The 57,671-nt window shown below is 27.7% G+C and carries 35 protein-coding genes (2 of these 35 cut by a window edge); 25 read left to right on the top strand and 10 right to left on the bottom strand.

The window, feature by feature from the left end; genetic code table 4:
* Positions 1-1,046, top strand: the 3' portion of a protein-coding gene (locus ACWXVO_RS00415) for a M13 family metallopeptidase (RefSeq protein ID WP_456001789.1). Its footprint begins 865 nt before the window's first position; the window shows 1,046 of its 1,911 coding nt (coding positions 866-1,911); the start codon falls outside the window, past its left edge; its stop codon occupies positions 1,044-1,046.
* Between the two features lie 42 nt (positions 1,047-1,088).
* On the opposite strand, the gene ACWXVO_RS00410 is transcribed toward ACWXVO_RS00415, so the two are convergent.
* Positions 1,089-1,778, bottom strand: a complete 690-nt coding sequence (locus ACWXVO_RS00410) for a TIGR01906 family membrane protein (RefSeq protein ID WP_456001786.1) — start codon at positions 1,776-1,778, stop codon at positions 1,089-1,091.
* A gap of 282 nt (positions 1,779-2,060) precedes the next feature.
* Here ACWXVO_RS00410 and mnmE point away from each other — a divergent pair, with 282 nt between their 5' ends.
* Together mnmE and rlmD are read left to right on the top strand one after the other, a co-directional pair.
* On the top strand, positions 2,061-3,407 hold the full coding sequence (mnmE, locus tag ACWXVO_RS00405; protein WP_444704892.1) for a tRNA uridine-5-carboxymethylaminomethyl(34) synthesis GTPase MnmE: 1,347 nt from the start codon (positions 2,061-2,063) through the stop codon (positions 3,405-3,407).
* A gap of 14 nt (positions 3,408-3,421) precedes the next feature.
* The gene (gene rlmD, locus ACWXVO_RS00400) at positions 3,422-4,789 is read left to right on the top strand and encodes a 23S rRNA (uracil(1939)-C(5))-methyltransferase RlmD (protein ID WP_455965936.1); all 1,368 of its coding nucleotides are present in this window, start codon (positions 3,422-3,424) and stop codon (positions 4,787-4,789) included.
* Positions 4,790-4,823: 34 nt separating this feature from the next.
* Here the strand turns inward: rlmD and ACWXVO_RS00395 are convergent, their stop codons facing one another.
* Positions 4,824-5,120: a hypothetical protein gene (locus ACWXVO_RS00395; RefSeq protein WP_438340497.1), complete on the bottom strand. Its 297-nt coding sequence runs from the start codon at positions 5,118-5,120 to the stop codon at positions 4,824-4,826.
* Between the two features lie 423 nt (positions 5,121-5,543).
* On the opposite strand from ACWXVO_RS00395, the gene ACWXVO_RS00390 reads away from it, so the two are divergent.
* Positions 5,544-7,181: a hypothetical protein gene (locus tag ACWXVO_RS00390; RefSeq protein WP_456001783.1), complete on the top strand. Its 1,638-nt coding sequence runs from the start codon at positions 5,544-5,546 to the stop codon at positions 7,179-7,181.
* 203 nt (positions 7,182-7,384) lie between these two features.
* Here the strand turns inward: ACWXVO_RS00390 and ACWXVO_RS00385 are convergent, their stop codons facing one another.
* Positions 7,385-10,312, bottom strand: a complete 2,928-nt coding sequence (locus ACWXVO_RS00385) for an AAA family ATPase (protein WP_456001780.1) — start codon at positions 10,310-10,312, stop codon at positions 7,385-7,387.
* A gap of 381 nt (positions 10,313-10,693) precedes the next feature.
* On the opposite strand from ACWXVO_RS00385, the gene ACWXVO_RS00380 reads away from it, so the two are divergent.
* From ACWXVO_RS00380 to rnc, 6 genes are all read left to right on the top strand, one after another.
* Positions 10,694-11,215, top strand: coding sequence for a hypothetical protein (locus ACWXVO_RS00380; protein ID WP_438340500.1), 522 nt, complete (start codon positions 10,694-10,696; stop codon positions 11,213-11,215).
* Positions 11,216-11,296: 81 nt separating this feature from the next.
* The gene (glyA, locus tag ACWXVO_RS00375) at positions 11,297-12,553 is read left to right on the top strand and encodes a serine hydroxymethyltransferase (protein ID WP_456001777.1); all 1,257 of its coding nucleotides are present in this window, start codon (positions 11,297-11,299) and stop codon (positions 12,551-12,553) included.
* Positions 12,554-12,567: 14 nt separating this feature from the next.
* Complete coding sequence (locus ACWXVO_RS00370) at positions 12,568-12,873, top strand: hypothetical protein (RefSeq protein WP_456001774.1); 306 nt, start codon at positions 12,568-12,570, stop codon at positions 12,871-12,873.
* Positions 12,860-14,506 carry a DAK2 domain-containing protein gene (locus ACWXVO_RS00365; RefSeq protein ID WP_444704899.1) on the top strand — a complete coding sequence of 549 codons (1,647 nt, stop codon included), beginning with the start codon at positions 12,860-12,862 and terminating at the stop codon, positions 14,504-14,506. Before ACWXVO_RS00370 ends, ACWXVO_RS00365 begins: the two co-directional genes overlap by 14 nt.
* 10 nt (positions 14,507-14,516) lie before the next feature.
* Positions 14,517-15,536, top strand: coding sequence for a phosphate acyltransferase PlsX (plsX, locus tag ACWXVO_RS00360; protein ID WP_456001771.1), 1,020 nt, complete (start codon positions 14,517-14,519; stop codon positions 15,534-15,536).
* Complete coding sequence (rnc, locus tag ACWXVO_RS00355; RefSeq protein WP_438340505.1) at positions 15,526-16,236, top strand: ribonuclease III; 711 nt, start codon at positions 15,526-15,528, stop codon at positions 16,234-16,236. The genes plsX and rnc overlap by 11 nt, the downstream gene beginning before the upstream one ends.
* Before the next feature lie 64 nt (positions 16,237-16,300).
* On the opposite strand, the gene ACWXVO_RS00350 is transcribed toward rnc, so the two are convergent.
* Together ACWXVO_RS00350 and ACWXVO_RS00345 are read right to left on the bottom strand one after the other, a co-directional pair.
* On the bottom strand, positions 16,301-20,662 hold the full coding sequence (locus ACWXVO_RS00350) for a PolC-type DNA polymerase III (RefSeq protein WP_456001768.1): 4,362 nt from the start codon (positions 20,660-20,662) through the stop codon (positions 16,301-16,303).
* A gap of 17 nt (positions 20,663-20,679) precedes the next feature.
* Positions 20,680-21,648, bottom strand: coding sequence for a phosphatidate cytidylyltransferase (locus tag ACWXVO_RS00345; RefSeq protein ID WP_438340507.1), 969 nt, complete (start codon positions 21,646-21,648; stop codon positions 20,680-20,682).
* Between the two features lie 550 nt (positions 21,649-22,198).
* Between ACWXVO_RS00345 and dcm the strand changes: the two genes are divergently transcribed.
* The 3 genes from dcm (at position 22,199) to ACWXVO_RS00330 (ending at position 26,678) form a co-directional block, all read left to right on the top strand.
* Complete coding sequence (gene dcm, locus ACWXVO_RS00340) at positions 22,199-23,431, top strand: DNA (cytosine-5-)-methyltransferase (RefSeq protein WP_456001765.1); 1,233 nt, start codon at positions 22,199-22,201, stop codon at positions 23,429-23,431.
* Positions 23,424-26,303, top strand: coding sequence for a DUF262 domain-containing protein (locus tag ACWXVO_RS00335; RefSeq protein WP_456001762.1), 2,880 nt, complete (start codon positions 23,424-23,426; stop codon positions 26,301-26,303). The genes dcm and ACWXVO_RS00335 overlap by 8 nt, the downstream gene beginning before the upstream one ends.
* Positions 26,304-26,441: 138 nt before the next feature.
* The gene (locus ACWXVO_RS00330) at positions 26,442-26,678 is read left to right on the top strand and encodes a transposase (protein WP_456001759.1); all 237 of its coding nucleotides are present in this window, start codon (positions 26,442-26,444) and stop codon (positions 26,676-26,678) included.
* A gap of 376 nt (positions 26,679-27,054) precedes the next feature.
* Here the strand turns inward: ACWXVO_RS00330 and ACWXVO_RS00325 are convergent, their stop codons facing one another.
* The 4 genes from ACWXVO_RS00325 to ftsY all read right to left on the bottom strand — a co-directional run bounded on the left by ACWXVO_RS00325 (position 27,055) and on the right by ftsY (position 29,707).
* Complete coding sequence (locus ACWXVO_RS00325) at positions 27,055-27,606, bottom strand: ribosome recycling factor (RefSeq protein WP_438340511.1); 552 nt, start codon at positions 27,604-27,606, stop codon at positions 27,055-27,057.
* A 7-nt stretch (positions 27,607-27,613) separates the two neighbouring features.
* Positions 27,614-28,342, bottom strand: coding sequence for a UMP kinase (gene pyrH, locus ACWXVO_RS00320; RefSeq protein ID WP_438340512.1), 729 nt, complete (start codon positions 28,340-28,342; stop codon positions 27,614-27,616).
* A gap of 91 nt (positions 28,343-28,433) precedes the next feature.
* A complete protein-coding gene (locus tag ACWXVO_RS00315; RefSeq protein ID WP_438340513.1) occupies positions 28,434-28,652 on the bottom strand; it encodes a sigma factor-like helix-turn-helix DNA-binding protein in 219 nt (72 codons plus the stop codon).
* A complete protein-coding gene (gene ftsY, locus ACWXVO_RS00310) occupies positions 28,652-29,707 on the bottom strand; it encodes a signal recognition particle-docking protein FtsY (protein ID WP_456001756.1) in 1,056 nt (351 codons plus the stop codon). The genes ACWXVO_RS00315 and ftsY overlap by 1 nt, the downstream gene beginning before the upstream one ends.
* A gap of 90 nt (positions 29,708-29,797) precedes the next feature.
* Here ftsY and ACWXVO_RS00305 point away from each other — a divergent pair, with 90 nt between their 5' ends.
* Entirely contained in the window at positions 29,798-31,387 is a 1,590-nt protein-coding gene (locus ACWXVO_RS00305) for an MATE family efflux transporter (protein WP_456001753.1), read from the top strand.
* Between the two features lie 489 nt (positions 31,388-31,876).
* Here the strand turns inward: ACWXVO_RS00305 and ACWXVO_RS00300 are convergent, their stop codons facing one another.
* Positions 31,877-32,722, bottom strand: a complete 846-nt coding sequence (locus ACWXVO_RS00300) for a leucine-rich repeat protein (RefSeq protein WP_456001750.1) — start codon at positions 32,720-32,722, stop codon at positions 31,877-31,879.
* Between the two features lie 78 nt (positions 32,723-32,800).
* On the opposite strand from ACWXVO_RS00300, the gene uvrB reads away from it, so the two are divergent.
* The 11 genes from uvrB to ACWXVO_RS00245 all read left to right on the top strand — a co-directional run.
* Positions 32,801-34,777 carry an excinuclease ABC subunit UvrB gene (uvrB, locus tag ACWXVO_RS00295; RefSeq protein WP_456001747.1) on the top strand — a complete coding sequence of 659 codons (1,977 nt, stop codon included), beginning with the start codon at positions 32,801-32,803 and terminating at the stop codon, positions 34,775-34,777.
* Between the two features lie 134 nt (positions 34,778-34,911).
* Positions 34,912-36,237, top strand: coding sequence for an MnuA family membrane nuclease (locus tag ACWXVO_RS00290; RefSeq protein WP_456001744.1), 1,326 nt, complete (start codon positions 34,912-34,914; stop codon positions 36,235-36,237).
* Positions 36,238-36,349: 112 nt separating this feature from the next.
* Complete coding sequence (locus tag ACWXVO_RS00285) at positions 36,350-38,005, top strand: ribonuclease J (RefSeq protein WP_438340519.1); 1,656 nt, start codon at positions 36,350-36,352, stop codon at positions 38,003-38,005.
* Positions 38,006-38,283: 278 nt separating this feature from the next.
* Entirely contained in the window at positions 38,284-39,228 is a 945-nt protein-coding gene (locus tag ACWXVO_RS00280; protein WP_456001741.1) for a hypothetical protein, read from the top strand.
* A 14-nt stretch (positions 39,229-39,242) separates the two neighbouring features.
* Positions 39,243-41,123 carry a hypothetical protein gene (locus ACWXVO_RS00275; protein WP_456001738.1) on the top strand — a complete coding sequence of 627 codons (1,881 nt, stop codon included), beginning with the start codon at positions 39,243-39,245 and terminating at the stop codon, positions 41,121-41,123.
* 29 nt (positions 41,124-41,152) lie between these two features.
* A complete protein-coding gene (locus ACWXVO_RS00270) occupies positions 41,153-41,818 on the top strand; it encodes a LemA family protein (RefSeq protein WP_444704914.1) in 666 nt (221 codons plus the stop codon).
* Between the two features lie 626 nt (positions 41,819-42,444).
* A complete protein-coding gene (gyrB, locus tag ACWXVO_RS00265; protein WP_438340523.1) occupies positions 42,445-44,412 on the top strand; it encodes a DNA topoisomerase (ATP-hydrolyzing) subunit B in 1,968 nt (655 codons plus the stop codon).
* Positions 44,413-44,421: 9 nt separating this feature from the next.
* The gene (locus tag ACWXVO_RS00260; protein ID WP_456001735.1) at positions 44,422-45,177 is read left to right on the top strand and encodes a phosphotransferase family protein; all 756 of its coding nucleotides are present in this window, start codon (positions 44,422-44,424) and stop codon (positions 45,175-45,177) included.
* 9 nt (positions 45,178-45,186) lie between these two features.
* Positions 45,187-46,659: a hypothetical protein gene (locus ACWXVO_RS00255; protein ID WP_456001732.1), complete on the top strand. Its 1,473-nt coding sequence runs from the start codon at positions 45,187-45,189 to the stop codon at positions 46,657-46,659.
* 20 nt (positions 46,660-46,679) lie between these two features.
* Complete coding sequence (locus ACWXVO_RS00250; protein ID WP_455994040.1) at positions 46,680-47,510, top strand: hypothetical protein; 831 nt, start codon at positions 46,680-46,682, stop codon at positions 47,508-47,510.
* Positions 47,511-47,790: 280 nt separating this feature from the next.
* Positions 47,791-57,671, top strand: the 5' portion of a protein-coding gene (locus ACWXVO_RS00245) for a hypothetical protein (RefSeq protein WP_456001729.1). The gene runs 676 nt beyond the window's last position; only the first 9,881 of its 10,557 coding nucleotides appear in the window; its start codon is at positions 47,791-47,793; the stop codon falls past the right edge of the window.

Here is a 57,671-nt window from a genome sequence, read left to right as displayed (position 1 = left end):
GCTTAGTCATTTCTGGGGAATTTTCAAGAGCTTTAAGTGGTCAAAGAAAACCTTTTAGCAAGAAAAAAATAGCCGTAAAATTTGTTGTTGATAACGTTTTTTCTATGCCTTTTGGTAAATATTACGGTGAAACATATTTTGGCCCTCAAAACAAAAAGAATGTCGAGCAAATGATTCATAAAATGGTCAAAATATACGAGGACCGCCTAAAAGAAAACACCTGACTATCAAAACAAACAAAAGACAAGGCTATATTAAAACTTTCTAAAATCGGCGTTTATGTAGGCTACCCAGAAATTATTGAAGATTTTTATAAGGAATTTATTGTTCAAAAGTATAATGGCTATGATGATCTAATAACAAATGCCCTTAATTTCACAATGGCTGTTCAAAAAGCGAAATTTGCTGAATATGGTAAAAAGAAAGATATTGATCTTTGGTCAATGTCTCCAGCTATAATTAATGCTTATTATAACCCTTCAAGTAATAAAATAGTTTTCCCAGCAGGCATTTTACAATCTCCATTTTATAGTTCAAAACAATCCTCTTCTTCAAACTACGGTGGTATAGGGGCAGTTATTGCTCATGAAATATCACATGCCTTTGATAATAATGGGGCTAACTTTGATGAAGTAGGTAATATGGTAAATTGGTGAACCGAAGATGATAAAAAAGAATTTAACAAAAGAGCTGAAAAAATGGTTAAATTATTTGATAATAAAAAAACAGAAGTTGGTAAATGCGACGGAAGATTAACAGTATCTGAAAACATCGCAGATGCAGGCGGGTTATCATGTGCCCTTGAAGCAGCAAAAAGCGAAAAAGATTACAACCCAAAACATTTTTACATAAACTATGCTATCACCTGAAGATCTAAACAAAGACCTGAACTTCAAAAATTACTATTAGCTTCCGATGTTCATGCTCCTGCTATATTGAGAACAAACATTCAGGTACAAAACTCTGACGATTTTTATAAGACTTTTAAAATATCAGAGTCTGACCAAATGTTCCTAAGCCCGAAAAAAAGAGTAAAAATTTGATAATTAAAACCTCCTTCTTTTTTAAAATACAAGAAGGAGGTTTTTTTAATGTAACAAAACGGATTGTTTTCTTTTTCGTTTTAAAAATAAAATTAATTGTAAAAAAATAAAAAGAGAAATTCAAAAAATAATTACTGATGCTATAAAAATAGCACTGTTCTTAAAAAAAGTAGAAGGTAAAATTTTAATAATTTCATCTTTTGAAGGTTCAAATATTCAATTTGTTTTACCAGCAAAAAATAATTCATAAAACTTACGGAAAGCAACATCATAATTACTAATTACCAACCCTATAACAATAATCAGCACCCCTAGTAAAATTGTCGAAGCAATAAAACAAGATTTAATAATTTTTATTCTTATTTTTGTAAATTTTGATATTAAAAAAACTAAAAGAATTGTAAATAAAGAAAAACCCAAAATAATAAAATCTATTAAAATCAGTCTTTTCACATCTGCGAAATGCGCCATCCCTAAAGATGAATAATCTAATTTCCCAGTTCCAAATTTCTTAAATAAAACTAAATAATCAAAAAGTTCGTTATATGCTAATTTAAGTTGATCATAATTTAGTTCACCATTATTAAATTTGATATTTTTGTAATCCAGATTAGATAAATGATAATAGTAAAAAGGTTTAATAACTATTGGCAACATAATTGAAAAACTTAAGATAAATAGCATAATACTTATTATTAAAAAAACATACAAAAAATATTTACATTTTTTTCACATTGCTTATATTAGTATAGCATTAATTAACAAAATGCTTTTTAAAAAAATAATTCTGTTTTTAGCAATAAAGTAACAAAGAATAGAAATGTTATTAAATAGCAAATAAAAAACAAAACAATTGACACTAAAAAAACTTTTTTTCTTTTAAAATTAAGGTTTTTTTATTTTTTTCAACTTATCGACATTTATTATCTTTATTATTAATTAAACAAAAGAATAAACATATATTTTTCTTTTTTATTTTAAATTATTTTCTAATAATTTTAATATAATTAAAATTCTATGAATATTAATTATTATAATGATACTATAGCAGCTATTTCTTCTGGCAATATTAATCAAGCCATATCGATTATAAGAATATCAGGACCTGAGGCAATAAGTATAATTAAAAAAATTTATACAGGAAAAATCGGGAAAGATAAAACAATAACTTATGGATTTATAATAGACCCAATAACCAACAAAAAAATAGATGAAGTATTAGTTAGTTTTTTTATCGGTAATAAAAACTATGTAGGAGAAGATACAATCGAAATAAATGCTCATGGTGGGATAATTGTTACGAATAAAATTTTAAATTTAATAATTTCGAATGGAGCAAGATTAGCAACTCGCGGTGAGTTTACAAGGCGAGCATTCATAAATGGGAAAATTAGTCTTGAAAAAGCAGAAGCTATAAATTCTCTTATACATGCAAAAACTAATATACAAGCAGAAATTGCTATTAATCAATTTGAAGATAAAGATAATGAATTAATTAATAAATTAGAAGAGCAACTAATTAATATTATTTCAATTATAGAAATAAACATTGACTACTCAGAATATAATGATATTGAACAAATGGATAAAACAAAACTTTTGAAGTTAATAACAAATTTAAAACAATATATTGAAATAATAATAAAAAAATCAGAATTTGCAACTGATGTTTATAATGGAATAAAAGTGGCTATCGTCGGAAGACCTAATACCGGAAAATCCTCAATTTTAAACTTATTATTAAATAAAGAAAAGGCAATTGTTACAGATATCGAAGGAACAACAAGAGATATTATTGAAGGCGATTATGAAATAAATGGAATTCCTTTTAAAATAATAGATACTGCAGGAATTAGAAAAACTCAAGATAAAATAGAATCAATCGGAATAGATCGTTCATTAAATGCAATTAAAGAAGCAAAAATTATTGTCCATTTATTTAACCCAGGTCAAAAAGAAAACAAAGAAGATGAATTAATAAAAGAAATGTCAAAAGGAAAAATATATATTCCAGTATTGAATAAAAGTGATTTATTAAATGATAAAGTTTCATCTGATTATATATTAACATCAGCAAAAAATAAAAATATTTGAGAGTTAAAGAATAGTTTGGTAAAAAACTATTTAAATCTTGATTATAATGACAGGGAATTAATTTATAATACTAGAAGATTAGGTTTGTTAAAGCAATGCTATATTGAATTAAATAATGCGATTTTAAGCATGGATAAAGGTTTCGGCCCTGAGATTGTAATACTCGATATTAATAAAGCATGGTCACTACTTAGAGAAATTTTAAACAAAGAGCATGATAACGAATCTCTATTGGATAATATGTTTAATAAATTTTGTTTAGGAAAGTAAAAAAAAGGTGAAAAATGGGTTATAGTAGAAAAGTCGAACTAAAAGAAGGCCAAATATTGAAATGGGTTAAAAATGAATCAAAACCCTTTTATTTAGGTCTTTCATATGAAGGTTTAGGGATAATAAGAGATTTTAAAGTTCCTATATTTGTTTATAATTTACTGCCTGATGAAGAAGTCGATATCGAAATAACATATTGCTCTAAAAAATGTTGTTTTGCAAAAGTAAAAAAATATAGAACTTGTTCATTATTGAGAGAAAAAATGGAACCTTCAAGAGTTTTATTGTATGAAACAGGTTCTACTCCACTAGCTGGGATTAATTATGAAAACCAGTTAAAATTTAAGCAATATATTATTAAGAATTTATTTGAAAGAAATTTAAATTACACAAAAGTTTTACCTATACTTGAATCAAATTGCCAATGGTTTTACCGCAATAAAATTTCGTTGCAAATAAAATATGATGAAAAAGGTCCGAAAATAGGTTTTTTTAAAAAATATAGCCATGATCTAGTTGAGCAAACAGAAATGGAACTTGCGGTTGTTGCAATTAGGGAATTTTATAAAAAAGTGCTAATTAGTCCAAAAACAGATTTTGAAAAAGATTTTAAAAATCTTATATTTCAGGTTAAACCATTTAAAATTACTTTAAGATCGCCAAAAAGTTCATTTTGTTGTATTGAAATCATTCTTCATATTAAGGAAGATTTAAGTCCTGAGAATATAAAATTATTTGAAGCCTTATTAAAGGACAATCTAAGCTATAAAGTAACTTTTTTTAATACAACTTCTAATAAGTGGATTAATTTGCTAAATCATAATGGTATAAAATATGAACTTGGAAAATTAGTGTTTAATGTTGTTAATGATACTTTTTATCAAATAAACGAAACAGTTATGAATAATATATATAAAAAGATAAGTGATTGAATACCTAGTAATGAATTGAATGTTTTGGATGCATTTGGTGGAGTTGGTACAATCGCTTGCTTTATTGCGCATAAATGTCGTAAGGTTTATTCGGTTGAGATAAACAAAAAATCATCATTAATGGCTATTGAAAATATTAAAGAAAATAAAATTTCTAATATCGAAGTAATAAATGATGATGCAAATAAGTGGCTTATTTTAAATAAAGAAAAAATTGATCTAGTGATTTTTGATCCGCCTCGAGAAGGTTTAGATTCAGAAACTATTAAATCAATTAAGGATTCTGATATTAAGAAAATAATATATTTAAGTTGTGAGCCTAAAACATTAGTTCGTGATCTACAGAATATAACAAGTTTCGGATATGAATTAATAGAGGTACAGCCTTACGATATGTTTCCACAAACTCAACATATTGAAACTCTAGTTTTACTAGAAAAGAAATCTTAATAAAATTTAAATTTTAAAAAAGTAAGTCAAAAACTTACTTTTCATCAATTATATATTCAGTAAAGTTTGATAAGTCTTCCATTTTAAAAACATGAAGCGAAACGAGTGATTTTTTAAATCAAGGAATAGTTTTTATATGCTGTAAGGCTTTTGTAATTTGTAATAAATTATTTATTGAACGCGAGAAATAAAAGCTGTTTGACAATCAGTGAAAACCATAGTGTCTTAAAATATCCCTTATTTCTTCATATGCTTGTTTATAATTTTCTTCGCCGACTCCATATTCTCTAATTAATAATTCTTTTTTTAGATAAAAAACAAGACCGTACATATATACCTCTATAATGTAAAAAATATATATTTAATTATACCACCATTACCCTTAAAAATATACCCTTAAAAAAGTAGTTACTTCTTATTAAATTTAAAAATTAATAAGAAAATTAAAAAACCTGATGAAACAAAAGACTTGAAAGTTTTATTGAATTCAAGTCTTTTTTATTTTTATTAATTTTTAAAAAATATTAACGCAAAGTAAATCATAGAAATAGCTTCAATAAATATGGGTTTTTGTTACAAAAATATAGATAAGAATATATTTTTAATAATTGATTATTGACTTTAAAATCTTTTTAAAAAATGAATTATTTTTATTTGTTATGTCTTACGTATCAAAATTGCATAAAAATGCAACATATATATATATATATATATAATATTACAATAAATATTTTTTATATTAAGGAGTAATAAGATGACAAAAAAATCTAAACTTTTTCTTTTAGGAACTTCATCTGCATTATTAGTTCCTATTATGACAATATCTTGCGCTACAAAAAAAGAACCAAATAAACCAAATAACCCATCAAATCCAGTTAATTCGCAAGATTCTCAAAAACCAAAAAAGACACCCCAAACACCCTCATCAATTGAACTGTTAGGTTTTGATAAAGAAGAATTAAATAAGCCTTCTATCGATAAATCGATTACAGAAGAAGATTTTAATAGACAAATAGGAAAACAAAATTCACAAAAACAAACGAATCCTTCAACAGATGATAAAAAACCTCATAAACCATCTATAAAGTTAGACGAGAATGCTTTCAAAAACATTGCTCCAGATATTATTTTTGATTATAATGAACCTTCAAATGAACAAATTCAAAAGATAGTTAATAATTATTATAATCAATATCTATATCAAAAATATGACCCCTCAAAAGAGGAAAAAGGAATTAGATTTTCTTTTTCATTAGAAGAAGAAAATAAAAATCCATTAAATACTGATAAGATTATTTTTAATAAAGACATCATTATCGATGGTAAAAAACAAAAGCAAAAACAACAAGAATATTTAAAACAATTATCCAAAATCATTGTTTCCGATTTAAAAAATAACACACAAGCCTCTTTAAATGGTAATAATAACAATATAACATTATCTTTATTCGGAAAAGAACAACAAGAAGAAATTTTAAATACCTTTGAAGAACATATTACAAGTAAATGAAATGATATAACAAAATCTTTTGTTTATGATGAATCATTGTTTACTTCTAACAATCTTAGTGTTGAAAGTTTTAAAAACAGTATAAGTGAATATTACAAAGCAGCTGATCCTACAATGAGAACCATTAAACAACTATTGCAAGACAAAGCAGATGTTGATAGATATTTTAATATGCTAAAACCTTTGTTGGGCGGGTTTGTAGATTTAAAGGAATTTGGAGATAAGTTTGTATTATTCAACCAAAATAAATTTATTACCCAAGAAGAAATAAAACGCAAAAAAATCACCCACGGAGATTTTAATAAATTAATTCAATATCGTAAAGATGCAATTCGAGAATTAAGTGAAAAAATTACCTATAAAACTTGATTAAAAAATAAAAATGATGAATATTACACTTTATTAAGAAACCCAAAAATTCATAAAATGCACAATTACAATATTGCACTAACACAATTGTGAACGCTTATCGCAGAATTAAATAAAGGTTCAAATTTAATAAAAATAGATAAAGAAAAATTAGACCCTGCCTCGCATACTCAAGCCGAAGTTATTGCAATGTTAAAAAATCCTGAAACTAAAAAGAAAACAGAAAATGCATTTTATGCACAATATATGGATAAAATTTTTACAAACATTTTTAACGCAGGTGAAAAAGAAACAAGATGAGACAAAAATCAAAATTACGTTTTAGAGTATAAAGCACAGACACATCATTATAAAAAAGAGGAAAAATCTGAGAAAATATATCTTTTGACTAGATTGGTTTTTGATAATAAAGAAACAGATGAATTTTTGATTAAATATACATTCCGTTGAAGAAAAAATGCAGATCACCTTCATTTTAAAGAATCAACGCCAGCACTTAAAGCAAACCGGTAGTGTAGTAAATTTTGTGTAAATTTATCTCTTGCTTACTTTTTGAGTAAGAGATTTGAGAATAGAAATTACACAAATCTAAATTTATTTTAATTATTTATAGTGCCTAAAAAAAGTAGACACCTCATAGGAGGAATGTCTACTTTTTTATCTTGCTATTTTTGTACATAACAAACCTATATTGCATCTTTTTTAATTGCTTTAATTTAATTCTTTTCAATTAATCTTGATGCTTCGGCTAAGTTTACGCTAAAGAAAGTTGTAACACCTCTTTTTTGCATTGTTGCACCATAAAGTTTATCAACCCTTTCCATTGTGCCTTGGCGATGAGTGATAACGATAAATTGTGTTTTTTCTTTAAGATTTTGTAAGAATTCTGCAAAACGGATTACATTTGCTTCATCAAGTGCAGCTTCTACTTCATCTAATATACATAATGGCAATGGCTTTGCTTTTAATAGCGAGAACAACAGAGAAATTGCAATAAGTGCTTTCTCACCCCCAGAAAAAAGTTTTAAATTTTTGATAGATTTGCCAGGCGGCTGTGCCACAACATCAATTCCACTATCTAGAAGATTCTCTGGATCTGTGTATCTGATTTCTGCCATTCCACCACCGAACATTTTTGAGAAAACAAACTTTATTTCCTTATTTGCAAGATCAACGGTGTTAGTTATTCTTTCAATTATTATCTTATCCATTTCACTAATAACTTCTTCAATTGTTGTTTTTGCTTCAACAATATCTTTTTCTTGCTTTTTGACTTCATCGTATCTATCCTCTGTTTCTTTGAGTTGTTCGATTGAGTCCAAACTTACATGACCAAGATCTTTTATATCATTTTTTAAATCAGAAACAATTTTTCTTGCTATTTCAAAATCTAAATCTGCTATATAAAACTCTTTTGCTGTCTCAAAAAGCATATTATATTGTTCTGAAAGTCTTTGTTTTGCATAATTAATAGCTGCTTCTGATTTTGCTTTTTCTGCTATTTGGATAGCATTTTCACTAATGAGTTTATTTAAATCATTATTAGCCGCGCTTTGTTTTGTGTTTGCTTCTGCAAACTCTTTTTTAGCAACTTGTAATAATTCATTTTGAGAAGTTTTGTTTGTTAAAAGATGGCTTCTTTCAAGTACTAGTTTTTGAATTTCATATGCAATGTTAACAGTCTCTAGCTCTTTTATTTTTTCTTTTGATATATTTTCATATTGAATTCTTAATTCATCAAATTTTGCCAAATCATCGTTTTGTATAAGTTCTTGTTTTGATAAATTAAGGCTTAAGTTTGAGAATAAACTAAGTAATTTTTGAATTTCTTGTTCTAGATCATTTAATTTTGTTTGTCGTTCAGAAATTATTTTTAACAGTTCTGGTTTCAGTGATTCAATCTTTTTTATTTGCTCATCAAGACCAAATGCTGATATGTTGTCGCTTTTTTGCCCCCCACTTAAAACACCACCAACTCTAATTATGTCTCCTTCAAGAGTGACAACCATATAGCGTTTTTCAAGTAGCTGTGATAATCTATTAGCATTTTCAATATTATCCGCAATCAAGATATTGCCTAATAAAAATTTTCTTAAAATATCAAACTCACGTTCAGTATAAACCAACTCTGATGCAATACCTAAAAATCCTTTTTGAGTTTGGGCTACAACAATATGGTGTTCCGAAACGTATTTAGGATTTATGGATGCTAATGGAATAAAAGTTGCTCTACCACCATTATTTTCTTTTAGGAATTCAATAGCCTTAACGGCTGTTTCAGAATTATCAACAACTATATGTTGTAAGGCTCCTGCTAGAATTGTTTCAATAGCAAGGCCAAATTTAGCATCAACGCTTATAATTTCTGAAACTAGAGCCTTATATCCTTTAAATAAATGCGAGTTTTCAACAATATTTTTTGTCCCTTTTTGTAAATTACTTTTGCTTTGCTTTACTTCATGAATATAATCTAATTTTGAATTTATTTTTTGTAGCTTTTCTTTGTCGTTATCTAATTCCCTTTTAAGGTCATTTTTTTGAGCTGATATATTTAAGATAGATTGATTAATGGTGTTGATTTTTTCTTTTTGTTGTTTAATAAAATTTTTAGAAAGTGAAATTTTTGTATTTAGGCTACTTAATTCGTCTTTTAGGGCTTCTCTTTTTTGCTCTACGTTTGCTTCAATACTTCCACTGATAAGCATTTCACGTTGTTTTGATTCCCTAGCAGATCTTATTTCTAAATCATTAATTTCTCTACTTATTTCATCAATGCGAGAAGTTAGATTAATAATCGCAGCATCGAGTTCGACCATAAGATCGTTTTTTTGCTTTGTTATATCATTGTAAAGTTTGATTTTTATTTCAAGATCCTCTTTTTTTTGACTATAAATCATTGAATTAGCGTTTAGTTCATCTAACTTTTCTGAATGAGCCATAAAATCGTGAACTAACAATGAGACTTCAACTTCTTTAAGTTGTTCGCTCATTATTTTATATTTCTTTGCTTTCTCAGCCTGTTTTTGTAATGGTTTTATTTGTTTTTCTAATTCCTGTACAACAATTGCTATTTGATCTAAGGCTTCTTGCGTTCTTTCTAATTTGCGCAATGCTTCTTGTTTTTTTGAGCGATACATCGATGTTCCAGATGCTTCCTCAAAAATTTCTCTTCTTCTTTCAGGTGTTGCCTCAGCGATATCAGAAATAGTTCCTTGCCCTATAATTGCTAATGATGATTTTGAAATGCCACTTTGCATGGCAATTTCTTTAATGTCCTTTTGTCTTGCTACTTCGCCATTTATATAGTACTCATTAGCACCTTTTCCTCTATTTAAGACACGAGAAATTGTAAAAAAATCATGGGGAATATTAGCGGCACGATCACGATTATCAAAAGTAAGTATGACTTCTGCGCGATTCATTTCCTTTTCCGTTTTTGAGCCCGCAAAAATTACGTCCTCCATATTGTCACCACGTAAAACTTTTGAACTAGTTTCACCCAAAACTCATCTGATAGCATCATTAATGTTTGATTTACCTGAGCCATTTGGTCCAATAATTGCAACAACACCGCCGTCGAATTTTAATGTAACCTTATCAGCAAAGGATTTAAAACCATGTGATTCAACTTGAATTAATTTCATTATTTTCCTTTCCGTTTTTCAATGAAGACTTAAAAATAATAATATAAATTATTATAATAACTATTTTTAAAAAGGATTAGCAAAAAACATTTTTTTCAATGTTGTTGTTATAAAAGCCATTTTTGATAATAAATTTATAATGAATTAATAAATTGTTTTCATTTTATTTTAAGCATGATTATTCATTTTACAATACAAGTTTGTTAGTGATTTTTATTAAAGTTTTAAGAGTAAAAATAAGAATAAAAATTAATCATTAAAACATATAAATAACTTTTTAAAAGAAGTGTAAGTTTATTGTAAAAAGCCTTATAGTTAAATATTTTTTTAATTTTGATAAAATTAATAAAAATAAAGCTTTATTAGTATTGAGGTACCAATATGTCCAATAATAAAAAATGAAAAAACAAAAAAATTAACATTAATAACTATAGAACACTTGAGGTTCAAAAGCAAAGAAAAGCATTATCTAGCTCTTGAAAGATAGCTTTAACTGGTTTATTCCTAGTAGCAATTCCTTCATTTATTTTATTTATTTTGCTCGGCCGAGATGGATGGGCATTTGAAATAACAAAAAAAATGGAAAGATGGTCTATGCTCTTGCCTATTGCTATTGGTATTGTTATTATTCAAACTGCAGTTGTTTCTTTAATAGTTTTTAAATTTAAGGTTTATAGCAGTAGTTCATTCGTTTTTTTAGTTCCATTTGCAATTGCTATGGCTTCGTTTTTAGTTTCATCAGGCGTTGAAGAGTGGCCTTACAGAGTCATGCCAGCTGTTGGTCTTGCATTTTTATCGTTGCCAATATTGCTTGTGTTTAAACATATTGAAAAAAAGAAAAAAGAAAAACAAAAATTACAGTTTGAACAAGAAGAAAGAGCAAAAAGAACATTACTAGACTAAATTAAGTTTAGTTTTTTATTTTATATCTAAATTAGTTTTAAATTAAGCCAAAATAAAATATTTACTTTCCAAGGAGATTATATGTATAAAAAAATTTCGCTAATTGATAAAGAAGTTGCAGAAATAATCAATAATGAAGCAAAGAGACAAACTGACCATATTGAATTAATTGCCTCAGAAAATTACGTTTCTGAGCAAGTACTAAATGCTGTTGGATCGTGTTTGACAAATAAATATGGTGAAGGATACCCTAATAAAAGATACTATGGAGGTTGCGAATTTATTGACCAAATTGAAACATTAGCACAGGAAAGGGCAAAAAAACTCTTTGGTACTAAATTTGCAAATGTTCAACCATATTCAGGATCAGTTGCTAACGCCGCTGTTTACATGGCCTTGTTAAAACCGGGTGATAGAGTATTAGGTCTTTCTCTTGATTCAGGAGGTCATTTGACTCATGGTTACAAAATCTCTTTTAGCGGAATTTTTTATGAATCATATACTTATTCAGTTGACGAAAACGGAGTAATAGACTTTAATGAAGTCTTAAAAATAGCTAAAAAGGTTAAACCTAAGATGATTATATGCGGATACTCAGCCTATTCGCAAATTGTAGAATTTGATAGATTTCGAGATATTGCAGATGAAGTAGGTGCATATTTATTTGCAGACATATCGCATATCTCGGGGTTAGTGATAGCAAAATTGCATCCATCACCAGTAGGTTATGCCGATGTGATTATGACAACAACTCATAAAACACTAAGAGGGACAAGAGGTGCAATTATTCTAACGAATGATGAAGAATTGGCTAAAAAGATTGATAAGGCAGTTTTTCCTGGTTGCCAAGGGGGAGCCTTGTTTCATCAAATTGCTGGTAAGGCTGTTTCTTTTTATGAAGCGCTTCAACCTGAATTTATTGATTATCAAAAACAGTTATTGATTAATTCAAAAGTTTTTTGTCAAACTTTTATGAATAAAGGGGCGAAAGTTATTTCTGGTTTAACAGCAAATCATCTTTTTATGATTGATGTTAAAAGTACATATGGTTTAACTGGCAAAGAAGCATCAAGAGTATTACAAGAATGCAATATCACCGTTAATAAGAATTCAATACCGAACGATACAGAAACACCATTAGTATCTAGCGGCATTAGATTAGGATCGGCCGCCATGACTTCTCGTGGTTTTGGAGAAGATGAATTTATCATTTTAGCTAACCTAATGGATAAGTTGTTAAGAGATCCAAATAATGAGAATTTAAAAACAGTTATTAAAAAAGAAGTAGCTAAACTAACTAATATGTTTCCAATAAAAAGAAGTTACATCAAAAATTAATGTTAGAGGTTTCAATGTTAGAAAAATTAGAAACAGATATTAAGAACTGAATCGGTTCAATTGCTGGCGTAGTTGATTTTAAGGCTTTGGATGAAACAAATATGGTTAATTTTGCTAATACGGGAATAGTTGTGGAAAAGATGCCGAAACAAAAAAACGGAATTTCTGTAACTATTGGATTAATAATTTTGGTAAACTTAAATGCAAAAAACCTAGTGGAAGAAATATACCAAATCTTAACCTACAAACTAAAAAGCGAAAATATAAAATTATCAAAACTTTGTGTTTTTATAAAAGGAATAAGTAATGAAAAAAATTAACGGAAAACAATGGCTGGGCGCTATTTTGTCTGGTGCTTATAATTTAAGTAACAAACAAAATCTTATTAATGCATTGAATGTTTTCCCTGTGCCTGATGGTGATACAGGGTCGAATATGACATCAACAATTATTGCAGTTGAAAATATTAAGGCAGATGAATTTAGCAATATTTCTGATATTTCCAGTCAAATAGGTCAATCATTATTATTTTCCGCCAGGGGTAACTCTGGGGTAATTTTAAGCCAAATTTTTAAAGGTTTCGCAGTTGCTTTCAAGGATAAAAAAGAGATAAATTCTTATGATTTGGTAAAAGGGTTTGAGGAAGCTTATAAATACGCTTACAAAGCTGTTTTAAAACCTGTTGAGGGGACAATATTAACTGTTATCAGACAAACATCAGAAGGGTTAAAAGAAAAAATTCTTATTGATAGTGATATTACTGACGTTTCACGTGTTGCCGTGGAACTTGCTAGAATAAGTTGCGATCATACACCTGATCTATTACCGGTTTTAAAAGAAGTTGAGGTTACTGATTCAGGCGGTGAAGGTTTGTATGCTATTCTTGAGGGAATGCATTTATACTTTCAAGGTCAACCTATTACACTTTTGGAAAAACAAACTGAGGTAAATAAATTTATATCTGATAATGAAGTTTTTGATGGTGAGTTTGGTTATTGCACCGAGTTTATTGTCGAATTAAAAAATAAGAAAAAATTCAAAAAGGATTTATTAATTTCGAAATTAGAGAAACATGGTAGTTCAATGGTTCTTGTGCAGGATGACTCATTTTTAAAGGTTCATATTCATGTCACTAGACCTGGTGATGTTTTAAATATTGCCAACAGCTTGGGACAATTTATAAAAATTAAGATTGAAAATATGACCTTACAGGCTAATGATAGTAAAAGAAATAAAAATGATAATAATAGTAATGATCAATGTTGTGACGATAATCAACATGATTGCGGTCCAATAAAAAAGACCGCTGTAATCTCGTGCAATTCTGGAACTGGCATTATTGATCTTTTGAAAGAAAATGGTGTCTCGTATATTGTTGAAGGCGGGCAAACTAATAACCCATCAATAAATGACATTGTATCCGCTATTAACGCCGTAAGAGCTGAAACTATTTTTATTCTTCCAAATAATAAAAATATTATCCTCTCAGCCCAACAAGCCTCAACTATCGTGCAAGATAAAGAAATTATAGTAATTCCAACAAAATCACAGGCCCAAACATTAAGTATTTTATTTAACTATAGTGAGGAAAATAGTGTTTCTGATAATCAACAACTAATGAATGATGCTCTTTTAAATATTCATTATGGCGAGGTTTCTCCTTCAATTAAAACCACTAAACTCAACGGTATTAAGGTTAAAGCCGGTGATTTTATGGCTATAAAAGAAGGAAGATTGAAAGATACAGATCCAACATTTAATGGTGCAGCAATAAAATTACTTCATGAATTAATTACTCCCGAAACGCAATTAGTTAACATTTTTTATGGCCAAGATGTTACTGAGTCAGATATAGATGAATTACAAAATTATATTGAAATAAATTTTGATGTAGATATCGAAATACACAATGGTGGTCAAAGTATTTATCCTTATTTAATTTCAGCGGAATAGGAGAATTGAAATGAAAAAAATAGTTTTCGATGTAATGAATAATGATAATGGCTATAAAGAAGCAATCCAAGGCGCATTGGCCTTTATGAGTAAAAATAAGGATTATCAAATTGCCTTAGTTGGCGATAAAAAACTTATTGAAAAAGAAATTAAAAACAATACTTATTTAATAAAAAAAGAAGATTTTATAATTATTGATTCACCCAATTTAGCAACCATCAATTCTTCGATAAGAGACGTTTTAAAAAAGCCATCATCAATGTTGGATGCTTTTAATTATTTAAATGAGAATGATTTTGATGCAATCTTGAGCAGTGGTGATAGCGGGTCTTTTATTTCATTAGCAACCCTAAAAACAAAAAGATTACCAAACGTTTTTAGACCTGCTTTTATGCCCATATTGCCTACAATGTCTGACCATTTTTCCCTGTTATTAGATGCCGGTGCAAATATTGATACACCAGCTCAATATATTAACAACTGAGCTATTGTAGCTAGTAAATATTTTGAATTAATTTTTAAAAAATTTAAACCAAGTATTGGATTGTTAAATGTTGGCACTGAGGAATATAAGGGTAGCCAAAATATCAAAAACGCTTACACGCTATTAAAGGAAAATAAGAAAATTAATTTTTATGGATTTATTGAGCCTAACGATGCTATTGCCGGAAAGGTTGATATTATTTTAGCTGAAGGACAACAAGGAAATATATTTCTAAAAACTCTTGAATCTTCATTTATTAATTTTGGGAAACTTCTCAAGGAAATAATTTATAAAAATATAAAAACAAAGATAGCGGGTCTTTTTTTGAAAAATGATTTGAAAAAATTTAAAGAAAAATTTGACTACCGAAATATTGGCGGTGCATATATAATTGGTTTAGAAAAAATTGTTGTTAAAGCTCACGGCGGTTCTGATGAATTAGCATTTGAAAACGCATTAAACCAAATTAAGCTTTTGCTAGAAAAGGAGGATTTTATAAAGAACCTTTCAAAGCAATTGGGGGATATTGAAAATAATGAAATTTAATGGTAGTGATTTAAAAATCCTAGATAATGTCTTACCTTTTTTAAAACAATTGGGAGTAAAAACAAAAGAATTAAGTGATGAACATTTGTTTATTTTAATAACTGCATTTACACATAAATCTTTTACGAATGAACATAAGACAAGACCTCATAATGAATATCTTGAATTCATTGGAGATGGTGTATTACAATTTGTTGTAACAAGTTGAATTGCCAATAAATTTCCGCAATATGAGGCAGGTTTAGCAAGTAAATTAAGAAGTAGTATAGTAGATAAAAATAACCTTGCCAAAATTGTTGAAAAGTACTCATTATTCAAATGATTAAGATATGGTAATTCTGCATTTTCCAATGGAACTAATATCAAAACAAAATCTAATCTTTATGAAGCATTTATAGGTGCTATATATTTGGTTTATGGTATTGAGGGGGTAAAGAAAATTACTGACCTAACATTATGAGAATCATTTAATTTGCAATGTAACAAGACCCATGTGCATCCTAAAAGCGAGTTGCAAGAATTATTACAACAATTTAGTCATTCTAGAATTGAGTATGTTACCGAAATGCTTCCTAACAATGAATTTGGTTCTATTGTATTGCATGAATCTCAAAGATATGGCGAGGGTTATGGTAAATCTAAAAAAGAAGCCGAAACCAATGCTGCAATTAATGCGTTGAAAAAATTAAGAAGAAAATAAATAAAAACGTCTTTTATGTTGAATACATACAAGACGTTTTTTAATTATAATTAAGGTTATTTTGTTAAAATAATTCAACTTGATTTGTATCATTTAAATTATCTAATATACCTAGCTTTTTTAGTTCGGAACAAATCTTAGAATTTACTTTTCCTCTCTGGCAAAGATCTTCGATAGATAAAAATTCTTGCTGATTTCGGGCATTAACTATTTGTTCTGCAACGGTATCACCTAGTCCATCAACAACAATAAATGGCGGTATTAAGGATTTGGTTTTTTCATCAACAATTCAATCCTTGGAATGAGATATTGATAAAGAAACGTTTTGAATTTTAAACCCTCGAGCATACATTTCCTTTGTTATTTCAAATGTGGTAATTAATGCTGACTCTTTTGTTGAAAGCGCATTACTTATATCGTTCTTTCTCTTTTTTAAATTCATTAGTTTTATATCAACGCTAGTATACCCTTTTGACATTGTTTCAATATCAATTGCATCTGGTCTTATTGAAAAATATGAAGCGTAAAATTGTAGAGGATAATAAAGTTTATACCAAGCAATTCTTCAGGCCATAATAACATAAGCCGTTGCATGAGCCTTAGGAAACATATATTCAATTTTTTTCAGTGAATTAATGTATCAGTCTGGAACATTATTTTTTATTAATAGTTCCTCTTGCTCTGCGGATAAGCCCTTACCCTTACGGACTTTTTCCATTATTTCAAAGGCTTTTAATGGCTCGATATTTTTTCTTATTAATTCTTGCATAATATCATCACGACAACATACACAATCTTTTAATTTAAACCCTTTTTTGACTAACTCTTCAGCATTTCCGGCCCACACATTAGTTCCGTGACTTAGACCACTTAATAAGATTAAATCATTAAATGTGCGTGGTTGCGCTTCTCTTAACATGTTTCTAACAAAACCCGTTCCAAACTCCGGCAAACCATAAGCACCTGTAGTTTCACCATCAATCATTTTTGGATCGATTTTTAGTGATTCAGTTGTATAGAATAACTTCATAACTTCTGGGTCAGATTTTGGTATGTCTTTGGCATTTGTTTTTGTTAAATCTTCAAGCATTTTTATTGTTGTTGGATCATCATGACCTAGTAAATCAAGTTTTAAAACATTATCATGAATGGATTCAAAATTAAGGTGTGTAGTTTTTCATGAACTATTAACATCATTTGCAGGATAATTAACAGGTGTAAAGTCCTCAACATCAAATTCCTTGGGAATAATAATAATTCCTCCCGGGTGTTGTCCTGTTGTTCTTTTAACCCCCGCCGATTTATTTGCTAAGAAATCAAGAAAAGTTCTTGATCACGGCGTTTCACTTAATCGCACTTCTTCCATATATTTTCGGCAAAAACCATAAGCGGTTTTTAAGGCAATTTTAGATATAGTTCCGGCCCTGAATGAATGATTTTCACCAAATAATTCCTTAACTAAATTGTGAATTTTTGGTTGATAATCACCACTGAAATTTAAATCAATGTCCGGAACTTTGTTAGCTTCAAAACCTAAAAAGGTTTCGAAAGGTATATTATGCCCATCTTTTGAGAGTTTTTTATTGCAATTTGGACAATTCTTATTAGGGAGATCCCACCCTGAATATATATTGGGATCATTATTTCATTCAAAATATTTGCATTCCAAACATAAATAATGTGGTTCAAGTGGATTTACTTCTGATATTTCTGATAGGTTAGCTACTATCGAGGAACCTACTGAGCCACGACTACCCACTTGATAACCATCTTCATTTGAACGTTTAACTAATTTATGGCTAATTCAATAAATTACTGAGTAACCATACTTAATAATAGGGTTTAACTCTTTTTCTATTCTTTCAATGATTATTGGATCAGGACTTTTTCCATATTTTTTATAAAGATTTTCATATACTAAATTACGCAATTTAGTTGGTGAATCATCAAAGGTCGGAACATACAATTTATCTTTAATAACTTGTATGTTCTCAATTTGATTAGCAATTTTTTTGGGATTATAAATAACAATATCTTTAATTAATTTTTCATCGCCTAAAAAAGCGAACTCATCTAACATTTGTCTAGTTGTTAGATATTGCAACTTTGGTTGTGTTGTTAGATATTGCAACTTTGGTTGTGTTTTTCTTTTTAATCAATGTACCCCGCCACCAAGCGAAGGAGCGTTAATGTAAATGGCATGAATAGTTTTTTGAAAATCATAAACATATCTTGAATCAGATGTTGCAACACACATTTTGTTAAGCTTTTTGCATTTTTCGATTAAGTCATGATATGCGAATTTAAGATTTTCTCATGAGATAAGTTCCTCACCCTCTACTAAATACACAAAAGATGAAATCGGTGGCAATTCAATATAATCAAAGTTAACAATTTCTTTTTCTATTGATTCATTTGTACCCAGGATTATTTTGTCCCATAATTTTGAGCGATGTGTCCCTGAACCAAACAAAATATTATTGTATTTTATTTTATCCTCAATGTAAAACTTTGGACCGTCATTATAATTTTTTGTTAGTGATGAAGATAGAATATTGAATAATTCTTTAAGCCCTCTTTGGTTTTTTGCTAATACTCTTATTTCGGAAGACATTATTCTGTTTGATCATTGTGTAGCATCAACATTTAACAGCTCGGATGCACTAAAGATGTTTTTTTCAATGGCTAATCTTGTGATCATTTTTAATCAGACTTGAGCCAAAGCATGAGCATCATAATCAGCCCTATGGGCGTCGCTAAATGTATAAATAACATTATGTCTCTTACATACATAATTCATTTTATGCCTTGCTTCACTTTTATCTAAAAAATATGAAACCCACAAGGAGTCAACACAAATTAGATTGCTTGTATCAAGACCTAATTGTCTAAATTTTTCCATACACATATTTATATCAAACGCAGCATTGTGCGCTACACCAATGCGCCCGTTTAAAATAGAATGGATTTTTTTAATTCCCTCTTCAGGGGATAGCCCCCCTTCTAAAAGTTGTTCATTTATTTTGGTTAGTTCTTTGATTTTTTGGCTTAGTGTCTTTTCTGTTTTGATAAAAAACTGAATTTTTTCTACTATTATGCCATTTTTAATTATTGTAGCTCCAAACTCAATAATATCGTCAAAGCGGCATGATAGTCCTGTAGTTTCGAGGTCAAAAACAACGTACTCAGCTTCTTTTAAATCAAAATCCTTAAATTTTTCATATCCTTTAAAAATTAAATTTTTCTTTGAAATTGTAGATAGTGTTGCTCCGTATATAGGTTTAATTCTTTTTTCTTTTTTTAAGGCATTATAGAAAGATGGGAAACTTTGCACATTATCTAAATCCGTAATTGCGATAAATTCATGGCCATATTTTATGGCAGCTTTTATATATTCATTAGGGGAAGAAATTCCGTCTTGAACACTCATGTGTGTTCTTGTGGCTAAATCTATTCTTTTTTCAACCTCATTATCTTCGGCTAATGAAGTTATTGGCTCTGTTTTGGTAAATGCTTGCGCACCGTATGCCATTATAACCTTAGCTTGTGTAAATTTGTCATCAGTTAGCATACCCGTTACATAAATAGTATCGCCTTCATTGATAGAAGGTTTTTCTTCTGATTCGTTTTGAATAAAATTGACAGAAATAGCTTCGTTATAATCTGAAATTTTTAATGTTAAAAGGCGTTTGTTATTTTTTAACGATTTCCATTCTAAAAAATAAATTTCCCCCTTTACAATAACTCTTAGTTCTTCAAATGTTGTTAAGGCGGTAGCAATATCCATTTCAACTAATTTAGCCTTAGGTTTTGCGTAATATTTTTGACCGTTACTATTTGTTGTATTTTTATCTGGATTTTTTTGCGAAAAACTTAATTCCTCTTTTTGCTGAATTGAGTAGGAGTTTATTAAATTGTTTATGGTTTTTTTCTTACTATTATTTGAATTATCAGCTAATTTATAAATAGGTTTAAGAAATTCAAATCCTATTTTTTCTAGTCCTTGAACAATTAGGTTATTATTTTGTTTGAATTTTTCATATGCAGTTTTTAATGGAATAAGAAAATTTATTTCATTGTCAGTCACTTCTATATGAGCCGAATTTATAAAACCAGAAATGTCATTCAATGATGGAAAACTTTTATCAATAACATATTTTAGATAGTCAGCAATGTTTTTTTTATCTAAAATAACATTTTGAATAATTAAATTAATGCGGCATTTTGGAAATCGAGACTCGACAGCTTTATGAAATTTCTTATATTCATTGATGTTAATATGTTGATCAAATTGTACATCAAAAACTCAGTTTTCAAATCCCTCTTTAATAGCAGGATGTACTAATAAAAGTTTAGCACCATCAAATTCATTAGATGGCTCAAATTTTACTTCTTTACATAGTTGTTTAAAATATTCATCCATCATATGAATTACCTCCAAATCTAATTGATAAATAATATTATTGAAGTCATGATTACAACAAATGAAGTTGAATCAAAACGATCCATAAAACCACCATGCCCTGGTATTAAATTTGAAAAATCCTTTATTCTATATAATCTTTTGATTAGCGAAAAAACAAGATCGCCTAGAATAGATATAAATGGTAAAAGGAATATGCCAGCTATTAATTGTTTTCAATTAGTAAAAATAGAAAATGTTTTGTTTTGTGTTATATGGCCTAAATACATTGTTATAAATACAAAAATCGATCCAAATATAAAACCTACAAAAGCGCCCTCTCATGACTTCTTTGGACTTATTTTAGGAGCCATCCCTCGCTTAATTAATTTTTTTCCAAATAAAGAACCGCCGACATAGGCCATCGTATCAGTGATAACTGGTATTATAATAATGGCGAAGACAAAATATAAATTTGCAGCGTTATATATAAACAAGCTTTTAAAAGCAAGGGGAATAAATCATGTTGAAAAAATAGCAATAAAATAAGAAAAAATAAAGTCTCTTTTTATGGTTTTAGTAATGAAAAGATTTACTAGAAATATGCAAGTTATAAAGAGAATTATTAGTAATAGCTGTAATGCTCTAAATTTAGATAGACTATCATATCCAAAAAAAATTGATTTTTTTATCTGTTTTGTCACTATCAATATATTTGAACCAGTTGTTTTTGCAAGACCTATAAAATTACTATGTTCTGGTTGCGCTGAGAACCAATCCAACGGAAAAGCCCAAACTAATACTGTTAAAATAGCTATAAGAATATTTTCCCATCTTTTTAAAATGTTATGAGAAAGAACCTCATAAGTTGCTCATGCAGAAATGATAGCAAAGAAGGAGAAGCCAATAACTTTTCCTGGTATTTTTCCAAAATATGTTATAAATAAAAAAGGCAATAAAATTAATGCTAAAATCATTGCTGACTTTATTCTTAGCTTAATATTTTTCATATTTAATAATTATAGACACTAACAGTTTATTAATGATGTAAAAAAAGTTTTATATTTATATTTTTTTATAGCAGATTTTGTAATAGAGGATACTAAAGTTACAAATATATTTAATTACAAAATTAAAACACACCTTTTTAGTCCGAGAGATGAAATACAAAAAATCTATAGCAAAATTTAAATAGACTTTATCTTTAAATACTTTAAGAATTTGGATTATTCTTTTTAAGAAAGATAATTTTTTATAAATTATTTTGTAAATATCATAATTTTATTCCAATGTAGCTTATCAATAAAAATTTCAATAATTATATGTTAATTATTAAACCCCTTCTTTAAAAAATATATCGCTACACCGGATGATTATTTGAATTTTTATATGATATAATTTTTCTATGCGACAAAAAACTATCAATAAATTATTTTGTGTAGATAATATATATATATATATATTATAGTTAAGAAGTTTCCATTTTTAAAGTATTCTCCTATTATTAATAGCAAGCCTTGACATTCTTAAAGAAATTTAAGAATTTTTTTTGTATTTTTGATGAGTAAAACAATAAACGTTTTGGAAACTTTTTCAGGTATAGGAGCACAAAATAAAGCAATTACAAACATAAACAAATTAAGAAATAAGGATGTGTTTAAGATAGTGGCCACCGCTGATTGAGATGCGCGTGCCAACATATCATATGCCACAATGCATCATAATTTACATGATAATTATCTAAAAATATTGGCAAATAATAATTTAACCACTGAGTTACAAGTGAACGAATTTTTGAAGCAGTTTTGTTTATCTCTTAACTCAAAAACACCTGCAAAGATTAAATCTAAAAGCCTTAAATTCAAAAAATATCTTGTTGCATCAATACTATTAAGTAATAATCAAGTAGATATTCGTAAGTTAGATCCAAATATATTAAAAAAACACAATATTGATTTAGTTACTTATTCCTTTCCTTGTCAAGGACTTTCGGTTGCAAATATGGGTAGAGCAAAAGGAATCAACAATGATGAATCTACTTCATCACTTGTTTGGCAAATCTATCGAATTTTGTCCAATTCCTATCATAAACCAAAGTACTTAATAATGGAAAATGTTAAGAATTTATTGTCTCAAAAATTTATGCCTGAGTATCAAAAATGAGTTGCGTTTCTTGATGAATTGGGTTATAAAACATTCACAACAGTAATTAATAGTTTAGATGCAGGTTCGATACAAAAAAGAGAACGTGTGTTTGCATTAAGTGTGTTAAAAAACGTATATACTCCATTTAGTAATGATTTTGAGTTTCGTGATTTTATTAACAAAATAAATCAAGCAAAAAAATTAAGTCTCGAACAACGAAAAGAACGTTTTAAGAATATCTTTGATTTTAGAAGCAACACAAAAGAAAATATCGATATGTTGATTAATAACACACCTTCTCGACTAAGAATGGTTAATACACAAAAAATAATTAATGATTCTAAAAACTACATCATTAATACATTGACTACTAAACAAGATAGGATACCATGCACCGGAATTATTAAGTGCAAAAACAATAATAAAGCAAAACTTCAATATAGGTTTATAAGTCCACGTGAAGCATTTATGTTAATGGGCTTTGGAAAAGAAGATTATGACAAAATAAAACTTTTTTATGATGAAGGAATATTAACAAAAGAGTCATTACTTAAACAAGCAGGAAACTCTATTGTTGTTGAAGCAATTACGTCAGTGTTTAACGCTGTTGAAGAAATAGAAAAAATAAATGGAGATTTAAATGAGTAAAATAAGTAAGAAAGAGTGAAAAAAATTTTTTAGTAATAATGGATATATAAATTGAAAAATTGACACAAGTATTACAACATATATTGATAATTCTGTTGGTAATTGAATTCCAAATATCAATGATACAAATAAAAAAATATATATTTTTAATAGAAACAACAAAAAATACCAAGCTTTTTTAGGTAAGGAAAGACAAGGCATTTTATTCTATAGATCTAAAGATAATTTATACGCTCATTCAGTATATAGACAAATTATTGATGTTCTTTATAGTACAAGAATAGTTTCCAAAAAGAGTGATGATTATTACGTGAGCGATCAATTTATTACATTTTTAAATAGCAAAACTAGTAAAGATAATTCTTGATTAATATATCAATTCATAAGAGAAAATCTTGGTTCACTTTTAGAAGAATATATAATTAAACCTTTAGAATCTTTTGAGAACTATCAGTCCGATAGTGATGCAGATTACAAAAAAAATGAGGATTTACAAGTAACTAAATATTGGTTTAACGTTTTGCTAAGAGTTGATAAAAATTATTTAAGCCGCTATTTTATTAAATGTTGAGACATTGAACCTAAAGGGGCTGATTTTGATAAGTTCGTATCTAATATTGTGGGTGAAGACGGTTCACAAGAAAGCAATCAAGTATTAGAAATGTTTAGAAACATCATTGATAAAATAGCAAATATTACAAATGTTGCAAATATTATGTGGGAGCTTCAAGAGATAAATGATTTAGTTGATTTTAAGATACCAAACCTTAACAGTGAATATAGTAATCCATTTTTAGATAAACTGGACGATGCAACAACAACCATTAAGGAACTTTCGGAAATATTGACTTTTAAAGACATTATTCAATCGCAAATAGCATTAAGATACCAAATACCTATATTTCAAAGGTCATACTCATGAGATGAATATATCATTAATGGACTTTTTCAAAATATTTTAATTGATTCCAAAAACGCACGTCAAGGACATGATCAGACAACATTTTTGAATACTATAATTTTAATGAGTATTAATTATAAATACAATATTATTGATGGACAACAAAGAATAGTTTCGCTATTACTAATTTATTTAATGTTATTGAGAAAAGCTATGTCTCTCAATCAGGAAGAAGCTAAGAAAATTTTATTGTCTGATAACGGGCATAACAACATTGAAATTATTAAGAAAATGCTAGAAGATTTTAAGTCTCAATGTCCTGAACACTACACTCAACTATACAATCTATTTTTTAACGCTAAAGAAGTCGACCGTTCAACAAGATTTTATGAAAATTACAATGAAATAGTGCGCAATTTCGATAAAGAAATAACAAAGGATAACATCAAATCAATATGTAAATACTTTTTGGATAATGTAAAAATTAATATTGTTTCTATACAAGAGTACAATAGAGGAGACCTAACTAAAATATTTCAAAATATAAATCAATATAGCAAGCGTCTTGGAGTTTTAGACTTATTAAGAAATTTAATTTTTCAGCACACAACAAACCGCGTAAATATTAATGAGTTTAATAAGACAGTTAATATTTATTTTAGAAAATCAAATAAATTAGATAATGATGAAGACATTAAAAAAATAGTGACATTTATTGATGCTTGACTTGTTAAGGAAGGTGAAGCAGATAAAATAGAAGAAATAAATTCAAACTACTACGATATTACAACTAGAACATTTGAAAAATTTAAAATTTTCACCTCTCATAATTCAAATGCGCGAAACATAATTTATGAATTATGAAAAGAGTTTGTATATTACGAATATGCATTTACTGGGTGCGTTGAAAAAATAGAAAATATTATAGATTCTAATTTAACCGTGTTTAAACATGAATGTGTAGAGTTTAAAAATTTTGTTGATGACTTTATTAAAAAAATTAAATATATTAATTTTATTAATTTGCAAATCAATAATATAACATCGGGTGGTTCTAAATCTATTTATGTTCCTTTAATCATATCAATCCTAAGCAAATTAAACTTTTTTCCAAATGTTGATTTAAATGAAGAAAATCTTATTATTTTGTCTAAAGTACTATACAAAATCGAAAAGTTTGACACATTATGGGAACTTGATTTTAAAGGACAATCTCTAGGTACATCAATAATTAATAAAACAAATAAATTGTTATTCAAAGATAATAAACCCGTAGATGTTGAATTTGTTAATCTAATTTATAAAGAACTTATTAAGATGCTATCGTTAAATGATGAAGACGATAAAAATATTAAATTATTGCGCGAACATCTTAATAATAAATTTAATTATGAAATAACTGATGAGAATTCATCATTTAAACCAGTGTCAAATAAACTGTATAAATTAATTATTGCACGTGTATTTAGTGGTTTCAAAAATATGCGCGAACAGCCATTTTGATATGAAAAGTTTAGAAGTGAAGATGAACGTCAAAATGATTTAAGCTATTTAAATTTAAGTTATGAACACATATTGCCGCAAAAACCTTCACCAGAAGATCGCAAAGATTTAAAAAATATGAATATTGATTTTAATACAGACTATATGACACTAGTTTACAAGATTGGTAATGGTGATTTAATGTTTAAGCCGGATAACTCAAGATTAAGTAATGAAATGGTTAAAGATCCAAGTAAATATAATATGGTATCAAAAACAAATTTTGCATTAAACACACCAATAATGTCCTTGCTACCTGATAAAGAAGGCAATTTTACTAAAATATCTTTTAGCCCAATAGTTGGAGAACCTATTAAATGTCTTGAGGATTTTAAAAATCGAAAAAAATCTATTGATGAACGTACAAATCAAATTATTGAAGCTTATATTTATATTATGTTTAGCGATAAAGCAAATAAATTAAAGTAATATTAATAGAAAATGCACTATATAAAACATTAATTGTAAACAAAACAAAAATATCTATAGTCCCTAAGATGAAGTATCTAGATTCCCAGATATTTTTGAAAAAAATGAGATTCTAAATATCACTATGCGCTTAAAAAGTTGACAAAAAAACACCGATGAACTAATTGCTTTTTTAATTTTCTAAGCGAAATTGGAAAGCTTATTTATACAACAAATGTCATCGAAAATTTAAATAGAAATATTGGAAAAATATCAAGAAACAAAACTTCATTTCCTACTGATGACTCTTTAATAAAGATAGTTTATTTTGCAATCCAAAATCAGTTAGAAAAATGAAATAAAGTTGTTCCTAACTGAGGCCCTGTTTTTGTATAATAAATTTACATTTGTGTAATTGCTAATCTCAAATCACTTACTAAAAAGTAAGTTAGAGATTAACTTACACACTTTTTTACACTACCTTTAGAATTTGCACAACGGTTTTTTATTAAAAGAGACAGTTTGTTAAAAACCGTTTGTGAATTTATTAATAATTTAGGTTTAATTATTCTTTCTTTATTTTTTATAATTAAAAGACCTTTCTTAATAAAATTTCTTAATAAAGGTCTAATAGATTTACACAAAACTTTTTTAGTTTTAATGAGATACATTAATCTTTTATTATAGTTTTGCCTTTTTGCACAAGTATATTTCTTATAAATTTACTTATTTTTTTTATTCTCAGTAATTCCGATGAACTATTTTGATTTTATTAAATTGTCATTAAATCTTTTTCTTTTATTTTAGTTAGTGAATTTATGTTTTCAATTGATTTGTCTATCTCTTTTTGGATTTGGTCCAAATAATTCTTTTGTAGATCTTCTGACAGTTCTTTATCTGCTTTGATGTGTTTATTAATATCCTGGCGGATTTGTCTTATCCCCACCTTTGCTTGTTCAGCGATTTGATTTAATAACTTAGTCATTTCCATACGTTTTTCTGTTGTCATTTGCGGATAAATTAATCTTAATTGATGTCCCATATTAATAATAGTAATATTTAGTTTTTGGTCTATAAGAGTTTTTTCAACTATTTTTAGAATTGCCATATCATAAGGTTTAACTAATAATTCTAATGGCCCATTTGAACTTATTGAAGCTAATTCGTCTAAATTCATTCACGATTCATAGTAATTAATTTTAATTTTATTAATCAAAGCGGGGTTTGCTTTTCCGACAGCAACTTTTAATGATTGCACTTCAAAATTGTCGATTGTTTTTTTAATATTCTTTTTTAAATCTTCTATATAAAAACTTAACTCCATAATTCCTCTATTTTTTATTAGCAATGATTGTATTTGGTATCTTATTTTCAATAGCTCTTAATAATGCTTCATTTTCATTAATATCAAAAACTATTATATCAATATTATTTTCTTTTGCCATTGATGCAGCGGTTTGATCAATAACCTTAAGGTCTTTTTCAAGCAATTCATCATAAGTTAATGTATTGAATTTAATTGCATTTTTATTGAATTTAGGGTCACTATCATACACACCATCAATATTGTTTTTACCCATTAATATTGCATCAGCTTCTATTTCGGAAGCATATAATGTTGAAGCGGTGTCTGTTGTAAAAAAAGGTCTACCAGTTCCGCCAGCAAAAATTACTACCTCGCCACTTTTTAGGTATTTTTTAGCCTTTTCATTTATATAAACCTCGCAAACCTTGGGATCTAGTGTTAATGAAGATAATACTCTAGTTTGTAATCCGTTATGTTCGAAACCTGATTGTAAGGCAAGTGCATTCATAGTCGTTGCTAGCATACCAATGTAATCAGCTCTAACTCTTTGAATACCATTTTTCGCAGCGCTTGTTCCCCTTCAAAAATTACCGCCGCCAACAACAATTGCAACCTCGACATTATTGGCAATAATAACTTTAAGTTGTTTAGCAAATTTTTCAACTAGCTCATAGTCAATAGCTAAATGTTTTTCTTTATTTGCTAATCCTTCTCCTGAAAGTTTTATTAAAACCCTTTTATATTTATAAGACATTAAATAACTCCTCTAAAAAGTTTTACTATTTTTAAAATTATATATTTTTTAAAATTAATATAACTATTTTAACTCAACAAAATAAGTACTTTTAACCCAGTTTCTTATCAAGCAATATAAGTTTTTGCCTTGCTTTTTTAACAGCATCAAATGCGCCCGGTCTTGACATTGCCAACTCATCAGCAATTTCAGCAAAGGATAAATCTTCAATTAAATGGAGATATAGGGCTTGCTTTTGTGATTGTGGTAATAATTGCCCATATTTATCAAACAATTTAATAATTTTTTCTCTTTCCTCAATATCTTCCATTATTCATTTATACCCTTCATTAAACCATAAATATATGAATCAAGATCGAATTCGGCTAAATCGTCTATCCCTTCCCCTAAGCCTATGAATTTTACGGCTAGATTAATTTCATCTTTAATTGTTAATACAATTCCCCCCTTTGAGGTTCCGTCCATTTTTGTCAAAATAATTCCAGTTAGATTTGTCGCTTCGCCAAAAGCTTTTGCTTGTGAAATACCGTTTTGCCCAGTTGTAGCATCTAAAACTAATAAACTTTCATGAGGAGCGCCTGGTATTTTGGATTGCAGTACTTTATTAATTTTAGCTAATTCATGCATAAGGTTAATTTTGTTTTGCAATCTTCCTGCAGTATCAATTATTAGAACATCATAATTATCGTTTTTAACTTTATCAATTGCGCGATAAACAACTGCCGCAGGATCTGTTTCATTGTTAAGCGGTTTTACTATATCTGCGCCAACTTTATTAGCCCATATCTCCAACTGTTCAACGGCTGCAGCTCTAAATGTATCCGCAGCAGCAATTAAAACTTTTTTTTGTTCTTGAATTAACTTGTGAGCGATTTTAGATATTGAAGTAGTTTTACCAGAGCCATTAACACCAACAACCAAAATTACATTAATTCGGTTGTCTTGAACATTAAGACTTGTATCAATAATTGAATTAGAGGCATAGAAAGTGAATAATTTGTCTGCAATAATTTCATTAATCAATTTAGGGTCTTGAATGTTTTCGTTTTTAACTTCTTTTTTACATTCGTTAATTATTATTTGAACTAATTTTATTGAAATGTCTGACATAATAAGTAATTCTTCGAGTTCATCAAAGAAATTATCATCAATTTTATTATGCCTATTTTGTATTTGTTTAATGCTTTCAATGAATGAGGAATTTGATTTAGATAAACCTGCTATGTAATTTTCTAATTTATTTTTTTTGTTTAATTCTTTTGCAAGATTTTTCTTTTCCTTAGTTTCTATTTTAGCTTGTTTTTTTGCAATTCTTTCCTCTTTTGTTCCAAAAAGTTTATCTTTTAGTTTTGACCAGAAACCCATAATTTCTCCTATATGTTTTGATATGATTTTATCTATATATTTTATTATAAAAATTATAATTATGTTTTTAGTAAAATTAATAGATAAACTATGAATATTAAAGCAATTGAAAACGACAAGTATTTTAAACAAAAATATAACTTCAAATATCTTTTAAGGTTATCTTTTCCCATTTTTATTCAGACATTATTTTTCGCCACAGTTACCATTGCGGGATCATTAGCTGTCAGTTTTTATAATCGTGTTTATCATGCTGATGGGTCTTACAATGGCTATTATTTTTATACTTTTGCGAAGATATTTGTTGTATATAAAATAATAACTTTCTTACCATTATTATTCCAACTTGGTGTTTTAGTTGTAGCATCCAATCTTTATGGTCAAGGAAAGCAAAAAGAAATTGCAAAACTTCTTTGATCAGCTTTTTATTTATCACTAATTTTGAATGGCGTAATATATTTAATTGTATTTTTTAGTGCTCCTAAACTTTTATCACTTTCAGGTGCTAAAAATACTTTTATTATTGGTTGAAAAAAGGAAGTTGACTATAACAATTTTATAAGTAATTTAAAGAAATCTAGCTTAAAATTAGAGCAGGTTTATCAACTTGATTTAAATCATAAAATATTTGTTGGTGGATTTGCTGATGGGATCAATTATATTCCAACTAATGTTGAAGTAGAAGTTAAAAATGAACATAGTTTTGCTATAAAATTTTTAAGAATTGGTACTATTGATATTTTTATAACCTCCATTGCTTTTATAATGAATTCTTCATTACAAGCAATAAAGAAAAATAAACTTGCTATAATTGGCGTAATTGTTGGAACAATTGTTAGAACAATTTGAATTTTTATGATTCTATTTGTAATAAAAAATGCATTCCTAGCCTCACTTGAAATTATCATAGGTTCATTAATTAATATTGTGATATCTAGTATCTTAGTGAAAAAATATGTTGTCAAGAACCATAAAATTAAGTTTAAAGAAACATGGAATAATAAATATATTAAGGAAATTCTTAAAATTGGTTTCCCGATCTCACTAGAAACAGGGATTTGATTTGTTTCGCAATATTTATTATCCAAGGCTATTCCGGACGCTAAATTAAATGATAGGTTTATTGGTCTTTGAAGGGCTCTGAATAATATCTATGATTTATTCGCTGCTTATTTGCTAGCATTAAGTTATGTTACCTCATCTGTTGTGGCAACACAAATCGGAAAAAATAAACTTGAAAAGGCTAAAAAAATTGGTAATTTGGCTTATAAAACGGGTTTTATAGTTCAGCTATTATTCGGCATTTTGGGAATTATTTTAACTTACCCTTTGTTTAAAATATATTCAATAGAGACAAAATTAATAAACCAATATTGTTACATTTTAATGAGCATTTTTGCAATTAAATCATTGATGGATGTAGGGCCATTAACAACATTAAGATCTTTGTGGGGAGCCAATGATGTTTGAATGCCTAATTTAATTTCTATATTCACAATGATTGGATTACAAACTAGTTTTGTATATATTTTAATTCTTTTTGGAAGCAATAATATAAGTCAAGAAATATTTTTAATAAGTTTAAGTTCTATTGCAATAATTGATCCACTATTTAGGACTTTATTATATTTGTTACGCTGAAATACAGAAGCTTGGAAGAAATTTGCAAAAAAACTTTAAAGCAGCAAATATCTAAAATTAAATTATTGATTTTTTAAAAAAAGAATTATTATGTTATGTTCATAGTATAAAATAAGCGTTAATATAATAGCGGCGCACTATCTTTTTAAAAATACTATAATGTGCAAATGTTATTTTTCGTGGATATTTCCTCACCTTTTTGGGGAGCAGCATAATATAAGTGCCTTCTTTGTTATGCAATAGATAATAAAGATTAATGAATAATTTTTAAGAATTAATAGGCAAATAAAGCAAGGATATTTTTATATTGTTTCTTAATATTTAATTACGAAATCATATCTCGTTAATAAAACAATCTTTAAGATTAAAATTTTAATGCTTATGATCAAATAAATCAAATATTTAATAAAGTTATTCCTAATTAATTTTGGATAATTAGGTTTTAGCTTAAAATCAGAATAATTAAATAGTTTTTAATCCGAAAAAACAAAAAATAAATAAAAAAATCAGCCATTAGCTGATCAAAAATTATTTGATTGAATAGTGAAGATCATTATTTTCTTTAAGCGCGTTAGTTAGTTGTTTTTTAACAGTATCATTTTCAATGGTTAATTCTACGCTATGAGCATCACTATTTTTTCCAAAGAAGAAAAACATTTTTTCTGAAACACGAGTAACATTTTTTGGTAAGTTAAGCATTGTAAATTCATTTAGCGCCAACGCCGAGTCTTCAATAGTGTTAATGTTCTTTAAATTTATTTGAGTTAATTTATTTTTAGCGAGAACACCAAAACTTAGTTTTTTTAGTCTTGCCGCGGCTTCGATATTGATTGAAGTTATTTGATTGTTATAGAATGCTTTTTCATTTATTTCTGCAATTGATGATGGTAGTTCTACTTTAGTTAATCTATTGTTTGCAAAAGCTTCCTCTTCAATTTTTGTTAGGTTATTTGAAGAAATATCAAATTGAATTTCTTTTAATCCTAAATTGGCAAAAGCACCTTTTTCAATAATTTCTAAACTGCTAGGAAGAATAATTTTTTCTATATTAATCTCATTTTTTTTAATATCAAAGATTCCTGGTGCAGCAAGAAATTCAGGAGCTGCATGCGATTGTTCATTAGTGTTTAAAAACAAACCATGTAATGAATTTCCTGAGAAGGCTCCAGCTGGAATAACCTTTAGATTAGTTTTGCTTAAATCTAGTGTTTTAGTATCTTTTTTATAGTTTTCTCTACCAGCCGTTCCTAAAACGAAGGCTTTCGCAAAATCATTCAATGATTCGCCTCTCGAACACGAAACAACTAGGGCAGTAGAGATGCAAGGAACAGAAATACTTGTTAATGTTAATAATATTTTTTTTGCTATCTTCATAATTAACTAATTGTATCATAATTTTATATAGAAGGGATGTTTCTGATAGATAAATATGCTTAGTATATAATTTAAATTATGAAGAATTTTAAACTTGTTTCTGACTATAAGCCATCTGGCGACCAACCCCAAGCAATTAATAAATTAATTCAGGGGTTAAAAGAGGGCAAAAAACATCAAGTTTTATTAGGTGTTACAGGGTCTGGTAAAACATTTACCTTGGCCAATGTTATTCAAAATAGCAATAGACCCGCTTTAGTGATTAGTCATAATAAAACTTTAGCTAGCCAATTATATAACGAACTTAAAGAACTATTTCCCGAAAATAAAGTTGAGTACTTTGTTTCATACTTTGATTATTATCGTCCTGAATCTTATTTGCCTAAAGATAATTTGTTTATTGAAAAGTCGTCTACAATTAATAAAGAAATTGAATCAATGAGAATTTCAGCTTTTAATTCATTACTCAATAGAAGGGACACTATTGTTGTCGCATCTGTTGCAGCAATTTATGGCGCTTTTAATCCACATGAGTACAAGAAATATTTATTAAATATTTATGTCGGAATGGGCATAAGCATCAAAGAAATAAAATATTCATTAGTACAAATGGGTTATCAAAACAAAAAGATCTATCCTGATATTGAATTTGGTGAATTTTCTGCATATGGTTCTGTCTTAACAATATGCCCTGGTTATAAGCATAATGGCCAAATAAGAATAGAAGTTAATGAGAATAATATAATTGAGAGTATTAAAATAATTAATTCTATAACTAAGGATGTTATTGAAATTATTAGCAGTACTACCATTTTTCCATGTACCACTTATATCATGAATAAAGATTGAATTCAAATGATATCTGCAGAGATTAAAGATGAATTATCTAGCCAGCTAGATTTTTTCAAATCGAATAACAAACTCCTTGAGTATGAAAGGCTAAATGAGCGCATTAATGCTGACATTGCTTCTATTGAAGATTTTGGTTATACAAAAGGCATGGAAAATTATTCAAGATATCTTGATCGTAGACTGCCAGGTCAAAAACCTTATACAATGTTTGATTATTTGCCAAAGGATGCTGTGATTTACATCGATGAAAGTCACTTATTATTACCGCAATTGGAAGGAATGTATCTCGGCGATAAATCAAGAAAAGATACTCTTGTTGAATATGGTTACCGTTTACCATCTGCTCTTGATAATAGGCCATTAAAATATGAAGAATTTTTTGAGTATGATTTTCCTCGCATTTATATGTCTGCAACACCAAGCAAAAAAAGAGAAATTGAATATGCTAATGGTGAGGTTATTACACAGATTATTAGGCCAACTGGGCTGTTGGATCCAGAAATCGAGATTATGCCTAAAGAGAATCAACAAGCCAAAATATATGATTTACTAAAATCGCAGATTCAAAGAAACGAAAGAACATTAATATTAACCTTGACAAAAGAAAGCGCAGAAGAATTTTCGGATTTTTTAAAAGAAAAAAAATTTAAATCAGCTTACATTCATCATGAATTAGAAATTTTTGAAAGAAATGCTATTCTAGCAGGCCTTCGCATGGGAAAGTTCGACGTTGTAATAGGAATTAATTTATTGAAAGAGGGCATTGATTTACCTGAAGTTAGTTTAATTATTGTTTTGGATGCTGATTTAAACGGATTTTCAAGAGATACATCTTCGCTTATTCAAATTGTTGGTAGAGCCGCAAGAAACGACCATGGAAAAGTAGTTTTCTTTGCTGATAAAGTTTCTGAAGCAATGAAAGAAACTATAGATGATAATTTAAAAAAGAGAGAAATTCAAATAAAGTTTAACAAAGAACACAATATTATTCCAAAAACGGTTATTAAACCGATTCCCAAAATTAATGTTGATCTTATTTTGAATTCTAAATTTGGTAATGATTATAAATTAAAGGCTAAAAAGTCATACATTAATGAATTAATTAGAGAGATGCAGTTAGCTTCAAAGAAATGAGATTTTGCAAAAGCTCAGGAAATAAAGGATTTGTTATTTGAATTAGGTTATGATTTTGATAAAAAATAGCTTAAATTAAAAACAAAAATTTATAATTTTATTTTTTTAAAATTTTATAGTAAATATTGCAAATTTAAAAGAGGGCAAACCTAAACTATATATCTCCTAGATGATATTTTTTATAAAGTAGTAAAATTTATATTATGAAAAATAAAAGCAAAAAGATGAAAATATTATTATCACTATGTGCATCACCACTTGTGTTGTTGCCATTGATTGCTGCAAGTTGCGGTAATAAAAATAATAATGATGTTGATCATAGCAAAAAGCCAGAAGAAAAGGAAAGCCAAGAAAAAGATAATGGGAATAATGACCAGGACTTAAAACAAAATCCTGAAAAAGAAAAAAAAGAAGAAGGAAATAAGGATACAAAGGATCCTGGCCAAGGTAAGGGCAACGATAGTAAAGAACAAAATAATGGATCAAGTGATTCTTCATCTACTCCACTACCAAAGAATCCTGGTGAAACTGAGCATAATAAAGATGATGAAAAGAAGGACAAAGAACCTTTGCAACCTGATCCAAGTGGCGACAATAAAGTTAAATATGGGCATTGAAATATTTTAAATTTCACAGGTGATTTAACAAAACAAGAAAAGAAAACCAAAAGAATTGCTTATCTAGCAAAACAAGAAAATTTTGATGTTTTGGGCCTAACTGAGGTTGATAATGCTGATGGTGTTAAAAATATTGTTGATGAAATGAATAAATTATCAAGTTCAAATATGTATGCATACATAGCTTCAGAAAAATTGAAAGGCGATAAATTTGGGCCTAAAGTTGCAGAGCATGTAGCAGTTATATATAACACAAAAGAAATGGAACCAGAAGCATTCTCAAATGGCGAAATTGGCTATAGTTATACACAAGAATTTACTATTAGTTCTAGCAGTGAAAAGGCTCAATATGCAAGACCTCCCTATGGTATAAAATTTAAATATAAATTAAAACCAGATGTTAAACTAACTTTTGTATTCGATCATTTTGACGCTCCAGGAGCTTCTAAGTCAAATAGAGCAATCGGTGAAAAAACAAATAAAGGGGTTGGAACATTCGAATATAGAGAGGGCCAACAACTAGTTAATGTATTAGATTATTTTGATTCAATAGATGGACCTCAAAGCAATATTTTCTTTGGTGGAGACACTAATATAAAACTCGGAAAACAATCATTTGTTTTTAGTACACTTAAAGGAAAATATAAGTCTGTGTTTGGTGACACTGAAAAATTCAGCACATCACTTGGTACAACCAAAAGATTCTCAGAACCATATGATAAACTTTTTTATAAAACCGATTATAAACTTGAAGAATCTGGCATCTTTGATATTTATAAAACAAAAGAGGATAGCAAACTTGTTGAAGAATTAACAAAATTGGGAATTGAAATTGGTCAAGATGAAAAAATTCGAAACGGTTCTGTGCTTTCGGATCATACTTATGTGTGGGCTGAGTTCCTAATTAAATAAAGCGTAGACCGCTTTATTTTTTTTAATTTCTTATAGAAATAAAAAAAGTTGCTAAAATTATTTTAATTAAATTCTTATAAGATTTCAATGAATAATTTTGATATGGGGGAATATGAACAAAATAAATTTTTTTGCACTAGGTGGATTGGATGAAAATGGTAAAAACTCTTATGTTTTGGAGATTAATGAAAAACTTTTTATTATTAATTCAGGAACTAAGGTGCCAATAAATTCGCATAACGGGATTGATACTTTAATTTGCAATTATGATTACCTTGTGAAGAGAGAGAAAGATATTGTTGGAGTGTTTATAACCGACGTTAAAAATGAATCATTTTCTGCTATTCCTTGATTATTAATGAGAATTCCCAACCTAAAAATTTATACAAGTCCATTTAATCGTATTGTTATTATGGATAGAATTTCAAAATATAATATCAATAATCATAGTTATGATGTAAAAACAATTAGCATGCCTATTGAATTTAATGATGTAGTTGTTACTCCTTTTGATCTAGCTGGTGGATTGATTGGACAAATAGGTTTTAACTTCGAATATAAGGATGGAAATATTCTCTTTATGGCAAATTTTGTTGATGGAGACTTGGGTCCTTATGGAAAAACTGATGTTCCTAAAATTAGACAAATTATCAATAATGGAAAGAAATTGCAGTTATTAATCTTAGATTCCGGGCATTCGAATTACCCTGGAAGAAGTATAGATAAACTTTGAATTTCAAAAAAAATTGAATATAAATTCAAGGAAACCCCTAATAATAAGAGAATAATAGTTGGTTTGTATGATGAAGATATGATAACAGCACACGAAGTTTTAGTTCTAGCCAAAAGATATAATCGTCCTGTTGTTACATATGGAAGAAATTATTCGCAATTTATTAATTTAGTATCAAAAATTAACCCAGATCTTCAATTACCAGAATTCATTGATTATCGTGTTGCTAATGAAACAAAGAATGCAGTAATTCTTGTTACTGGTGCTATTGAAAGGCTATATTTAAGATTCATTAGAATCGCATCAAATAATGACGTTTATTTAAAACTTAGATCTGATGATGCAGTAATAATAATTGCGCCTCCTGTAAATGGCCTTGAAGTTAATTACGCATTGACATTAGATGAAATAGCCAGAAACACACCAAATTTAATTGAATTAAGCTCAGATCAATATTATTCATGTAATCCTGCTAAAGAAGATATATATAATATAATCAAAACATTAAAACCAAAATATTTTATTCCTATACAAGGACTTTATCGTTATTTAGTGGTTGCATCTCATGTAGCGCGTGATGCAGGAATGAATTTTGGCAATTGTATAATTTTGCAAAATGGTAAAGTGGCAGAATTTTTAAACAATGAGCTTATATCCCAAAAACATTCTATTAAATCTGTTGGGGATACAATTATCGACGGTTTTGGCGTTGGCGATATTTCTCAGGAAGTAATTAATGAACGCGAAAATCTTTCGAGAGACGGAGTTATTGCAATAAGCACTTTAGTTGATTATAAAACCAAACAACCAATTGGTCAACTTCATATTTCTTCTTATGGGATAATCACTAAAGACAATAAAGAAACTATTACCTTAATTGTTAATGACATGGTTTCTAAAGAATTTAAGGATAAAAAGGCTAATGATATTGATTTAAAAGAAATACAGGAAAAATTACGGAAAAGTATAAAAAGAAAAATATTTAAGGTGCTATCAAAAGAACCAATGATTGTTATAACTTTATATGAAATTTAGAGGATAATATGGCATCAGAAGCAAATATTGAAAATGATACAAAACAAGAGCAAATTCCTAAAAAAATAAAAAGAAAAAAGACATATTTTTGATCCAAAGACAAACCTTTTATTTGGACTATGATATGTTTTATAGTTGTGTTTTTTACTGTTGTATCTTTTTTAAATGTTAAGGGCTTGACGACAATACATACATACACTTTTGGAATGTTTTTTGGTTTATTTTCTCCTATTTTTTTTCTATATTTGTTTTTTTTAGCAATTAAGAATATCTTTAAAATGAAAAACACATATTCTGTTGGTGTTTTCCATTTTAGCTTATGGCGGCTTTTGTTTATTTTTATTGCGCTAATTTTATTGGGCACATCAATTTACTATGCTAAATTGAAGCCGGCACCATATAATTCTAAAAATGCTTTTTTAGCAATATTTGATAAATGGTATTCTGATTTTAAGAATGAACAAAATTTATGATTGCCAAATAAATGAAATGCAGGTTTGATTAATTCATTTATATATGTGGCGATGGCTTTTCCTGGTAATAAGATTGGAATCGTTTTATCGTTTATCATTCCTATCATTATTTTGGTAATTAGCTTATGTTTCTTTTTTATTAGTGATTTAAAATTGAAGAAAATATCACTAAGAAATAAAAAGCTAAAAAGAGATATGGAAGTAAATAATCTTAATGTTAACTTAGATAAGAAAGATATTTTTTCCGAAGATAATGCCACCAGGGAGACAATACTGATTGATGATACATCAATAGTACAAAGTCAAGAAGTATACATTCTTGATGATAGTGCCTTAAGTGATTCGAGAGAGGTAACTGCTGATAGTATATGTATAATTCCAGATGAACCTGATTTTAGCACGCAGGAATTTGAAGCATCAATGTATGATGATCAAAATCGAGAAAATATTACTAATGGCTTAATTGATGAGCAAAACATTAGTACTCTAAATTCTGGTGATTTGGATATTAATCCGGCGGGCCTAAAAAAAATTGATGAGCAACAAAAAATATTGATTGATAAACAAGAAGAATCTGTTGTTTTAAAAAATGAGGAAGTTAATAAAAAAGAAAATATTTTTGATCAGGATGATCTAGGCATTGAAAAAAAGAAAGATTTTAAAATTAATAGTGCTTTTAATAATAAGAAGCAATATGAAAAGCCAAAACAAAACTTTACTTTGATAAAAGATAAAGAAGATCTATTTTAAGGAATAATTAAGATATGAATGCAAGTACTTTGGAACAAAACAAATTCAAGAAAATAGACTGAAATAAAATTTTTTCCAACCAGATTAATACTTTATACGAACCATTAGCATTTAATATTAAGCCAGCTCTTGATAAAATTTTTGAGGAAGAAGTCTATAAGAATAATGAAAACGAAATTAAAATTGTTGATGAAAATATTAATAAAATAAAAGAACTAGAGCAAGAAATTATCAAGAACAAGAAGGAAAACAAAATTAATTCTAGGAAATTTGTTAATGGTTTGATAATTTTTCTTTTCTTTTTAATAATAGGTTTATTTTTTATCCGTATCTTTAATAATAATAAAAAAACTATTAAAGATTTCAAAGAATTTAAAAGTAAAAAGCTATCTATTATTCAAACAAAAATAAATGAAAATAATAGTATACTAGCAACAATTTTTAATAAGTATTCAATGTTGGAATGAAAAAATAAAGTTTTAGCACTAATGGATATTAAAAAAATATATGGAATTTGTGAAAAGGAATTTAGTCCTATTTTTAATAGAGATGACTTTTACGGTTTTAGTGCGATAGAAAAATATAAAGTTAGAAATTCTTATTTTTATGATGTTTTATATAACATTGAAGAATGAAGAGATGTTGTAACACGAGGCGTTGGATATATTACTGTTAGGACTAAGGATTCGTGAGTAGAAGAAGCTGTTTATGCCTATCATACAGAGCCTACACCATTTATAGTGGCCATGCATGCCTTAAATATTCCAACAAATTATCGCTCTGATCTAAGCTTTATTGAAACTCGAGAATATTTAAACGAGAAAGAATATAATAAGCTTTTTAGAAAAGGAGAATTTTTACTCGAAAGACCGGAATTTTATAAAAATTACAATTTTAATTATGATAATCAAATTGGTTTTATAGACTATTTTAAGGTTAAAACGCAAGAAAATTTTATTAACTATGCGCAATATTTTGGTTATCCAGGACCACTATTTAGTAAGCATAAAAATAATATATTGCTTTCAAGAGTTTATAATGAGGAAAAAATCGGTTATTCCTCATTGCATAATTGGATGGGATTTTTATTTGATTTAAATAATTTGATTACTATTGGCGACATATATTCAAGAATGCTTTTAATCATTGCAAATAATTTAATACCTGTATTTAAGGCAATGACTAAGGCATACTTAAATCCAAATATTGCATCAGAAAAATATGAAAAACGGGGTGAGAGATATTTATCCGATTATGTTTATGAAGATGCTAGTGTTAGTGAGGATAAAACAAACTTTTTTAATTATTTTGATGTAATTAATAAAGCAATTACTGGAAATAAGTTTTCAATGAAAACAAAAGATAATGCTCGTGAATTATATGTTAAATATGTAGAACAAGTTATTGATAGAGAATATAAGAAAGATACTGGAATAAAGCGCTCAAATGCCCTTATTTTAAAGATTAGTATTGATTCATATTGAAAAGAGCAACTTATTGATGAAGTATATAAAAGTGGGATTATTATTAAGGTGCCATTTGAAAGGTTTCATTTATTTACAGAAGAAAAATTTATTATTTGAATTCCTTCTGTTTCCTTAAATGAAGATAATGATTTTGTATCATATGGTGATTTGTTTCGAGAAAATTCAATTTCAAATTCATTTATGGATGCAGCGAAATATAAAGATAAATATTTAGCCTTTAATAAGAGCTTGCATAATAATAGAAGTGATGAACTAGATGATTGCCTTTTGTTTGTTAACAGAATAAAAAAATCGCTTATTGCTAATAAAGATTATAAAATATCAATTGATAGTAACGGTGCATATATTTATATAAACGAAAAAATTAGTGAAGATGAGATAAATAAAATTTTTGCTATGTTTAGATAGTATAATTATTTAATCATAAAGGAGGCAATATGCTATTTGATTCAAGAACACCTCAATCAAATGAAGGGTTTAAGCCTAATGTTGATAATTCAATCAAAATTCCACAACCAACTAAAGGCGAAAGAACGTTATTTATAATTTTATGTATTATAACAATCGGAATAATACTATTAGTTGCCATTCGCAAAAGAAATGAACTGCTTGAAAGAATGAATAGAATTCAAGAGGCATCTTCTCTTATTCAAGCGGCTGAAAAGAAAAGAAGAGCAACATTGATTAAACAACTTGATGTTGTTAAAGGATATGCCGAATATGAACAATCAACTCAGAAAGAAATAATTAAACTACGTTCACAACTAGTTGACATAGAGGGAGAAAAAGACGTTGCAAAAGTATCAGATACGTTAAATTCAGTTCAAAGAGCAATTAATATTCAAATTGAACAATATCCAAATCTAAAAGCTGATAGATCATATCTTCAATTTCAAACCGAAATTGCTATTCAAGAAGATGAAATTTATGCAACTATTAGAAACTATAATGCTCAAGCAAGAAGTTTTAATGCCGAGATTTATAAATTTTGAACAAACATTGTTGCTAATAAGAACAATATTTATAACCAACCACTATTTCAAGCCAGTGAAGTAGAAAGACAAGATGTTGATACTAGCAGTTTAACAGGCGCGTTTAAATAATAAAAATATCAAAACAAATCAAACACGGTCAAAAAATCCAGGCACACTTGTGCCCGGATTTTTTAAAATTAAATTTAATCATGTGCGATAGTCAAATATAAAAGAACAGATTAGATCTTTTTAAACAAATAAGGGATTGCGCCCATGGCATTTTAAAGCGGTATTTAAAAGAAGCTAGCAGCTTTAAAATATAAAAAAATATGTAAAAAATATATATTTTAGCAAAAGGTAATTTAATATAAAAAGTGGCAAAGTCCTAAAAAAGGAACTGGTTTCGATAAGGCCAAGAACTAAAAAATAATAACAATTTACGAAAAGTAGGGGAATAAAAGGATTTAAATTTTTCACTTGTTGATTATGTAAAGATAGAGATATGTTAAATATTGTAGTTATTGATGTTTTTGTATATTAGAATACTAAAAAATATATTAATAAAGTTGTGTTTATTTGTATTTTATTCCTTAAAATGAAAAGAAAAATATCACTTGTTAGGCAGAACAACATATTAATTAGAAAATTTTACATTTATTAATATTAACCATGCTTACATAAAACCATTTTTTCATGACTTTTTGATATAATTTATTTATTATAATTGCAAAGCAATTATATTGTAAGGAGAAAAAATGCCTGAGGAAAAAAAATATGTTGCTAGTGATATTCAAGTTCTTGAAGGGTTAGATCCTGTACGTGTTAGACCAGGAATGTATATTGGCTCAACCGGCTATCGAGGAATTCATCATCTTATTTGAGAAATTTTAGATAACTCGGTTGATGAGGCAATGGCTGGTTATGCTACTGAGATAAGCGTTACCTTGCATAAGGATAATTTTATTGAGATTGAGGATAATGGACGTGGCATGCCTGTCGACATCCATCCTTCAACACAAAAATCTGCTGTTGAAACAATCTTAACAGTTTTGCATGCTGGCGGAAAGTTTGACTCAAGCAACTATAAAGTTAGTGGTGGATTACACGGTGTTGGAGCCTCTGTGGTTAATGCCTTAAGTGATTCTTTTGAAGTTTGAGTAAAAAGAGCAGGTAAATTACATTATCAAAAATATGAAAATGGCGGAAAACCCATTGATGATTTAAGAGTTATTGGTGAAGTGCCTATCGGTGAAACTGGCACAAGAATTAAATTCCATCCTGATTATACAGTTATGGATAAAATAGATTTTGATTTTAGTACTATTAGCGATCATATTAAGCAGGTGGCTTATTTGAATAAGAGCCTTATGTTTAACCTAATTGATTTAACAAAAGATACTAAAAAAACTTTTTGTTTTGATGGGGGTATTGTTGACTACGTCAAAGAACTTAATAAAGGTAAAAAGACTATAAACCCAGAAGTTATTTATGCCTTAGGCACATTTAGTGATGTTGACAAACCAACTGAGGAGCAGATTGCTAATAACAAACCGCCAAAGCAAGTTGAAATTTTAGTAGAGGTTGCTTTTCAATATAATGAAGCCTATCAATCAACAGTTATTTCATATGCTAATAATATTCAAACTACTGAGGGCGGGACACATGAAAATGGGTTCTATGATTCTATAGTAAGAATCTTTAATAAATATGCTGAGGAAAATAGATTGTTTAAGGGAAATGAAAAAATAAGCAAAGAGGATTCTAAAGAAGGACTTATTGCAGTTATTTCTATTAAGCATAGTGATCCTGTTTTTGATGGTCAAACAAAATCAAAATTTGGCTCAGCAAATGCGCGTTATGCAACGAACAAAGTCGTTTCAGAGTCTTTAGAAAGATATTTAGCTGAAAATCCTAATATTGCTAAAAATATTATTAACAAATGTTTGCAATCGCAACGTGCTAGATTAGCTGCTAATGCTGCCAAGGAAGCTTCAAGAAAAAAAGATGGGTTGGAATTTAGCGGTCTTCCTGGGAAACTTGCCGACTGTTCATCTAAGAATGCGGAAATAAGAGAATTATTTATTGTCGAAGGGAATTCTGCTGGTGGCTCAGCGAAAGGCGGAAGGGATAGATCTATTCAAGCTATACTGCCTTTAAGAGGGAAGGTAATAAATGCTGAAAAAAATGATAAGGTTAAATTTTTATCAAATCAAGAAATTCAGACCATTATTCATGCTTTAGGTACTGGTATTGGACATGATTTTAATATTAATAAACTAAAATATCACAAAATTATTATTATGACTGACGCTGACGTTGATGGTGCTCATATTTCAACATTGCTTTTAACCTTCTTTTATCGTTATTTAAAACCGCTGATTGAATATGGTTTTGTATATATAGCCTTACCTCCGCTATATAAAATAGTTGCAGGAAAGAGAGTTGAATACGCCTACAACGATGCTCAAAAAGAAGAAATATTAAGTAAATTTGATGATAGAAAAGCTATCTCTATACAACGCTATAAAGGGCTTGGAGAAATGGACGCTGAACAGTTGTGAGAAACCACTATGAATCCTGATGCTAGAAAAATGCTTCAGGTACAAATTAATGATGTAGCTGTTTGCGACCGCGTATTTACAACACTAATGGGTGAAGAAGTTGAACCAAGACATGACTTTATTGAAGAAAATGCTAAATATGTATCTAATATTGATTTTTAAGGAATAAGAATGCAGTTAGTTAAAAATCAAGGATATACCAACACCACATATTTTGATGAAGAAAATAAACAATTCATTAAAATAAAAAAGTTTGATTCTTTCAACCATAAGACACCTAATAGCATTTTAAATTGTTTTAGTTTCGTTCCTAAAACAATATCCGAAGATGAAACCATGGTTATTAATGAATGAATTCCAGGAGATATCCTAAATCCAAATACATTAACAAATGAACAATTAAAAGAGATAGGTAATAAATTGATTACTCTTCATAATTCGAAATTAAAGTTTTATAAGGAAAATCAAATAGCTAGAAGGTTTAAGGTTTATCGCGAAACAATATCTAAGTTAGGTCGTAAAATTCCAATTTTAGACAAACATTACAAAAAAATTAACTTATTTTTAAAAAATATTGATAATTCAGCTCCTGTTCATAATGATTTATGATTATTTAACTTTATCGACAATGAAAAAGGGATATTTATAACAGATTGAGAGTATGCAACAATGGGCGATGTACATTTTGATTTAGCATATTTTATTGAATCATCAAATCTTAGTAAGGAACAGGAAAAAATATTTTTGGATGCTTATGGAGATGATTTTGAACATAAATATTTACTTGCTCATAAAATTATAGTTAATGCATTAATTGTTTTATGAATAAATAAACATGCAATAAAACCATTTGATGACAAACTTTATCTAGATAGGGTTGATAAGTTAATAGTTGAATATGATAAAGAATATAAGGCAAATTTATAAAGAAGATCTATGTATTTAGAAGAAAAAAACAATCATATTATTGATAATTCGCATTTGTTTGAAATTGAAAGAATGTTTGAAATGATTAGAACTACTTTTGATGAAGAAGTTGCAAAGAGAATTTCTCATGTCAGTTTTTATCGTCATGAATTAAATAAGACATATTTTATTGCTAAGTATAATAATCTTTGAGTACAAATAAGAATACCTAAACATAAATTTGATGCTGAATGTGAGAATGAATTTATTGTTATTAAACATTTTAAGGATTATATTTTTGCTAAAGACGGAATATATATAAAAAAATGATTTCCGGGCGAAGATTTATTTCATATAAAATTTAAAAAGGTCACTATTTATTCAATATTTAATTGTGTAAAGAGTTTTCATGAGTGTAATATTGAGGTGCAAAAATTTAATTGAAATAAGTTTATTATTCAAGACAAAAAATATCATGAATTGCTTCATAAGTACAAAAATGAAGAACAAGTTTTGAGCCATAACAATATCCAAAAACATAATATTATAGTTAACAAGTATAACTTTGTTAAGTTGGTGGATATGGATAGCGTATCTCTTAACTCCCCATATTTTGATTTTGTACTACTGCACATTAACATTGGAATTGATAAAAAAATGATTATTGACTATTTTAATTTAGACAAGGATGTTTTTGATGATTACATATATTTGGTTAATACATACCGCGAGGCAGAATATAAGAGTGATTATCGTTATTTAACAATTAATAAGGATATAATTCCTGAGTCCCTAAATGTATATAAAACTAGAACCTCAATAATTAACAACAAATTTATTGTGCATAAGCACCACAATCAATTTGATAACCGTCTTAAAATTAAGACAATTGAAGATTTTTATTTTGTTCCAACTTTTATTTATGAAGATGAGAATAAAATTATTTGAAGATGGCTAACTAGAAAGGATAAATTTCAATTAACTCATAGAACTATTAAGATATTGGCTAAAATTATGAGAACCTATCATGATTCAAATGTTCAATTCCCTAACTACATATTGTATGAAAAAATAAAGTGATATTTGGATAATGTAAATAAAAAAGATTTAGTTATTGAAATTGGTAGTAATGATCTCATCTCTCAAATTGTAAATTGAATAAAAGAAATTGAGATTGATGCAAATTGTCATAATAATCTTAATTTTGAAAATATTTTATGAGATGATAACCAAGGTATTTATGTGATTGACTGATCAATTGCTTATCGCAGTTCTAGATATTTAGATATTGCATTTATGTTTGAAAATTTAAAAGTTAATAAAAATATTGAGGAACAATTTTGACGATCATATAATAAACATAAACCACTAGATTTTTATAGATATCGTATTATGGCATTATTTGTTCATTATTTGCAAAATAAGGTTTTAAATAATGATGATAAATTAGTTAGAAATATAGCTAATAGAATTAAAGAAATTTTAATTGAAGATAAGAGCTAAAACATATATAGGAGTAGTTAATGAGAAAGAATAACAAAAAAATCGAGTCTAAAGGTGATATGAATAATTCTTTATCGGCAAAACCTAAAAAGAATATTAAAAAACTATTGACAACTATTTTTATGTATTCTGGAATAATTGCATCAATTGGTGTAATTTCTGGTGTTTCGATATTTTATTCAACAAATCAGTCGAGAAGTGTAAATTACTTATATGATAGCGAACGTGATGTTAAATTCGAAAAGAGCAAAAAATCTGAAAACAACACAATTTCAACATTTGTGCTTGAAAAGGAAATACCAGCAAGCGAATTGTTTGATTTGGACAAGAAAGTTGAAATATCGAATCAAAATGGAGAATATGGAGTTCATCTTTTGACAAACTACTCGTTTTATAAGACTGGCTATAATTTAGATAGTTATTTTGATAATAAGAAATTTGTGTTTGCTTTAGATAAAAATTCCGATAAGGAAATTTCAGTGGTGAAGCTGCAAGACGAGTTTAAAAAATTTAAAGATAAAAATAAATATGACATTGATTTTAAATATTTTATTCAACAATTAACTAGTTTAAAGCTAGCTGTTTCATATTATTTTACTATGAACAATAAAACATTTTTTATTGAAAATAAGAAGAATGTTACTGGTTTTGAAATAAAGACATTATTTTCTAAAATACACGAATACTTTAGAAATGTTGTGGCAAAAAAAGAAATTAAGAATGAAGACTTTATTTTCAAAATAAAGGTTATCAATAAAAACGGAATAATAGATAAGGTGAAATTTTTAGTGAAATTTTCATTTGAAACAATAGAATCTAAAAACGATTCGAAGCAAGAAAAAAAGAATTAAAAAGCAAGGTAAATATATCAAAACAATCTTAGCATGTAAACAAAAACCTCTTAATTAAGGTGGTTTTTTGTTTATCATTTCTAAAATTTTATTTTTTCATATATGAAAATATAGTGCTTATTTTTTTGATGTCTATGCTATATAAATAATAAAATGTTCATAAAAAGAATAAAAACCAAAAAATATGTTTTTTGTTGTTTTTGTTGATTTTTATCATAAAAAAGTTTTTATCTAAGCAATATATATATATATAATACTTAGTATATTATAGAGGTGATATATGGCTAAAAATTTGAATAAAAAAAGACGTAATGTATTATATGCAATGGCTGGATCGGCAACATTAATGACTGCTGGGACGTGAACATATATTCTTTTGGATTCGCATTTAAAAAATCAATTGGATTTAAAACAAAACTATTTTTACTTAAAGGACATATTAAAAAAACAATCCGATTCTTTATATAATGATAGCTCTCTTAAAATTGAAGTGCAAGCATTTCTAAAAAATGCTTATTTCAATAAGTATACAAAACAAAATCAAGAAAAGATTGCTTTACTGATTAATAAGGTAATAGCAGAAAACAAAAAGGATATAGAAGAAATAAAAAATCTTGCTGATAAGATAGTTTCAAAATCTCTTAAAAATATTGAAAAAAATAAAGCAGATGAAATTAATTCATTAGAACAAAAAATCTACACAAAGAAAGAAGTTGTGGACTTTATAAAATATGAAAATGAAATTATTTTGTTAATTAAGAAGGTTGTTCTAATCGATAAAAATAAAGCTAAAGAATTTTATATAGAACTAGATAAAGTAGCAAATAATGAAGATTTAGCTAGACTAAAATCTAATATTTTGTTATATCTTGCTAAACGTGGTGAACGGGGAACGTTTGAAAAAATTAAGGAAGATTTAATTGAAGAAATAACAAAAAATTCTAATTTTAGTAGTGAAGAAAAGGCAGACTTAATTAATAAAATCAAGGATACAAAATCATTAAATTACATCGAACTTATTAAACAAAAAATAGCCACACTGGATACTCTTTCAGCCTTGTCTTACGGATTGGAAAGAAATAATTTGGTTAAAAAAGCAAAGGATTCAACGACAATTGAACAGCTTAACGATATCAATAACAAGATTGAAAAAATATTGAATGATAAAAAGAAAAAACTTTTGGACCTTGTATCAAAATTGATTGTCACAAGAACGAAAAACTATTTTTATAACAAGCAAAATAAGGCAATAAATCAAAATGAAATTGAAGCCTTAATTAAGACCGTAGAAAATGAAATATTTTTTGAAAAAGTGTTTAATACATTTGACAGAGCAAAGAAAATTAATAAAAATGAAGCTCAATTTTTGTTATCAAGAGTATCCGATCAATATATAAAAAAAATGTATGGAGCCTTGTTAAAAAGTGATAATTTTGATCTTAAACAAATAACGGATATTAAAGATAAATTCTTTCAGGCTTTAGAGTTTGAAAATAAAGCTGATTTTATCGCAATAATTAATAGTTCCTTGATACAGAAAATTAATGATAGTTCAATTTTATCTCCTATGATCGAAGAATTAGTTAATAAGGTAAACAATTTAGATAATAAAAATTTAGATGAAGTTATGGTTGAAGTAAACGATACAATAGCTCTTTCTATTTTGCAAGCAGAAGCTAAGGATTTGATTAAAAGACTAAATATTTCAAATTTCAAGACTGCTATAGAACAAAAATTAAATACCGAAATTCATAATCCTTCACAAATTTTTGATGTTATTAATCAAATAAATACTTATATTAAGGATTTTAAGGATCATGTTCAACATAAGGCCGATAAAATAGAAAATTCAACAACAAGGGATAAATTTAATGATGAATTAATTAAAGCAGAAACAGAGAATGAAATCAAAAAGATAGAAAAAGATATTGATGCATTATTAGCAAATACAGAAGATTTGAGAAAAGTTGCTTCAGAAATAGTTATGCGTCTTGCACAAAGTGACAAAAAGTCTAATTTCGAATCCATAATTGCTAATAAATCAAGCACTGAAAATGACCTGCGTAACATTATAACCGAGGCCCAATCTATATTAGAAAAGGCAAAGAATGAAGCATTAATGAGCGTTTCAAAATCATATAATTCTTCACAATATCATGTTTTTAAAGAGAAAATTAATGCTGAAAATACTACGCAGGATGAGTATAAAAATATCGAAATTGAAGCATTGAAATTATTTAATGATATGAAAAAGCATCTAATAAATGAACTTGGCTCATTAAGTTTTAGTATGCAATTAAGCGATTCGATAAATGATGAAATAAATGAAGCCACGAATATTTATCAGCTAAATGTTATACTAGAAAAAATCAAAGCATATTTGATTAACAATAAAATTAAAGATGTTGGCCAACGCGAAAAACAAAATGATTTAGTCAAGAAAATTAATAAATCCTTAGATATCGCATTGGATGAAATAAAGAAAATTATTGTTGACTCAGAGCTTATTATTGCTTTGGAAGCAGGGGACGAGATTGAAATTATTAAATCTGAGATTAATAGGCTTCCTTATCCTTCTGGTAAAGATGCTCCTGCAATAAAAGAAATGATTAATGAGATAAATAATATTGAAAATGATTCTACATTAGGTCAAAATCAAAAATTAGAAAAAATTAAAAATATAGCTTCAATAATTAATAGTTTAGCTGATAAAATAAATCGCTATAAGGATGATATTAAAAAAGTAAATCCGCAAAAACAGACACGTTTAAACAATAAACTTGATAACTCTAATTTTTTACCTCCAAATAATAATGAATTTGATGAACTTAAGAGAATAATTCAAGATGCTAAAAATGAGGATAAAAATGAGGCAATTGCTGAAATAGAAAAACTTAATTTATTGACATCTGATCAATCTAAAGAGTTTAAAGAAAAAATAAATGATAGTACTTTTAAAACATATGATGAAATTCAAAAAGTAGTGGCAAACGCTAAGTTGCAAAATCAAAAAAATAAATTAATTAACGAGGTCAAGAAATTTGAATATCCGCATAAGGATAAAGCCCCGGCAGTTCTTGAAATAATTTCTCAAATTGAAGCCTTACAAGATTTGCAACAAGTAACCAATTACCAATCCATAATCGAAAAAATAAAAAGAAATATTGCTATTGTTAATACAAAACTATCTAATTTGCTAGTAATTTCTAATGAAATAAAAGAAAAATTTGATGAAGCAAATACAGATGAAGAATTTGATAATTTAAATACTTTGGTTCAAAATGTACTTGATAACCAATCAAATAAATTAGCGCTTGATAATAAGGTAGAATCTCTCCCATATCCAAAAAGCGATGGCGTTTTTAACATTGGAAGCAATGATGCCCCAGCTATTTCCAAGATTAAAAGTTATTATACTGATTCGAATGGTGTTGGAATTTCTGAAAAAATTACTGAAATAGATAACAAAATCATTAATATAACAATTAACATTGAATCAAGTAAACAAGCTATTAATAAAATATCAAAAAAGAATCAATTAGAACTTTGAAACAAATTAAGAGATTCTTACACCGATCAAGAATTTAATGAATTAATTAAAAAGATTGCTAACGCACATGCTAGCGATGTGGTCGAGGCGAAGGCAGAAATAACTAAGTTAACCAATTTAAGCCAAGAATTAGTTAGTGCATTTAATGCTAGAATAGAGGCTAATGACGACTATGAAAATATAAAAAAGATAGTCAATGAGGCAAGGTTAAAAGATAAAAAAGAAGAAATTAAGAAACTAATTTCAATGAGCGACTATGTTAATGATAGTGATTTAGATGTATCGATTAAAAATAATTTTAATACAACAAAAGCTCAATTCGATAATGTTATTGATCAAATAGTTATTGATGATAATTCTTATAATCAAATTAAGGAGCAAACTAAAAATTTTGTTGCCGAACTTCATAAGGCTAGAGACTCAATTGATTCTTTAAGCTTGCAAGATGTTATTGATGTAAATAATGTTAAATTTGAACTTAAAAAGTTAATTACCACAATAATTAATAAAAGTGATCTTGAAAAAGTTGAGGTCGAGATTGCTAAATATAAGTTAAAAAAACAAATTTTAGAACTTGATTATTATAAGGATACTCCTCAGCCAGCCCCTGCAACTATCATATTGAATTCGAAGATTGATTTAGCTAAAAATAGTAATGAAATTGAAGTACTAGAAAACCTGATTAAATCAATTCCAGAAAAAATTAAAAGAGCAAAGGAAGCAATTGAGAGTTTAGATAAAAGTCCATTAAAAAATAATATAGCACAAAGAAAACAAGCTTTAAAGGAGGAATTAAATAGATCTGTTGATAAAAATAACTTTGATCTTTTGTTGAAAAACATTAATGCAGCAAAAAATGAAAATGAGTCTCAATATCGACAATCTCGGAAACAAAATTTAATTGAAAAAGCTAAAGGATTAGAATACCCATCAGTTAAATCAGAACAATCTGAAGCAATTACTTCAATTATTAAAAAGATTGAAGTTGATTTTAGTACTATGTCTAATGATACAAATTTATTAAATAATAAATGAGCACGAGAACTGGAAGAAATTGAGAAAAATATTTTTAATTCTAAAGGAATTTTGGGAAAAATAAATCCTAAGCATTTAGATAATTTAAATATAGAATTCAATAAGGCTGATGAATCAAATAAATTTGAAATATTTAACAAAAAAATTAATCAAGCATTACAAGAAGATAAACAAGAAATAATACAAAAAATTAAAGATTTATCTAATCTTGATAAGACAACAAAATCTTCTGAATTAATCAAAAAATTAGATAACAAATCATACAATGAAATGGTTGCGGTTTTGAATGAAGCCTACATAATTGATCTTATTGCTAAGATTGACAAATTACCTTATCCTTTAAGTAACGCCAAAGCTAAAATTATTTTAAAATCACAACTAAACAATATAACAAATGAAAATAGTTATTACTTAAAACTAAAGGAACTTAGCGAACTAGAAGTAGCTATTAATAACGCTAAAAATAGAATAAATTCTCTTTCTTATCCAATAGAACCTAGTTTGGCTAAGAAGAAATTAAATGATAAATTAGATGAGTCAATTAATAAAGACCAAATAAATAAATTAGCTAATAACGATTTAAAAATCAAGATAGAAAAATATAAGGAATTAATTGAAGGCATTAAGTATCCTATTTCAGTTGAAAATCAGGCAAAATTACTTGATGAATTGAGTTCTCTAACCAATGAGCAAGAAGAAGAAGTTTTAAAACTAAATATATATAATGCAAAACGTGAAACCGCCTATAAATTAATTGATGGACTAACCGATTTAGATAATCTAGTTAAAGAAACTAAAAAGCAAGAAATAACCCAAAAAATATCTGGAAATAGTTTGGATTTACAACAAGAGTTAACTGATATTAATGCAAAAATATTTGAAGCTCAAAAACAAAATTCCAAGCAAAAGATTCAAAAAATACCGTATCCTATTAATGATGTGACTTCACAGAATTCAAGAAATTTATTTAATACAAAAATTGATTCTGTTCAGAGCGAAGAGGGCTTGTATCCTATTAATAATATTTTAGATTTATTAAAAAATGAAATAACCACAATAAATAATGAGGTTTCACTGATTGTAGATGCCTTTCGGAAAGATAAAATAAATAAGTTAATTAACGGTGTTACTGACATAAAAAATCTTGAGAACATTAGATTAGAATTACTTAGGGCCAAAGCAGCTGATGTCATTGATAATTTAGTTGATTTATCTACCAAACAAAAAGAAGACTATAAAAGTGAAATAGATAAAAAAACTAATGATATTGACATTAATTTAGTAGTTGAATCTGCAAAGTTACAAAATAAAAAAGAAGAAACATTTAAGTTAATTGATCGGGTTTCTTATCCTAAGAAAAATAATGATTTTGTTGCTAAGTCAATTAAGAAAATTAAGGATGAAGTTCAAGCTTTAAATAACAATAGTGAAGTTACAATAAAGAAGCAAGAGATACAAACATTTGATACTAAGCTCAAAGAATTGATAGAATTAGCAAAAACTATTGAATATAGCGAAAGCAATTCGCATGCACTAGTTAAAATTTTGGAAGGTTTTGATTCTGCAACCTCAGTTGCTGAATTAGAACAAATTCTTCCTAAAAGTTGACCTCAGCATATTAAAACACTCAAGAAATTGGCTGAGAAGTACTTTGGTATTAATTCTTATTTTGTAACTAATAAATTAGGTCATACATATCCTCAAAAGAGCGCAAGTGATAGCGGAGGTTTGAGTTTGCAAGAATTTTGTCAACTATTAATAACCGAATTTAAAAAACAAGCAAAGATTAAAATTGATAGTTTATTAGTAGCTGATGAAGGTAAAAAACAACAATTGCATAAGCAAATTAATGATATCTTAGTTGATGGTATAATTTTTGCTATAGATCAAGATATTTTTGAAAAACCGCATCAAATTATTAATAAAGCTATTGCTGATGATGCGATTGAATTTATTCAAAATCTTGCTTATCCACAAGATAGTAATTCCGCCCAATCAAAAGCAACAATTAAAACTCAATTAGTTGATTCGTTTAAGATAAATCAAGTTATTTTGGTCAATGAAGAAGTCACAATTTTGCATGATAAATTAAGGAAATATAAAGAGCAGGTTGATGACTTAAATAGCCTGATAAATTTGATAACAGATATTACTAAAAAAATGTTCTACAATGATTTGTTTTCAAGAGCAGATAACTTAGAAAAACTAAAGGAACTTAAAAATAAGATCAAGCGGTATGTTGAGCTACAAAGAGATATTTTATCCATTATTGATCTCGAAAAAAATGAATTTGACATTAGTTATGGTGGCAAGGCGGAAGATGTTTTAGATGTAAATCAAAACATAGTAGGTTTAAGAGAAAAATTATTAAACTATATCTTTAGCGCTAATAATCAATCTGAAATAATGCAGTTAAAATCTATTGTTAGTGAAGTAAAGGCCGCATATGATAAGTTAAAAATGTTATTTGTAAAAAGAGATACATTAATGATGTCAGTATTTTTAAAGCAAATCAAAGAGGCTATTGGCGTGGGTTCAATTGAGACCATAATGAATAATGCATCTGAAGTTAAAAAGAAAATGGATGTATTTTGAAAAAAGACATCCCCTTATATCGGTTTTTATATTTTTGATCATAGAGACAAACTTTTAGAAAACGCTGCCAAGCCCGATAATGAAAGAATAATTGACGGCACAAAATTCAAAACATTTGATGAATTCATTAAACATATAAGAACTCAAACTAATCCAAATGAATTGCAGAGCATAATTGAACAGGTGGTTCCTTTATATCATGGTGTTATTGATTATTTATTGATTGCCAAAGATAATCTAACTCAGGCTGCTCATAAGTATTATAGGGATGAAATTCTTAAAGCAACTACGAAGCAACAAATTGAGCTCCAAGTTAATGATGCTAAAATATTTAATCAAAAAGTACTTGAATCAAGAAATAAACTAGCCCAAATTGGAAAGGTTGGGAATAGAGCTAAATTAATGATGGAAATTGAAAATGCAAATAATGCAAGCAATATTCAAAATGTGTTGAATAAGATAGAACGATTTAGAAATCAATTTAGCAATGCTGCTTTAAAACTTAACGAATATAAGTCACTAAATGAAAAAGAAGAAATTAAGCTTAGAGATTTTGAAACGAGATTAGATAAATTGCAAGAAGCAGATACTTCGTCGCAACTGGCAAATGAAATTGAAGTTGAAATTGCAAGAGCAAAAGCAATTGCACAAGTAAAGCAATTGATTTTTCTAAATATCAATCAACAAAATAAATATATAATCCTACTTAGACAAGAAGAAATAAATTATTTAAATTATCATGGTGAAATAACTAGGTTAACAAATGAAGCTAAGCAATTTAATGAAAAAGTGAAAACTGCCAAAGACATTCTTTCTTTATTTGCTAAGGATAGTAACAAAACGACATTTAATAAAACAATTTCAAATGCTTTGGATATCCAAACAATGCAAAACATAATAGTTCGAATTAATGATTTTAAAATTAAGTATAACGAATCTAAAGAGTTGGTTGAAGCCTATAAAAATCTTAATAACAAAGATGCTACAAGGTTTGATCAATATAATAAAAAACTTGACGCTATCCAAGATGGTGATGAAGCTAACTCTTTGATAAATGAAATTAAATCTGAATTTAAGAGTAAATTAAAATTAATTATTAATAATATTCCTTATCCAAATAAGAATAGTAGTGAGGCGCAACATTCAATTAATGTATTAAGTGTAGGTGTTGATAATTTAAATACAATTGATCAATTTATAAATAAAGCAATTGAATTAACCGAACTTAATGATGAGATTAACAAAAAGGCTCCGCAAGTTGATTTACTACAATATAGTGAAAATAATGCATTTGCAAAACAAGCAATCAAAACTGAATTAAATAAAGCAACAACTATACTCCAAGTAAAGACTGCTTTTCCAGATGATTGAAGTCAAAAAGTTGCTTATTATAAGCAAGTGTTAGAAAAATATTTTGAAGCACAAAATAAAACGAATCTTGCAGCAAGATTTAATAGAACCCACCCTAAATCTTCTGACCATACGGTTAGTGAATTGGAAAAACAATTATTGCTAACAATGAAAGTATTAGCTAAAAATCATATCAACACTTTCAAACATTTAGGTGATTCCAAAAAAGTGTTTATAGCAAGAATCGATGCTATAAATGGCTTTCCAGACGAAAATAGGATGCAACAAGTTGCTTTAATTTATATTGAAGCAGTTAAGGCGAATTACAATAATTTCATTGATAAATTAGCTTTACCTAATGATAACCATAATCAAGCAAACTCCTTGAATTCAAAGAATAACTTAAAGAATATTTTGGTTAATAGTTTTACAAAAATAAGTACTAAAATTAATAATCATCAAGAAGTGCAAGCATTGGAAAGCGAACTAAATAATCTCAATGAATTGGTTAATAATATTAAGACTAAAATTCAAAATATTGATGTAGCAACCAAAACATCCGTTTGAAATGAAGAATTTTCAAAAGCTGATACATCAGAAAAATTAAGATTATTACTTGCTAAAATAAATAAATTTGACCAGGTTTTAGAAAAGATTAATAGAATTACGGATTTACAATCATCTGATGTTGGAAGCGGTAATGAATTAGTTCATAGTCAACAAGTAAATGAAGAATTGTCTAAGCTTCGTGAATCTTATAAGGATAAGTTGGGTATAACAAAAGAAAATGATATTGATAAATTAAATCAATTTGTAGAAAAGGCAAATGAAGTGGTTAGATTGCTAAAAGATTCATTTAAAACCGATTTATTAGTAGAAAAAGCTTATATTAAAAAGATTGCATCTGCAGGCGATGCAGCACAGCTAGAAGAAATTAGAAATGATCTTCGAGAGTACAAAAGAGAGTTGACGAGATTTTGAAGTAGTTCTGAGAATCTTGAAAAATATATAAGAGACAACAAGGGCTTACTAAGCAAAAATGTTCTTAATGGAATTAAACGATATGAAGAGTTAGTTAATGATGCAAGAACATTTAATAGTGCAGCGGAGTTAAAGAAATTTAACGATTATACAATTCCTTTATATCATGGATATATTGATTATTTAATAATTGATAAAAGCGGAATACCTAAATCAGTATTAAATATCTTTAACCAAAGAGTTCAATTAGCTCCTGATAAAAATACAATTGAAAATGTTATTATTCCTGAGCTAAGATCATATCAAAGAAAACTAAGTGATTTAAAAACAATGATTAATAAACTAAAAAGTAATGATTCAAAATCAAAATATAACGGTATGTTAGATGATGCTGATTCCTTAACTAAATTAGAAAATATTATATCAAATGCTAGAAAAGAATTAATTGTACAAAGGGTTGAAACTAGATTAAAACAGTTAAAAACAAGCAATTCTGATCCAGAAAAAAATAAGAAGCAAATTCTTAATGCTCCTGAAGAACAATATATAAAGGAATTTAAACAAAAGATTGAAAGAGCTTCTAACGTACAACAAGAAGAACAAATTGAACGTGAATTTATTTTTAGCAGATACTATGAATCAAAGCGTCT

The organism is Mycoplasma sp. 1890 (assembly GCF_053851615.1).
The sequence above is the reverse complement of the archived record's forward strand: the minus strand, read 5'-3'. Positions and strand labels throughout refer to the sequence as shown.